52 protein-coding genes and 2 pseudogenes (2 of these 54 running past the window's edge) are annotated in these 55,202 nt (G+C 73.9%); 33 read left to right on the forward strand and 21 right to left on the reverse strand.

The genetic code is table 11. The features are described 5' to 3' along the window. The 4 genes from aroQ to QA634_RS23920 form a co-directional block, all read left to right on the forward strand. Positions 1 to 418 carry the 3' portion of a type II 3-dehydroquinate dehydratase gene (gene aroQ / locus QA634_RS23905; protein ID WP_012334473.1) on the forward strand. Its footprint begins 8 nt before the window's first position, so only the last 418 of its 426 coding nucleotides appear in the window; the start codon falls outside the window, past its left edge; it ends in the stop codon at positions 416 to 418. A gap of 90 nt (positions 419 to 508) precedes the next feature. Next, a complete protein-coding gene (locus QA634_RS23910; RefSeq protein WP_012334474.1) occupies positions 509 to 1,219 on the forward strand; it encodes an SDR family oxidoreductase in 711 nt (236 codons plus the stop codon). Between the two features lie 50 nt (positions 1,220 to 1,269). Beyond that, positions 1,270 to 1,764, forward strand: coding sequence for a 2,4'-dihydroxyacetophenone dioxygenase family protein (locus tag QA634_RS23915; RefSeq protein ID WP_198293047.1), 495 nt, complete (start codon positions 1,270 to 1,272; stop codon positions 1,762 to 1,764). A gap of 105 nt (positions 1,765 to 1,869) precedes the next feature. Beyond that, positions 1,870 to 3,135 carry an ABC transporter substrate-binding protein gene (locus QA634_RS23920; RefSeq protein ID WP_012334476.1) on the forward strand — a complete coding sequence of 422 codons (1,266 nt, stop codon included), beginning with the start codon at positions 1,870 to 1,872 and terminating at the stop codon, positions 3,133 to 3,135. 102 nt (positions 3,136 to 3,237) lie between these two features. On the opposite strand, the gene QA634_RS23925 is transcribed toward QA634_RS23920, so the two are convergent. Beyond that, positions 3,238 to 4,128, reverse strand: coding sequence for a LysR substrate-binding domain-containing protein (locus QA634_RS23925; protein ID WP_012334477.1), 891 nt, complete (start codon positions 4,126 to 4,128; stop codon positions 3,238 to 3,240). Positions 4,129 to 4,250: 122 nt separating this feature from the next. Here QA634_RS23925 and QA634_RS23930 point away from each other — a divergent pair, with 122 nt between their 5' ends. The 5 genes from QA634_RS23930 (at position 4,251) to QA634_RS23950 (ending at position 10,116) form a co-directional block, all read left to right on the forward strand. After that, a complete protein-coding gene (locus QA634_RS23930) occupies positions 4,251 to 5,243 on the forward strand; it encodes a DMT family transporter (protein ID WP_012334478.1) in 993 nt (330 codons plus the stop codon). Positions 5,244 to 5,399: 156 nt separating this feature from the next. Beyond that, positions 5,400 to 6,674 (forward strand): ABC transporter substrate-binding protein, encoded by a 1,275-nt coding sequence (locus tag QA634_RS23935; protein ID WP_012334479.1) that lies wholly within the window; start codon positions 5,400 to 5,402, stop codon positions 6,672 to 6,674. An 86-nt stretch (positions 6,675 to 6,760) separates the two neighbouring features. Continuing rightward, positions 6,761 to 7,636 (forward strand): branched-chain amino acid ABC transporter permease, encoded by an 876-nt coding sequence (locus tag QA634_RS23940; RefSeq protein WP_012334480.1) that lies wholly within the window; start codon positions 6,761 to 6,763, stop codon positions 7,634 to 7,636. A 16-nt stretch (positions 7,637 to 7,652) separates the two neighbouring features. Continuing rightward, positions 7,653 to 8,579: a branched-chain amino acid ABC transporter permease gene (locus tag QA634_RS23945; protein WP_012334481.1), complete on the forward strand. Its 927-nt coding sequence runs from the start codon at positions 7,653 to 7,655 to the stop codon at positions 8,577 to 8,579. A 28-nt stretch (positions 8,580 to 8,607) separates the two neighbouring features. Next, a complete protein-coding gene (locus QA634_RS23950) occupies positions 8,608 to 10,116 on the forward strand; it encodes an ATP-binding cassette domain-containing protein (RefSeq protein WP_012334482.1) in 1,509 nt (502 codons plus the stop codon). Positions 10,117 to 10,134: 18 nt separating this feature from the next. Here the strand turns inward: QA634_RS23950 and kdsA are convergent, their stop codons facing one another. From kdsA to QA634_RS23965, 3 genes are all read right to left on the reverse strand, one after another. Next, positions 10,135 to 10,986, reverse strand: a complete 852-nt coding sequence (gene kdsA, locus QA634_RS23955) for a 3-deoxy-8-phosphooctulonate synthase (RefSeq protein WP_012334483.1) — start codon at positions 10,984 to 10,986, stop codon at positions 10,135 to 10,137. A 115-nt stretch (positions 10,987 to 11,101) separates the two neighbouring features. Then, positions 11,102 to 11,623, reverse strand: a complete 522-nt coding sequence (locus tag QA634_RS23960; RefSeq protein WP_012334484.1) for a GNAT family N-acetyltransferase — start codon at positions 11,621 to 11,623, stop codon at positions 11,102 to 11,104. 9 nt (positions 11,624 to 11,632) lie between these two features. Beyond that, positions 11,633 to 12,214 (reverse strand): helix-turn-helix domain-containing protein, encoded by a 582-nt coding sequence (locus QA634_RS23965; RefSeq protein ID WP_012334485.1) that lies wholly within the window; start codon positions 12,212 to 12,214, stop codon positions 11,633 to 11,635. A gap of 131 nt (positions 12,215 to 12,345) precedes the next feature. Here QA634_RS23965 and QA634_RS23970 point away from each other — a divergent pair, with 131 nt between their 5' ends. After that, a complete protein-coding gene (locus QA634_RS23970) occupies positions 12,346 to 13,245 on the forward strand; it encodes a hypothetical protein (RefSeq protein ID WP_012334486.1) in 900 nt (299 codons plus the stop codon). Positions 13,246 to 13,418: 173 nt separating this feature from the next. Here QA634_RS23970 and QA634_RS23975 read toward each other — a convergent pair whose 3' ends face one another. Further along, positions 13,419 to 14,759, reverse strand: coding sequence for a sigma-54-dependent transcriptional regulator (locus QA634_RS23975; protein ID WP_012334487.1), 1,341 nt, complete (start codon positions 14,757 to 14,759; stop codon positions 13,419 to 13,421). Then, positions 14,756 to 16,630 carry an ATP-binding protein gene (locus tag QA634_RS23980; protein ID WP_012334488.1) on the reverse strand — a complete coding sequence of 625 codons (1,875 nt, stop codon included), beginning with the start codon at positions 16,628 to 16,630 and terminating at the stop codon, positions 14,756 to 14,758. The genes QA634_RS23975 and QA634_RS23980 overlap by 4 nt, the downstream gene beginning before the upstream one ends. A 207-nt stretch (positions 16,631 to 16,837) precedes the next feature. On the opposite strand from QA634_RS23980, the gene QA634_RS23985 reads away from it, so the two are divergent. Further along, complete coding sequence (locus tag QA634_RS23985; protein ID WP_012334489.1) at positions 16,838 to 18,187, forward strand: dicarboxylate/amino acid:cation symporter; 1,350 nt, start codon at positions 16,838 to 16,840, stop codon at positions 18,185 to 18,187. Positions 18,188 to 18,270: 83 nt separating this feature from the next. Here QA634_RS23985 and QA634_RS23990 read toward each other — a convergent pair whose 3' ends face one another. Together QA634_RS23990 and QA634_RS23995 are read right to left on the reverse strand one after the other, a co-directional pair. Beyond that, positions 18,271 to 19,476 carry an acyl-CoA dehydrogenase family protein gene (locus QA634_RS23990; protein ID WP_012334490.1) on the reverse strand — a complete coding sequence of 402 codons (1,206 nt, stop codon included), beginning with the start codon at positions 19,474 to 19,476 and terminating at the stop codon, positions 18,271 to 18,273. A 304-nt stretch (positions 19,477 to 19,780) separates the two neighbouring features. Continuing rightward, positions 19,781 to 20,800, reverse strand: coding sequence for a TRAP transporter substrate-binding protein (locus QA634_RS23995; RefSeq protein WP_012334491.1), 1,020 nt, complete (start codon positions 20,798 to 20,800; stop codon positions 19,781 to 19,783). A 188-nt stretch (positions 20,801 to 20,988) separates the two neighbouring features. Between QA634_RS23995 and QA634_RS24000 the strand changes: the two genes are divergently transcribed. The 6 genes and pseudogenes from QA634_RS24000 to gor all read left to right on the forward strand — a co-directional run bounded on the left by QA634_RS24000 (position 20,989) and on the right by gor (position 26,085). Continuing rightward, entirely contained in the window at positions 20,989 to 21,351 is a 363-nt protein-coding gene (locus tag QA634_RS24000) for a hypothetical protein (RefSeq protein WP_012334492.1), read from the forward strand. 69 nt (positions 21,352 to 21,420) lie between these two features. Further along, positions 21,421 to 21,849, forward strand: coding sequence for a hypothetical protein (locus QA634_RS24005; protein WP_012334493.1), 429 nt, complete (start codon positions 21,421 to 21,423; stop codon positions 21,847 to 21,849). 202 nt (positions 21,850 to 22,051) lie between these two features. Further along, positions 22,052 to 22,699, forward strand: a complete 648-nt coding sequence (gene rpiA / locus QA634_RS24010; protein ID WP_445928392.1) for a ribose-5-phosphate isomerase RpiA — start codon at positions 22,052 to 22,054, stop codon at positions 22,697 to 22,699. 95 nt (positions 22,700 to 22,794) lie between these two features. Further along, a pseudogene (locus QA634_RS24015) lies at positions 22,795 to 23,357 on the forward strand (DUF2059 domain-containing protein). 4 nt (positions 23,358 to 23,361) lie between these two features. Beyond that, positions 23,362 to 24,594, forward strand: coding sequence for an O-antigen ligase family protein (locus tag QA634_RS24020; RefSeq protein WP_012334496.1), 1,233 nt, complete (start codon positions 23,362 to 23,364; stop codon positions 24,592 to 24,594). A gap of 90 nt (positions 24,595 to 24,684) precedes the next feature. After that, positions 24,685 to 26,085 carry a glutathione-disulfide reductase gene (gor, locus tag QA634_RS24025; protein ID WP_012334497.1) on the forward strand — a complete coding sequence of 467 codons (1,401 nt, stop codon included), beginning with the start codon at positions 24,685 to 24,687 and terminating at the stop codon, positions 26,083 to 26,085. A 72-nt stretch (positions 26,086 to 26,157) separates the two neighbouring features. Here the strand turns inward: gor and QA634_RS24030 are convergent, their stop codons facing one another. Continuing rightward, on the reverse strand, positions 26,158 to 26,571 hold the full coding sequence (locus tag QA634_RS24030; protein ID WP_012334498.1) for a DUF3830 family protein: 414 nt from the start codon (positions 26,569 to 26,571) through the stop codon (positions 26,158 to 26,160). 39 nt (positions 26,572 to 26,610) lie between these two features. Further along, complete coding sequence (gene mdoH, locus QA634_RS24035) at positions 26,611 to 28,428, reverse strand: glucans biosynthesis glucosyltransferase MdoH (RefSeq protein WP_012334499.1); 1,818 nt, start codon at positions 28,426 to 28,428, stop codon at positions 26,611 to 26,613. A gap of 138 nt (positions 28,429 to 28,566) precedes the next feature. On the opposite strand from mdoH, the gene QA634_RS24040 reads away from it, so the two are divergent. The 4 genes from QA634_RS24040 to QA634_RS24055 are packed head-to-tail and all read left to right on the forward strand — an operon-like array spanning position 28,567 to position 31,734. Then, positions 28,567 to 29,436 (forward strand): NAD(P)-binding protein, encoded by an 870-nt coding sequence (locus QA634_RS24040; protein WP_012334500.1) that lies wholly within the window; start codon positions 28,567 to 28,569, stop codon positions 29,434 to 29,436. Further along, complete coding sequence (locus QA634_RS24045; RefSeq protein WP_012334501.1) at positions 29,436 to 29,840, forward strand: 6-pyruvoyl trahydropterin synthase family protein; 405 nt, start codon at positions 29,436 to 29,438, stop codon at positions 29,838 to 29,840. Before QA634_RS24040 ends, QA634_RS24045 begins: the two co-directional genes overlap by 1 nt. Next, the gene (locus QA634_RS24050) at positions 29,837 to 30,889 is read left to right on the forward strand and encodes a glycosyltransferase family 4 protein (RefSeq protein WP_012334502.1); all 1,053 of its coding nucleotides are present in this window, start codon (positions 29,837 to 29,839) and stop codon (positions 30,887 to 30,889) included. The genes QA634_RS24045 and QA634_RS24050 overlap by 4 nt, the downstream gene beginning before the upstream one ends. After that, a complete protein-coding gene (locus QA634_RS24055) occupies positions 30,886 to 31,734 on the forward strand; it encodes a class I SAM-dependent methyltransferase (protein WP_012334503.1) in 849 nt (282 codons plus the stop codon). The genes QA634_RS24050 and QA634_RS24055 overlap by 4 nt, the downstream gene beginning before the upstream one ends. Positions 31,735 to 31,759: 25 nt before the next feature. Here QA634_RS24055 and QA634_RS24060 read toward each other — a convergent pair whose 3' ends face one another. From QA634_RS24060 to QA634_RS24080, 5 genes and pseudogenes are all read right to left on the reverse strand, one after another. After that, a complete protein-coding gene (locus tag QA634_RS24060; RefSeq protein ID WP_012334504.1) occupies positions 31,760 to 32,521 on the reverse strand; it encodes an anti-sigma factor family protein in 762 nt (253 codons plus the stop codon). Next, positions 32,518 to 33,036 (reverse strand): annotated as a pseudogene (locus QA634_RS24065) (sigma-70 family RNA polymerase sigma factor); the annotation flags it as partial. The gene QA634_RS24060 and the pseudogene QA634_RS24065, both read right to left, overlap by 4 nt. Positions 33,037 to 33,078: 42 nt before the next feature. Then, positions 33,079 to 33,234, reverse strand: coding sequence for a hypothetical protein (locus tag QA634_RS24070; protein WP_012334506.1), 156 nt, complete (start codon positions 33,232 to 33,234; stop codon positions 33,079 to 33,081). A gap of 66 nt (positions 33,235 to 33,300) precedes the next feature. Continuing rightward, a complete protein-coding gene (locus QA634_RS24075) occupies positions 33,301 to 33,651 on the reverse strand; it encodes a cupredoxin domain-containing protein (protein WP_012334507.1) in 351 nt (116 codons plus the stop codon). Between the two features lie 10 nt (positions 33,652 to 33,661). Further along, positions 33,662 to 34,621, reverse strand: coding sequence for a metallophosphoesterase family protein (locus tag QA634_RS24080; protein ID WP_012334508.1), 960 nt, complete (start codon positions 34,619 to 34,621; stop codon positions 33,662 to 33,664). 149 nt (positions 34,622 to 34,770) lie between these two features. On the opposite strand from QA634_RS24080, the gene QA634_RS24085 reads away from it, so the two are divergent. Together QA634_RS24085 and QA634_RS24090 are read left to right on the forward strand one after the other, a co-directional pair. Continuing rightward, a complete protein-coding gene (locus QA634_RS24085; protein ID WP_012334509.1) occupies positions 34,771 to 35,598 on the forward strand; it encodes an FAD binding domain-containing protein in 828 nt (275 codons plus the stop codon). Beyond that, positions 35,595 to 38,372 carry a molybdopterin-dependent oxidoreductase gene (locus tag QA634_RS24090; protein ID WP_012334510.1) on the forward strand — a complete coding sequence of 926 codons (2,778 nt, stop codon included), beginning with the start codon at positions 35,595 to 35,597 and terminating at the stop codon, positions 38,370 to 38,372. Before QA634_RS24085 ends, QA634_RS24090 begins: the two co-directional genes overlap by 4 nt. Positions 38,373 to 38,637: 265 nt before the next feature. Here the strand turns inward: QA634_RS24090 and QA634_RS24095 are convergent, their stop codons facing one another. From QA634_RS24095 to QA634_RS24105, 3 genes are all read right to left on the reverse strand, one after another. Beyond that, positions 38,638 to 40,194 carry a L,D-transpeptidase family protein gene (locus tag QA634_RS24095; RefSeq protein WP_012334511.1) on the reverse strand — a complete coding sequence of 519 codons (1,557 nt, stop codon included), beginning with the start codon at positions 40,192 to 40,194 and terminating at the stop codon, positions 38,638 to 38,640. Positions 40,195 to 40,321: 127 nt separating this feature from the next. Beyond that, positions 40,322 to 41,041, reverse strand: coding sequence for a papain-like cysteine peptidase (locus tag QA634_RS24100; protein WP_012334512.1), 720 nt, complete (start codon positions 41,039 to 41,041; stop codon positions 40,322 to 40,324). Beyond that, the gene (locus QA634_RS24105; protein ID WP_012334513.1) at positions 41,038 to 41,991 is read right to left on the reverse strand and encodes an acetyl-CoA carboxylase carboxyltransferase subunit alpha; all 954 of its coding nucleotides are present in this window, start codon (positions 41,989 to 41,991) and stop codon (positions 41,038 to 41,040) included. Before QA634_RS24105 ends, QA634_RS24100 begins: the two co-directional genes overlap by 4 nt. A 257-nt stretch (positions 41,992 to 42,248) precedes the next feature. Here QA634_RS24105 and QA634_RS24110 point away from each other — a divergent pair, with 257 nt between their 5' ends. Further along, positions 42,249 to 43,376 carry a patatin-like phospholipase family protein gene (locus QA634_RS24110; protein WP_210161163.1) on the forward strand — a complete coding sequence of 376 codons (1,128 nt, stop codon included), beginning with the start codon at positions 42,249 to 42,251 and terminating at the stop codon, positions 43,374 to 43,376. A 45-nt stretch (positions 43,377 to 43,421) separates the two neighbouring features. Then, complete coding sequence (locus QA634_RS24115; protein ID WP_012334515.1) at positions 43,422 to 44,207, forward strand: 3-hydroxybutyrate dehydrogenase; 786 nt, start codon at positions 43,422 to 43,424, stop codon at positions 44,205 to 44,207. A gap of 32 nt (positions 44,208 to 44,239) precedes the next feature. Here QA634_RS24115 and QA634_RS24120 read toward each other — a convergent pair whose 3' ends face one another. Continuing rightward, complete coding sequence (locus tag QA634_RS24120) at positions 44,240 to 45,484, reverse strand: amidase (protein ID WP_012334516.1); 1,245 nt, start codon at positions 45,482 to 45,484, stop codon at positions 44,240 to 44,242. Between the two features lie 197 nt (positions 45,485 to 45,681). Between QA634_RS24120 and QA634_RS24125 the strand changes: the two genes are divergently transcribed. The 7 genes from QA634_RS24125 to QA634_RS24155 all read left to right on the forward strand — a co-directional run bounded on the left by QA634_RS24125 (position 45,682) and on the right by QA634_RS24155 (position 52,957). Next, entirely contained in the window at positions 45,682 to 46,071 is a 390-nt protein-coding gene (locus QA634_RS24125) for a hypothetical protein (RefSeq protein ID WP_012334517.1), read from the forward strand. Positions 46,072 to 46,264: 193 nt separating this feature from the next. After that, the gene (locus QA634_RS24130; RefSeq protein ID WP_012334518.1) at positions 46,265 to 46,597 is read left to right on the forward strand and encodes a hypothetical protein; all 333 of its coding nucleotides are present in this window, start codon (positions 46,265 to 46,267) and stop codon (positions 46,595 to 46,597) included. A gap of 51 nt (positions 46,598 to 46,648) precedes the next feature. Then, positions 46,649 to 50,113, forward strand: coding sequence for a helicase-related protein (locus QA634_RS24135; protein ID WP_012334519.1), 3,465 nt, complete (start codon positions 46,649 to 46,651; stop codon positions 50,111 to 50,113). Positions 50,114 to 50,122: 9 nt separating this feature from the next. Then, positions 50,123 to 50,404, forward strand: a complete 282-nt coding sequence (locus tag QA634_RS24140; protein WP_012334520.1) for an RNA-binding S4 domain-containing protein — start codon at positions 50,123 to 50,125, stop codon at positions 50,402 to 50,404. 127 nt (positions 50,405 to 50,531) lie between these two features. Next, positions 50,532 to 50,870 carry a ferredoxin FdxA gene (gene fdxA / locus QA634_RS24145; protein ID WP_012334521.1) on the forward strand — a complete coding sequence of 113 codons (339 nt, stop codon included), beginning with the start codon at positions 50,532 to 50,534 and terminating at the stop codon, positions 50,868 to 50,870. A gap of 389 nt (positions 50,871 to 51,259) precedes the next feature. Further along, entirely contained in the window at positions 51,260 to 51,853 is a 594-nt protein-coding gene (locus QA634_RS24150) for a CarD family transcriptional regulator (protein WP_012334522.1), read from the forward strand. 222 nt (positions 51,854 to 52,075) lie between these two features. After that, entirely contained in the window at positions 52,076 to 52,957 is an 882-nt protein-coding gene (locus QA634_RS24155; RefSeq protein WP_012334523.1) for an RNA polymerase factor sigma-32, read from the forward strand. A 99-nt stretch (positions 52,958 to 53,056) separates the two neighbouring features. On the opposite strand, the gene QA634_RS24160 is transcribed toward QA634_RS24155, so the two are convergent. Continuing rightward, the gene (locus QA634_RS24160) at positions 53,057 to 53,791 is read right to left on the reverse strand and encodes a 4'-phosphopantetheinyl transferase family protein (protein WP_012334524.1); all 735 of its coding nucleotides are present in this window, start codon (positions 53,789 to 53,791) and stop codon (positions 53,057 to 53,059) included. Positions 53,792 to 53,872: 81 nt separating this feature from the next. Next, positions 53,873 to 54,811, reverse strand: coding sequence for a LysR family transcriptional regulator (locus tag QA634_RS24165; RefSeq protein WP_012334525.1), 939 nt, complete (start codon positions 54,809 to 54,811; stop codon positions 53,873 to 53,875). A 257-nt stretch (positions 54,812 to 55,068) separates the two neighbouring features. On the opposite strand from QA634_RS24165, the gene argJ reads away from it, so the two are divergent. After that, positions 55,069 to 55,202: the beginning of a bifunctional glutamate N-acetyltransferase/amino-acid acetyltransferase ArgJ gene (gene argJ / locus QA634_RS24170; RefSeq protein WP_012334526.1), read on the forward strand. It continues 1,105 nt past the right edge of the window; 134 of the gene's 1,239 nt are visible here — the first part of the coding sequence; it begins with the start codon at positions 55,069 to 55,071; its stop codon lies beyond the right edge, outside the window.

The following is a 55,202-nucleotide window of genomic DNA, read 5'->3' on the forward strand; positions in this document are numbered from 1 at the left end:
GATCCACGTCCTCAACGGCCCCAACCTGAACCTGCTCGGCACCCGCGAGCCGGGGATCTACGGGGCGCTGACCCTCGCCGACATCGAGGCGCGCCTGCGCGCGCGGGCCGCCGACAGGGTGGCGCTCACCTTCCGCCAGTCGAACCACGAGGGTGACCTCGTCACCTGGGTGCAGGAGGCGGGCGCCGCGGGGGCCGGGGTGATCCTCAATGCCGGTGCCTACACCCACACCTCGGTCGCCCTGCGCGACGCGATCGCGGGCGCCAAGGCGCAGGTGATCGAGGTCCACCTCTCGAACGTGCACGCCCGCGAGAGCTTCCGTCACCACTCCTACATCGCCCCCGTCGCGCGCGGCGTGATCGCGGGATTCGGCCCGCTCTCCTACGACCTCGCCCTCGACGCCCTGCTCGCCGGCTGACGGCGCATCCTCCCGTTGCAGTGTTTGCAGGTCTGCGCCCCGGCGGGGCGTGGCATACATCCGGCAACGACGCGACGATCGGGAGGAGACATGAGGTTCGACCTCGCGGGCCGCACGGCCCTGGTCACGGGCGGCCTGAGCGGCATCGGCGCGGGCATCGCGGCGGGCCTCGCCGAGGCGGGGGCCGCCGTCACCGTCGCGGACATCGCCGGCGGGACGGATCCGGACGCGGCGGGCCGGCCGTCGCTGCGGCTCGACGTCACCGATGCGGGCAGCGTCGAGGCCCTGGCCGCGCGGCTGGAGGGGCTCGACATCCTGGTCAACGCCGCCGGCATCATCCGGCGCGAGGCCGAGTACGACCTCGCCACCTTCGAGCAGGTCGTCGCCGTGAACCTCACCGGGACGATGCGGCTCTGCACCGCCCTGCACCCCCACCTCGCCCGCAGCCGCGGCTGCGTCGTCAACATCGCCTCGATGACGAGCTTCTTCGGGGCCGGTCTCGCCCCCGCCTACAGCGCCAGCAAGGGCGGCGTCGCCCAGCTCACCAAGAGCCTCGCCGGCGGCTGGGCCAAGGACGGCATCCGGGTCAACGCCGTGGCGCCGGGCTGGATCAGGACGCCGCTCACCCGCGCCCTGCAGGAGGATCCCGCCCGCGAGGAGGCGATCCGCGCCCGCACCCCGCTCGGCCGCTGGGGCACCCCGGAGGACGTGGCCGGGGCCGCGATCTTCCTCGCCTCGCCGGCCGCCGCCTTCGTCACCGGCGTGATCCTGCCGGTCGACGGCGGCTACCTGATCTACTGAGGGAGGCCGCCGTGGCCGACGCATCGACGCCCGAGACCGACCCGCGCCGCATGCCCTACCAGCTCCCCTTCCCGCCCGAGGCGGGGGAGGAGATCGTGGTGCCGCGGGCGATCCCCGAGGACGAGCGGATCTGGGTGCCGCAGGCCGAGAACGTCTGGTTCCGGCCCCTCTGCCTGAACGCCTCGCAGGGCTACTGGGTCAACCTGCTGCGGGTGCGCCGGGCCGGCATCCTCAGCCGCCACCGCCACCCCGCCCCGGTCCACGGCCACGTGCTCCGCGGCCGCTGGCACTACCTGGAACACGATTGGGTGGCCGAGACCGGCTCCTACGTGTTCGAGCCCCCGGGCGAGACCCACACCCTCGTGGTGCCCGAGGATTGCCCCGAGATGATCACGCTCTTCCACATCACCGGCGTGATGATCTACGTCGATCCCTGGGGCAAGCAGACCGGCTACGAGGACGTCTTCACCAAGATCGAGATGTGCCGCCGGCATTACGGCGAGGTCGGACTCGGCGCCGACTTCGTCGATCGCTTCGTGCGCTGATCCGGGGACGGCCTCGACGGCCGGCTTGTGGCGCTTGCCGCCCGCGCTACTCTCCGGGAGAGCCGCCGCGCCCGAACGACGAGCGGCACCGGAGAGGAAACCCTCATGTCGTCGCACGTCTCGCGCCGCCGCAGCGGCGGGCTCCTGGCCTCCACGCTGCTGGCCACCACGCTCCTCGGCGCGGCCCTGGCCGCGCCGGCCGACGCCGCCGATCCCATCCGCATCGGCATCATCGCGGAGGCCCAGGCGCTCGCCGGCGCCTCGATCCCGCAGGCCGCCCAGCTCGCCGCCGACGAGATCAACGCCAAGGGCGGCGTCGACGGGCGCAAGATCGAACTCGTCACCTACGACGACAAGAGCTCGGCCGCCGACGCGGTCCGGGCCTTCCAGCGCGCCGCCAGCGAGGACAAGGTCCACGCGGTCATCGCCAGCTACATCAGCGAGGTCGTGCTCGCCCTCCAGCCCTGGTCGGCCCGGCTGAAGATGCCCTTCATCACCCCGGGCGCCGCCTCGAACGACATTCCCCTCAACGTCCACAAGGATTACGCCCGCAACAAGTACTCCTTCCACGGCTACCTCACCTCCAAGGCGCTCTCGCAATCGGTCTGCGACGCCGCCAAGGCGATCCTGGTCGAGGGCCGCAAGATGAGGACGGCCGTCATCATGAGCGAGGACGCCGCCTGGACGAAGCCCCTCGACGCCGGATACGAGGAATGCCTGCCGGTCGCCGGGCTCAAGGTGCTCGACCACATCCGGTTCTCGCCGAGCACGACCGATTTCAGCCCGATCTTCAGCCGCATCGAGGGCGCCAAGCCGGACGTGATCATCACCGGCATCTCCCATGTCGGCGTGCAGCCGACCGTGCAGTGGAAGAGCCAGCAGGTGCCGATCCCCATGCTCGGCATCTCCTCGCAGGCCACCAACGCCACCTTCTGGAAGGAGACCAACGGCGCCGCCGAGGGCGTGCTGTTCCAGATGTTCGCGGCGCCCGGGACCACCGTCACGCCCAAGACCGCCCCCTTCGCCGACGCCTTCAAGGCCCGGTACGGCAATTACCCGAGCTATGCCGGCTACACGACCTACGACGAGGTCTACTACATCGCCGACGCCGTGAAGCGGGCCGGCTCGACCGATCCCGACAAGCTCGTGGACGCGCTGGAGAAGACCGACTGGGAAGGCACGATGGGCCGCGTCCAGTTCTACGGCAAGGACGACGACTTCACCCACTCGGTGAAGTACGGGCCGGGCCTGATCTCCGGCATGATGATGCAATGGCTCGACGGCCGGCAGACCGCCGTGTGGCCCGCAACGGTGGCCAACGGCAAGCTGACCTTTCCCGCCTTCGTGAAGGCGGGTGCGCCTGCCGAATGATCCGCTGTCCGGACGATCACGTCCGGACAGCAACGCCACGGCCGCGCGGCGCGTGAGCCCGCGCGGCGCGTGAACGACGCCGACATCCGCATGGCGAAGCAATCAGCACGCGATGCCCGTGGCCGCGGAGGCAAGCGGGCGCGGCTGGAAGGCGTACGCGATGGCGCCGGCAAGCTGGTGAGCGCTGTCGTCGGCAGCGCGACCGATCTTGATGATGAGCGGCGCGCAAGGGAGTTCGGGCAGCCCATGCTCCGGACCGACCTGCACCAGGTCCTTCGGCACGGCGCGAAGGGGCAGGACACCGATCGCCTCGCCATGGGTGATCGCGGTCCGCAGCGGCGTGAACTGGTTCGCGCTGAAGGCCACGCGCCAGCGCCGCCCGATCCGGTCGAGCGCCTCGACCGCCATGTCCCGCACGCGGCACCCCTGCGGGAACAGCGCCAGCGGCAGCGTGTCCAGCGACGCGGCGGCCGAATGCGGTGCCGCGACCCAGGCCAGAGGCTCCTCGGCCAACCGGATCCCCTGAATACCGGACGCCCACGTGACAAGGGCGAGGTCCAGATCGCCCGAATCGACCATGCGGGAGAGGTTGACCGACAGGTCGGAGACCACGTGGAATTCCACGTGTCGGTTCTCCCGTGAGAGCGTCCCGATGATCTCGGGCAGGATGAGCTGAGCATAGTCATCGGGTGTGCCGACGCGCAGGACATTCGTCTCGGGCCGATGCGCGACCTCGCGGACGAGTGCGTCGTTGAGCTTGAGGATCTCGATCGCGTAGCGGCGCACCATCTCTCCGGCCTCGGTGAGCCGGATCTCCCGCCCGCTGCCGCGCTCCACCAGCCGCTGGCCGACGACCTGCTCCAGGCGCTTCACCTGGAGGCTGACGGCCGACTGCGTCCGCAGCAGCCGCTCTCCCGCGAGCGTGAAGTTCTTCGCGTCAGCGACGGCGAGGAGGGTCCGCAACAGGTCGATGTCGACGTTCACGAGACCCATGACGATGTCTCATCCTCTCGATGATCCGAAGTCATTTCCCGACCTGGCCGCCGGCAGGCACCATCGCGGCGTCGAAATCCTAGAGGCTGTTTTGGCCCGCAAGCAAGCTGACGGAGACGGAAATGAGCGGCGACGCCGGTTCTCTTCGGGATTCCGGTACCGACCTGTGCGGTGCGGACCGCATCCTCGTCAACACGGATATCCATCGGGAAGGGCAACCTTGCGTCAGCCTCGCTCCGAGGGCGGCGGCCTTCGCCGTCCTGGTCGCCGGCGGCATCTGCCTCGGCACGGCGCCGGTGGTCGTGAAGGCCACCGGCCTGCCCCCCGAAATCTCGGCCTTCTACCGCGTCGCCCTCGCCGCACCCCTGTTCCTGGCCTGGAGCCTCGCGGCTTGCGCGGGCAGGCCCCCGGCGCCGCGCGCCGCCGGGCGTCCCCTCGCCGCGCTGACCGGGCTCGCGGCCTTCCTGTTCGCGGCCGACCTCGCGGTGATGCACTACGCCATCGGCGCCACCAACGTCGCGGTCGCGACGCTCTTCACCAATTGCGCCCCGTTCTTCGTGGGCCTGTTCGGACTCATCGGACTCGCCGATGCGCCGACCGCCCGGTTCTGGCAGGCCCTGCCGGCGGCGCTGGCCGGCACGGCGCTGCTGATCGGCCTCGACGGGACGAATCCGGCGGGCGGTCTCGCGGGCAGCGCGGCGGCCCTCCTCGCGGGCGCGCTCTACGGCGGCTACCTGACCGTCGTGAAGGCGCTGCGGGCGAGGGGCGCGACGCCGATCCGCGTCATGGCGGCCGTCAGCGTCGGGAGCACGCTCCTGCTGCTCCCGCTGTTCTGGCGCCAGGGCATGCCGGTCCCGAACGCCGTCCGGGTCTGGCTGCTCCTCGCGGTCCTGGTGCTGTTCGGCCAAGTCGCCGGGCAGGGGCTCGTCACCGTCGCGCTCCGGCACTTGCCGGTGGCCCTGAGTTCCCTCGTGCTGCTGATCCAGCCGGTCGTCGCGGCGCTCCTCTCCCGGATTCTCCTCGGCGAGACGCTCTCCCTGATCCAGGCCTCGGGCATCGGGCTCGTTCTCGCGGCGATCGCCCTCGCGGCGATGCCGGTCCGACCGCGGGCTTAGCCGGACGCGGCCATGCAGCCCGTGCATGGCCGCGGCAGCGCTGCCATTCTGGTCGACCAAACCGGCCCGCGGGCGCTTGTTGTCCGGGAATCCCACGCTACACTTCGGCCTAAGCCGCATCGCGCAGACGAGAAGCGGCAACGGAGAGGAAAGCCCATGTCCGTTCCCGCGCCGGCCGCGCCGCGGCGGCACGCCCGTGCCCTGCTGGCCACGACCCTCCTGGCCTCGACCGTCCTGCTCGGCCTGCCGGTCCGCGACGCGCGGGCGGCGGATCCGCTGCGCATCGCGGTGATCGCCGAGGCCCAGGCCATCGCCGGCGCCGCGATCCCGCAGGCCGCCCAGCTCGCCGCCGACGAGATCAATGCCAAGGGCGGCGTCGACGGGCGCAAGATCGAGCTCTTCACCTACGACAACAAGAGCTCCGCGGCCGATTCGGTCCGGGCCTTCCAGCGCGCCGCCAGCGAGGACAAGGTCCACGCGGTCATCGCCAGCTACATCAGCGAGGTCGTGCTCGCGCTCCAGCCCTGGTCGGCCCGCCTCAAGCTGCCCTTCATCACCCCGGGCGCCGCCTCGAACGAGATCCCGCTCAACGTCCACAAGGATTACGCCCGCAACAAGTACTCCTTCCACGGCTACCTCACCTCCAAGGCCCAGTCGCAGGCGGTCTGCGACGCCACCAAGGCGATCCTGGTCGAGGGCCGCAAGATGAAGACGGCCGTCATCATGAGCGAGGACGCCGCCTGGACGAAGCCCCTCGACGAGGGCTACAAGGAGTGCCTGCCCCAGATCGGCCTGCAGGTGCTGGACCACATCCGGTTCTCGCCGAGCACGACCGATTTCAGCCCGATCTTCAGCCGCATCGAGGGCGCCAAGCCGGACGTGATCGTCACCGGCATCTCCCACGTCGGCGTGCAGCCGACGGTGCAATGGGCGAGCCAGCAGGTGCCGATCCCGATGATCGGCATCGCCTCGCAGGCCACCAACTCCACCTTCTGGAAGGAGACCAACGGCGCGACCGAGGGCGTGCTGTTCGAGATGTTCGCGGCGCCCGGGACCAACGTCACGCCCAAGACCGCCCCCTTCGCGGAGGCCTTCAAGGCCAAGTACGGCAGCTATCCGGGCTACGCGGGCTACACCGCCTACGACGAGGTCTACTACATCGCCGATGCCGTGAAGCGGGCCGGCTCGACCGATCCCGACAAGCTCGTGGACGCGCTGGAGAAGACCGACTGGGAGGGCACGCTCGGGCGCATCCAGTTCTACGGCAAGGACGATCCCTTCACCCACTCGATCAAGTACGGGCCGGGCCTCGTCTCCGGCATGATGATGCAGTGGCAGGACGGCAAGCAGCTGGCCGTCTGGCCGCAGACCGTCGCGAACGGGAGCCTGAAGTTCCCGAGCTTCGTGAAGGCCGGCACGCCCGCCAACTGAAGACCTCCGGTCCGCCCCGGGGGCGCCGCCCCCGAGGCCCCCGGCGAAGGGACCGCGTCCCTTCGCGACCCCCGTTCCGGATCCTCATGACCGCCCTTCAGATCCTCATCGACGGCTTCGCCATCTCGGCCCTCTACGCGCTGGGCGCCACCGGCTTCACCCTGATCTTCGGCGTCTCGGGCGTCCTCAACCTCTCGCACGGCGCCCTGATGGTCACGGCCGCGGTCGTGGCCTGGGCGGCGTCGAGCGAGTACGGGCTCGGCGCCTACGCGGGCGCGGCCACCGGCGTCGCCGTCTGCACCCTGCTGACGCTCGCCACCTACGGCGTCGTCGTGAAGCCGATCGACCGCTCGAAGGCGATCCCCGCCGAGGAGAAGGAAATCTTCATCCTCACCGGCACGCTCCTCTGGGGCATCATGATCCAGGAATTCATCGCCTACCTGTTCACCAGCAACGCCAAGACGGTGATGCCGATCGTCGAGGGCGTCGTCACCATCGCGGGCGTGCGCACGCCCTGGAACCAGATCTTCACCGCATTGGTCTGCTGGGGCACCATCGCCCTCCTGTGGGTGCTGGTGAACCGCACCCGCACCGGCAAGGTCGTGCTCGCCGCCTCGATGAACCCGCGCGGCGTCACGCTGCTGGGCTTCGAGTTGTCGAAGATCTACGTGGCGATCTGGGCGATCTACGGCGTGCTCGCGGGCATCGCGGGCGTGCTGCTCGGCCAGTTCCTCGGCGTCTCGTCCTACAGCGTCGGCCCGCTCACCGCGAGCGCCTTCTCGATCGTGGTGCTCGGCGGCCTCGGCAGCGTGTCGGGCTCGCTCATCGCCGCCTACGTGGTCGGCTACCTGGAGACCATCACGGCCTACCTGATCTCGCCGGCCTACCGGACCATCCCGGCCCTGCTCCTGCTGGTGGCGGTGATGTACGTGCGGCCCCAGGGCCTGCTCGGGCGCCGCTGAGCACGAGGAACGCCGCATGACCGCCAAGCTCCTCCGCAGCCCGCTCCTCTGGCTCAGCCTGATCGGCCTCGCCCTGGCGGCGGTGCTGCCCCTCTGGGTCTCGGGCTACATCCTCGGGCTCCTCACCGTCGCCTATTACTTCGGCGTGTTCTCGATGGCCTGGGACCTCCTGTTCGGCTTCGCCGGCGAGGTGAATTTCGGGCCGACCTTCCTGATCGGGCTCGGCGCCTACACGGCCGGCATCCTCAACGGCGACGGGGTCTCGATCCCGCTCTGCCTCGTCGCCGGGGCGGTGGCGGCGGTGATCGGCGGCCTCGTCCTCGCCCTGCCGGCCCTGCGGGTGCGCGGCCCCTATTTCGGCCTCACCACCGTCACGGCCGTCCTGATCCTGCAGAACCTCATCGTGGTCTTCGCCGACACCACCGGGGGCGAGATCGGCCTGACCGTGCCGGACGTGATCAGCGTCGACGCGGCCACCAATTACTGGCTCGCCCTGGGCTTCATGACGGTGAGCGGCCTCGTGCTCCTCGCCATCGCGACCTCGCCGGTCGGGCTGATCCTGCAGGCGAGCGGGCAGGACCCGGTCGAGGCCGGCGCGCTCGGCTTCAACGTCGCCAAGCACAAGCTGGCCGCCTTCTGCGTCAGCGCCTTCTTCTCCGGCCTCGCGGGGGCGCTGTTCGTCTTCTACATGGGCACGGCGTCGGTCGGCACGCTCGTCGACGTCTCGGTGGGCGTGCAGGTCATCATCGGGGCGGTGCTCGGCGGCCGGCGCACCATCCTGGGCGGCGTGCTCGGCGCGCTCTTCCTGATCACGGCGGGCGAATTGCTGCGCCCGCTCGGCGCCCTCTCGACCTTCGTCGTCTCCGCCGCGGCCCTCGCGGTGATCCTGTTCGTCCCCGCCGGCCTCCTCGGGATCCTCACCCGCCAGGGGCAGCGCGCGTGAGGACCCGTCCGCGTCACGAGGTGCGTCCATGACCGCAGCCGCCCTGCACCGGCCCGTGCCCCCCGCCACCGCCACGGCGGCGCCGCTCCTCGCCGTCGAGGGGCTGCAGAAGCGCTACGGCGGTCTCGTCGCCGTGAAGTCGGTGAGCTTCGCCATCCGACCGGGCGAGATCCTGGGCCTGATCGGGCCGAACGGCTCCGGCAAGTCCACCGTGATGAAGCTGATCATGGGGCTGGAGCGGCCCAATGCGGGCAGCGTGGTCCTCGACGGCACCGAGATCGCCGGCTGGCCCTCCCACCGGGTCGCCCGGGCCGGGGTCGGCCTCGTCTTCCAGCATTCCCGGCCGCTCCACCGGCAGACGGTGCTGGAGAACATCAAGCTCGCCCTGCTGCCCGACAACCTGCTGCGGCTCTTCGCCGACCCGCACGTGGAGGATCGCGCCCGCGCCATCGCCGAGCGGGTCGGCCTCGGCGCCGTCCTCGACCGGCGGCCCGCCACCCTGCCCTTCGCGGATCTGCGCCGGATGGAGCTCGCCAAGGCGATCGCCCGCGACCCCAAGGTGGTGCTGGTGGACGAGCCCTTCGCGGGCCTCACCCAGGGCGAGGTGGCGGATTTCTCCGCGCTGATCCGCGGCTTCCGCGACGAGGGCAAGGCGGTGCTCCTCGTCGACCACAACGTGAAGAGCGTCGCGGCCCTCGTCGACCGGGTCTACGCCATGTATCTCGGCGAGCGCGTCGCCGAGGGCTCGGCCGCCGAGGTGATGCGCAACGAGACCGTGCGGCGCGTCTATCTCGGCGGTAGCATCGAGACCGCCGCCCGCCCGGAATCCTCCTTCTCGGGCGCGCCGCTGCTCGCGGTCGAGGAGGTCGGCGTGCTCTACGGCAAGGCCCAGGCGCTCCAGGGCGTGAGCCTGCACGTCCACGAGGGCGAGTTCGTCTCGATCGTCGGCCTCAACGGCGCCGGCAAGACGACGCTGTTCAACGCGATCTCGGGCCTCGTGCCCTATTCCGGGCAGATCCGTTTCGGCGGCGAGGCCCTGGCCCGGCGCACGCCCGCCTCGATCGCCCGCGAGGGCATCGTGCAGGTGCCGGAGACCCGCGAATTGTTCGGCGAGATGAGCGTGCGCGAGAACCTCGACCTCGGCGGCCAGCACCTGCCCAAGGCCGAGAGCGCGCGCCAGCTCGACTGGCTGCTGGAGCTGTTCCCGATCCTGCGCAGCCGCAGCGGCCAGATGGCCCGCACCCTCTCGGGCGGCGAGCAGCAGATGCTCACCATCGCCCGCGCCCTCATGATGCGGCCCAAGCTCCTGATCCTCGACGAGCCGACCCTCGGCCTCGCGCCGGTGATCCTGGAGCAGCTCTCGAAGGCCCTGGAGCGCCTGCGCCAGACGACGCCGATCACCGTGCTGCTCGGCGAGCAGAACGTGACCTTCGCGCTGCCCCACGCGGACCGGGTCTACGTGCTGGAACACGCCCGCATCGTCTGGGAGGGCACGCCGGACCGCTTCGCCGCCGAGGCCGGGACCGGGTATCTGTGAGGCGCGGAGGGCCCTGGCTCAGAGCCCCTTGGCGAGCCGGTCGAAGGCGACGAGGCGGGCGAGCAGGTCCGGCATCGCCCGCAGCGGCACCATGTTGGGCCCGTCCGAGGGGGCGCGGTCGGGATCCGGATGGGTCTCGATGAACACGCCCGCCACGCCCACCGCCACCGCCGCCCGGGCGAGCACCGGCACGAATTCCCGCTGCCCGCCCGAGGTCGCGCCCTGGCCGCCCGGCTGCTGCACCGAATGGGTCGCGTCGAACACCACCGGCGCGCCGCCCGTGACCTGCGCCATGATCGGCAGCGCCCGCATGTCGGAGACGAGGGTGTTGTAGCCGAAGGAGGCGCCGCGCTCGGTGACGATCACCTTGGAATTGCCCGCGCCCGTGATCTTGGCGGCGACGTGGGCCATGTCCCAGGGGGCGAGGAACTGGCCCTTCTTCACGTTGACGGCCCGGCCCGTCGCGGCGGCCGCGAGGAGCAGGTCGGTCTGGCGGCACAGGAAAGCCGGGATCTGCAGCACGTCGACGGCCTCCGCCGTGGGCGCGCATTGCCCGGCCTCGTGCACGTCGGTGAGGACCGGCAGGCCGAGCCGCTCGCGGATCTCGGCGAAGATCGGCAGCGCCTCGTCGAGGCCGAGGCCGCGCGCCGAGCCCGCCGAGGTGCGGTTGGCCTTGTCGAAGGAGCTCTTGAAGACGAGGCCGAGGCCGAGCGGCGCCACGATCTCCTTGAGCGCCGCCGCGACTTCGAGGGCGTGGCCGCGGCTCTCGAGGGCGCAGGGCCCCGCGATCAGGCTGAGCGGGAGGTGATTCCCGAAGCGCACGGGGCCGACCGTGACGACGGGGCCGGGGGACGGGGAAGCGGTCGACATCGACGGGGTTTCCGGATCGCGTGAGGTGCCGGCCCTCGCAGGCCATGATGGCATTCGCGAGGCGCCGCCCGGCGAGGCGCAGGCCGTTCGGGCCGGAGGTCCGGCGACCAGACACCTAAGGCAAGACTTTGTAGTAGAAGACCGTGTCGCAGGGCCGCCCGTCCGGCAGCAGCGCGTAGCCGGGGATCGCGCCGACCCGCTGCCAGCCCTCCCGTCGGTACAGCCGCTCCGCCTCGGGGCTCGCCGTGTCGAGGACGAGGAGCGTCTTGCCCGCCGCGCGGGCCGCCGCATCGGCCGCCCGCATCAGGGCCGCCCCGACTCCGCGGCCGCGGGCGCGGGTGAGCACCAGCACCTTGGAGACGTCGGCCCGGTGGGGCTGGTTCTCGGGCTGGGCGAGCACGACCTGCACGGTGCCGATCTGCCGTCCCTCCGCCTCGGCCACGATCAGGCGGCGCTCGCCGCGCCCGACGCTCTCGGCGACGCCCCGCCAATAGGCCAGGGCCGTCGCGGGGCGGAGCGGCGCCATGAAGCTCACCGAGGCGCCCGCCTCGACGCAGTCGATCAGGATCTCGGCGAGGGGCTCGGCCATGCCCCGGGCCTCCTCCCCGGACAGGGCGCGCAGGGTCGGGTCGGTCACGGCGGCACCTCAGCGGGGCAGGCTCCCGGCGGCGATGGCCACCAGGGTGCGGGCGGGTTGGTCGGCGGGGTTGTGGAAGGCGACCGGCCGGTCGACGCGCATCGCCAGGCAATCGCCGGCCCCCAGGTGATGCACGCTCTCGCCCAGGGTCACGGTGAGCGCGCCGTCGAGCACGACGACCTGCTGCTCCAGGGGCGGCACCCGCAGGCTGTCGTAGGCGACGGTGGCGCCGGGCGGGATCTCCACCTCGACGAGTTGGAGCGGCGAGGCGAAGCTCGGCGGCGAGAGGTTGCGGCGCCGGTAGCCCGTGCCGGGATCGCGCCAGCAGCTCTGCTCGGCCCGGCGGCAGAGCGGCGAGGCATCCTCCCGCGCCGCGGCGGCGAACAGGGCCGCGAGCGGCACGCCGAGCCCCGCCGCCAGCCGCTCCAGCACCGTGGCGGTCGGGCTGCTCTCCGCCCGCTCGACGAGCGAGATCATCGACCGGCTCACCCCGGACCGCTCGGCCAGGGCGTCGAGCGTCAGGCCCCGCTCCGCGCGCAGGGCCCGCAGCCGGGCCGCGAGACGGCCGTCGAGGTCCGAGGACGATTCCATGATTCAAGATTGAATTTCCGGTATCCTGGAGTCAAGGCCGGCGCGGCAGGCCAGGGGTCCGGTCGCGACGGGGTTGGCGCGAGGCCCGGCCCAGGTTATAGCTGCTGCTATAAGTGTGAGGGAGTGCTTTGATGCCGTCGAGACGCAAGGATCCCGGGCGGCGCCGATCAGCGGCCGGCCTCGCCGCCTGCCTGATCCTCGGCGCGGCGGCACCCGCCCGGGCCGAGCCCGGCCGCGCCGACCACCTCGACAGCGAGCACCTGTTCGGTTTCACCGAGGGCAGCGACATCGGCGTGCCGGGCGAGCGCGAGGTCGAGCTGGAGACGACCGGCCGGCTCGGCCGCCGCGGCGGCCGCTTCTGGGCCTTCGATCCGACGCTCGCCCTGAAGCTGCCCGTGAGCGCGCAGCTGCGCGTGGCGCCCGGGCTCAGCTTCGCGGGTTACGCGGTGGCGCCCGGCCCGGGCCTCCCGGCGGCGATCCGCGGCGGCCTCAACGGCGGCTTCGTCGAGACGCGGCTGCGCCTCCTCGACCGGGATGCCTCCCCGGTCGGGCTGACGCTCAGCGTCACCCCGAGCCTCGGCACCCGGGACGGCACCGACGCGCGGCCGGCCCGCGCCTACGGGCTCGACGCCGCCCTGCTCGCCGACCACGAATTCGTCCCCGGCACCCTCGTCGGCGCGGTCAATCTCGGCCTCTCCCTCGCCTGGAGCCGGGCCTCCGGCACCGGCGAGATCCTGCGCGGCTCCGGGCTCGACCTCTCGGCCGCCCTCGCGCGGCGGGTCTCGGCCGGCCTGTTCCTGGGCGGCGAGCTGCGCTACCTGCGCGCCTTCGACGGGCTCGCCCTCGATCGCTTCGCCGGGGAGGCGGTCTATCTCGGGCCGACCCTCTACGCCGCCCTCGGCGAGACCGCCTGGATCGGGCTGACCCTCGGCGTCCAGGTCGCGGGGGGCGCGGTCGGCGACGGGCGGCCCCTCGACCTCGCCGGCTTCGACCGCCAGCAGCTGCGCCTGCGCATCGGCGCCTCGTTCTGAAACAGACGCTAGAGCAGCACCCGATCACGTTGCAATCGGGTGCCGCTCTCGATCTTTGATTTTGCCGCATTTTGTGCGACGAACCGGCATCCACTTCGTCGGAAAATGCTCTAGGTCTTTGATCTTGCCGCATTTTCTGCGACGAACCGGCATCCACTTCGTCGGAAAATGCTCTAGCGGAAGTCGGTCGGGTCGAGCCCGTGCCGGGCGAGCTTGTCGTAGAGCGTCTTGCGCGGGAGGCCGAGCGCCTCGGCGGCGAGGCGCACGTCGCCCCGGGCCATGATCAGCTCGTCGCGGATGCGCCCGCGCTCGAAGCGGTCGACCTCCTCGGCGAGGCTGAGCGGGCGCGCGGGCGCGCGCTCCTCCGGCGCCGCCGGGCCGAGGCCGAGCGCGCAGCGCTCCGCGAAATGGCCGAGTTCGCGCACGTTGCCGGGCCAGGCGTGACGGTTCAGCATCTCGCGGATCGCCGGGGTGAGCGCCGGGACCGGCCTGTTGAAGCGGGCGGCGGCGCGGGAGAGGAAGTGCTCGAAGAGCAGCGCCACGTCCTCGCGGCGCTCGCGCAGGGGCGGGATCGTCACCGTGACCACGTTGAGCCGGTAGTAGAGGTCGTCCCGGAAGGTGCCCTGCGCGGCGGCCTGGCCGAGATCGACCTTGGTGGCGGCCACGACCCGCAGGTCGACCGCCCGCACCTCGTTGGTGCCGAGCGGCTCGACCGCGCGCTCCTGCAGCACCCGCAGCAGCTTCACCTGCAGCCCGAGGGGCATGCTCTCGATCTCGTCGAGGAACAGCGTGCCGCCGCTCGCGTGCTCGATGCGCCCGACCCGCCGCTTCACCGCCCCGGTGAAGGCGCCGGCCTCGTGGCCGAACAGCTCGCTCTCCACCACGCTGTCGGGCAGCGCCCCGCAATTCATCGCCACGAACTGGCCGCGCCGCCGCCGGCCCCAGCGGTGCAGCGCGCTCGCCACCACCTCCTTGCCGGAGCCGGTCTCGCCGAGGATCAGCACGTCGACATCGGCCTCGGCCACGTCGCGGACGAAGCGGCGCAGCCGCACGATCTCGGGCGAGATGCCGAGGAAGGCCGGATCCTCCGCCACCGCCGCGTCGAGCCGCTCGCGCAGGGTCCGGTTCTCGACCACGAGGCGGCGGCGCTCCAGCGCCCGGCGCACCGAGCCGATCAGCTGCTCGGCCGGGTAGGGCTTGGCGAGGAAGTCGTAGGCGCCCTCCCGCATGGCCCGCACCGCCATGGTGATGTCGCCGTGGCCGGTGATCAGGATCACCGGCAGGTCGGGATCGGCCTCGGCCACGGCGCGGAACAGGCCGAGCCCGTCGAGGCCCGGCAGGCGCACGTCGGTCACCACGACGCCGGGCGGGTCGGCGAGGATCGCCCGCAGGGCCGGCTCGGCCGCCGGGAAGGCCTCGACGGCGAGCCCGTCGAGTTCGAGGCTCTGCCGGTTCGCCCGGCGCACGTCCTCCTCGTCGTCGACGAAGACGATCCGGTCGGATCCGCCGCTCATGCCGCCTCCGCCACCTCTGCGCGGGCGAGGTCGACGCGGAACAGCGCGCCCCCCGCCTCGCTCCGCGCGGCCGCGAGCGTGCCGCCGCATTCCTCGACGATGCCGCGGGCGATCGCGAGGCCGAGCCCGAGCCCCTGCGGCTTGGTGGTGAAGAAGGGATCGAACACCCGGCCCGCCTCGCCCTCCGGCAGGCCGGGGCCGTTGTCGGACACCTCCAGCACGGCGCGCGGGCCGGACGCGGCGCAGCGCACGCTCACCCGCGGATCGGGGCGGCCCGCCACGGCGTCGAGGGCGTTCTGGATCAGGTTCACCACCACCTGCTCCAGCCGCGCCTCGTCGCCGAGGACGATCAGGTCCGGCCCGCCGGCCTCCACCGCGAGGGCGACGCCGCGCTCGGCCGCCTGGCTCGCGACGATCTCGACCGCCTGGGCCAGCACCCGCGCGAGCCGCACCGGCTCGCGCCGGCCCGAGGCGCGCCGGGCGAAGCCCTTGAGCTGGCGCGTCAGGCCGGCGATCCGCTCGGTCAGCCGGCCGATGGCGGAGAAATTCTCGGCCGCCTCCCCGGCCCGGCCGCGGCCGATCAGGATCGCGGCGTTGTCCGCGTAGGAGCGGATCGCCGCGAGCGGCTGGTTGATCTCGTGCGCCATGCTGGCGGCGAACTGGCCGAGGGCGGCGAGCCGCGCCGCGTGGGCGAGGTCGCGCCCGAGGCGCTCGCGCTCCGCCTCGGCGCGCTGGCGCTCCGCCATCTCCTCCCGCAGCTGCGCGTTCGCCTCGCTCAGCGCGCGGGTGCGCTCGGCCACCGCCGCCTCCAGCTCCGCCCGGCGGGCCGCCTCCTCGGCGAGGCGGGCCCGCACGCGCTGGCGGCGCTGGCGCAGGAGGACGAGGCCGAGGCAGGACGCCGCCGCCACCAGCCCGGCCAGCACCTGGGCCTGGAGCCGCTCGCGCCTCACCGCCGCCCCGACCGGGGTGAGGGTGTGGAGCCGCCAGCGCGTCCCCGGGACGGGCGCGTCGACCGGCAGGACGAGCCGCGCCGGCGCGGCCCCGCCCGCCACCCGCAGGAGCCCGTCCTCCGGACCCGGATGGAAGGGCAGCGGCGAGAGCGGCGCATCGCCGAATTCGAGCCCCTCGCGGATCCGCCGCCGCTCCTCCTCGGAGATCGGGCCGAGGGTGCGGAAGCGCCGGGCGGGGTCGCTCGCCACCAGGACGATGCCGCGGGGATCGGTGACGAAGACCTCGGCGCCCCCGCCGCGCCACCCCGCCTCGACCGCCTCGAACTCGACCTTGACCACGACCACCCCGCCGCCGCCCGCGACGCGCCGCGACAGGAACAGGCCGGGCCGGCCGCTCACCGTGCCGAGGGCGAATTGCGCGCCCGACCCGGCCGCCAGCGCCTCGCGGAAATACGGGCGGAACGTGTAGTCGTTGCCCACGAAGCTGGTGGGCGTGCCGGCGTTGCTCGCCGCCACCGTGAGCCCGTCCGCCCGCACCACGTAGATCGCGGCCGCGCCCGTCGCCTCGGCGATCCCGGCGAGCCGGCCGCTGACCTGGGCGGTCAGCCCGGGCGGCGCGGCGCGGGCGAGGCTCGCGGCAATCTCCGGATCCGCCGCCAGCGCGAGCGGCAGGGAGGATTGCTTCTGGAGTTCCGCCCGCAGCGCCGCCACGTGGAGGGTCAGCCCGGCCTCGGCGGCGCGGCGCAGATCCGCCAGGGCGGCCCGCTCCGCCGCGTGGCCGCCGAGCCAGGCGGCGAGACCGACGGCCAGGAGGGCCGCCGCCCAGAGCAGGACCCGGCCGGGCTGTCCGGAATCCCGCAAGGCGGCCGGCCCCGCCGTGCGGCCGGCCGGAACGGGGCCGTTCGCGGGTTCGCCCGGCATCGGAAATTTCCTCCCATTCACAACATCTTAACGAAAAACTCGACGCTCCGCCCCGTTGGCACGCCGGTTGCCATCCGGTCTCCCGATCGCGGCCTGCGGGATGAGCAGGCTGCACGCCGCAAGGTCAAGAGCAAGAGCCGCGCGGCGCGCCGGATCCACCGTCGCGCCGGCCGGCCCCCCGCAACCCAACCACCGGGAGAACGCCGCATGGCCGTCACCGTCCCCAGCCCCCTAACCGCGCCGCACGACCCGCCCGCGCGCAGGCCCTTCTACCGCACCCTCTACTTCCAGGTGCTCGTCGCGGTCGCGATCGGCATCCTGCTCGGTCATTTCTATCCCCAGCTTGGGGCCGAGATGAAGCCGCTCGGCGACGCCTTCATCAAGCTCGTGAAGATGATCATCGCGCCGGTGATCTTCCTCACCGTCGTCTCCGGCATCGCCGGCATGACCAACCTGGAGAAGGTCGGCCGGGTCGGGGCCAAGGCCCTGATCTACTTCCTCACCTTCTCGACGCTGGCGCTGCTCGTCGGCCTCGTGGTGGCGAACGTGCTGCAGCCCGGCCACGGCCTGCACATCGACCCGAAATCCCTCGATCCCAAGGCCGTCGCCACCTACGCGGGCAAGGCCAAGGAGCAGAGCATCGTCGACTTCCTGATGAACATCATCCCGTCGACGGCGGTGGGCGCCTTCGCGGGCGGCGAGATCCTGCAGGTCCTGTTCTTCTCCGTGCTGTTCGGCTTCGGCCTCGCCTTCATGGGCGAGCGCGGCAAGCCGGTCCTCGACATCATCAAGACCACCTCCGAGGCGATCTTCGGCGTCGTCCACATCATCATGAAGGTGGCCCCGCTCGGCGCCTTCGGGGCGATGGCCTTCACCATCGGCAAGTACGGCGTCGCGTCGCTGGCCAACCTCGCCTACCTGGTCTTCGCCTTCTACCTGACCTCGGCGATCTTCGTCCTGGGGGTGCTGGGGGCGGTGGCCCGCTACAACGGGTTCTCGGTGGTCCGGCTGGTGCGCTACATCAAGGAGGAACTCCTCCTGGTGCTCGGCACCTCCTCGTCCGAATCGGCCCTGCCCTCGCTGCTCGACAAGATGGAGCGGGCGGGCTGCTCGCGCCCGGTCGTCGGCCTCGTGGTGCCGACCGGCTACTCCTTCAACCTCGACGGCACGAACATCTACATGACGATGGCGGCCCTGTTCATCGCCCAGGCGACGGACACCCCGCTCTCGCTCGGCGAGCAGGCCCTGCTGCTGCTCGTGGCGATGCTGTCCTCGAAGGGCGCGGCGGGCGTGACGGGGTCGGGCTTCATCACCCTGGCGGCGACGCTCGCGGTGGTGCCCTCGGTGCCGGTGGTCGGCATGGCGCTGATCCTCGGGATCGACCGCTTCATGTCCGAGTGCCGGGCGCTCACCAACTTCATCGGCAACGCGGTGGCCTGCATCGTGGTCGCGCGCTGGGAGGGGGAGCTCGACGAGACGCGCCTCGCCGCGGCCCTCGCCGGCACGCCGATGCCCCTCGCCGAGGAGATGCCGGCCCTGCTCCAGCCGGCGGAATAGGCGGCGTCTGCGCCCCCGCGCGGCCTCCCCCCGGGGAGGTCGTCGCGCGGGGGCCGCCCCGGGAGGAGCCTGCCGCCCGGGCCCTACCCGACCGGCCAGGCGAAGAAGCCGCGGCCCTCCTTCTCCAGGTGCCGGTTGAGCACCATCCGGTGCACCTCGTCGGCCCCGTCCACCAGCCGCGCCTGCCGCGCGTAGCGGTAGATCCACTCCAGCACCGTGTCCTTCGAGTAGCCGCGCGCGCCGTTGATCTGGATCCCGACATCCGCCGCCCGGTGCAGCAGGTTGGCGACCTGGATCTTGGCCATCGAGATCTCCTTGCGGGCGAAGCGCCCCTGATCGAGCTCCCAGGCCGCCCGCATCACCAGCAGCCGCCCGATCTCGATGTCCATGGCGAGCCCGCCCAGCATCAGCTGCACGCTCTCGCGCTCGGCCAGCCGCACCCCGAACCCCTCGCGCTCGGCCGCGTAGGCCCGCGCGATCTCCACGCAGCGCATCGCTAGGCCGAGCCAGCGCATGCAATGGGTCAGCCGCGCCGGGCCGAGCCGCACCTGCGTCACCTTCAGGCCCTGGCCCTCCCCGAGCAGCACGTCCTCGGGCGCGACCTCGAGGCCGTCGAAGGCGAGCTCGCAATGGCCGCCGTGCTCCTCGGGCCCCATGATCTCGATCCGGCGCAGGATCTCCCAGCCCGGCTGGTCGCGGTGGAACAGGAAGGCGGTGAGCCCGTAGCGCGGGTCGTCCGAGGTGCGGGCGATCAGGATGAAGTGCGCCGCCTCCGCGGCTCCGGTGATGTACCACTTGCGCCCAAAGATGCGGTAGCGCCCGTCCGGGAGCCGCTCGGCGCGGGTGCGGATCATGGACGGGTCCGAGCCGCCGCCCGGATGGGGCTCGGTCATGGCGAAGGCGGAGCGCACGCTCCCGGCCACGATCGGGTCGAGCCAGCTCCGCTTCTGCTCCGGGGTGGCGAGGGCCTCCAGCACCATCATGTTGCCGTCGTCGGGGGCGGCCGAGTTGAAGACGGCGGGGCCGAAGATCGAGCGGTTCATCTCGGTGTAGCAGGCGGCCATGCCGACCTTGCCGAGCCCCTGGCCGCCGGTCTCGCGCCGCAGCTGGAGGCACCACAGCCCGGCCGCCTTCGCCCGGGCGCGCAGGTCCTCCAGCAGGTCGAGGCGGATGTTCTCGTGCGGGTCGTAGTTCGCCCGATCAGCCTCGACCGGCAGGATCTCCCGCTCCACGAAGGCGGCCACGCGGGCCCTGTAATCCTCGACTTCCGGGGACAGCGTGAAATCCATGGCAGACCTCGCCTCGGTTCCAGGAGCATTTCGAACGGATCTCGGGCGGCCGGCAACTTCTCGCGGCCGCCGACGTCAACCATCGTCCAATTGATCGGGCCGCCCGGCCGCAACGCGGCGGCAATCTTGTCGCTTTGCCGTCTCCGATGCTGAGGCCGCGGGAATCTGCGGCCAGGATTCACCTGTGTACATGGCGGAACGGAGCCCCGCTCCTAGTGTTTCCCACCAGGAGCGAGCGCTCCGGCCGGCGCCTCTGGCTTGTCCTGCTGCCAGCACTCGCCAGAGGACCCGGCCTCCGCCCCGCTCAGGCGATCGGGCCGGTGTGCTTCTCGAGCAGCGCCCACGCCTCCGGGCCGAACTTGCCCTTCCACTCCTTGTAGAACCCGGCCGCCTGCAGCTTGGCCTGGAACGCCTTGGTGTCCACGTCGTGGAAGGTCAGGCCCTTGGCCGCGAGGTCCTTCTCGGTCGAGACGTTGCGGCGCGCCGTCTCCTCGCGCTGCGCCACCGCCTGGGTGTTGAAGTGCTTGGCGATCACGCCGCGCACGTCCTCCGGCAGGCCGCGCCAGACCTTGCCGTTGGCGAGCAGCCAGAAGCCGTCCCACATGTGGTTCGTCTTCGAGAGGTGCTTCTGCACCTCGTAGAGCTTGGCCGCGTCGATCAGCGCGAGCGGGTTCTCCTGGCCCTCCGCGATCTTGGTCTGCAGGGCCGAGTAGACCTCCGCGAAGTTGATGGTCATCGGCGCCGCGTCGAAGGCCTTGAACATCGAGGTCCAGAGCGGGCTCGGCGGGACCCGGATCTTGAAGCCCTTGAAGTCGTCCGGCGTCAGGATCGGCTTGGTGGAGGAGGTGGTCTGGCGGAAGCCGTTCTCCCAGATGCGGTCGAAGGCGTAGAGGCCCGACTTGCCGATCAGCTCGCGGACATGGGCGCCGAGATCGCCGTCGATGGCCGGCCACAGCTTGTCGTAGGACGACCACGCGAAGCCGATGCCGCTGATCGCCGCGCCGGGCACCAGGGTCGCCAGGATCAGCGGCGAGAGGCTGAAGAACTCGAGCGCCCCCGAGCGCAGCTGGCTCAGCATGTCGGTGTCGCCGCCGAGCTGGTTGTTCGGGAAGACCTTGATGTCGACCTTGCCGCCGGTCTCCTCGCGGATCCCGTCCGCGGCCTTCTGCATGTAGATGGTGAGCGGATGGCTGACCGGGCTGTTGTTGGCGACCTTGAGGTTGAAGTCGGCGGCCTGCGCGCGGCTGATCCGCATCACGGCCGGGGCCGCGACGGCGCCCGCGAGGGAAAGCTGGAGCGCGCGGCGGCGCGAGATCGAAGTCATGGCGTCCTCTCCTGGGCCGCAGCCGGGCCCGCGCGGCCCGGCCGGGCCACTTTCTTGATTGGGCGGGCCCGTCCGGCCGGACGGGCCCGCGGCGCGCTTAAAGCACGTTTCGCGCGCCTGGGCATCAGGCCGCGGCGGGAACACGCCCCGCCGTGCGGGGATGGTCCGGCGGAGCCGGAGACGACGCCATGATCAGCACCCGCCTGCACGCCGCCATCGACTACACGGTCCCGGCCCTCGTGACGCTGCTCGCGGCGGGCCCGGGCCGCAGCCCCGCCGCCCGGCGCCTGATGCGGGCCGTGTCGGGCTGGAACTACGCCTACTCGCTCTGCACGAGCTACGAGGGCGGACTCGTGCGGGCGATCCCGATGCGCGGGCACCTCGCCCTCGACACGGCCGGCGCCCTCGCCTACCTGGGCAGCGCGGCGCTCGGCGACCGCATGCCCGCCCGCGACCGCCTGCTCCTGGCGGGGATCGGGGCGGCGCAGCTCGCGGTGATCGGGCTCAGCAACCGCGGCGGCGCAAGGTCCACACCAGCCAACCGGCAGTAGAAGAAGCGCGAGGGCCGGTCGCGTCGCGCGCCGGCGACGGGTTCGGGACCGGGCGGAGGAAGCGGCGCCATGGGCGGCAGGACGCAGTTTCGGGTCGGCATCGCGGCGCTCGCCCTGGCGGCGGGTTTGGTCCCGGCGGCGGCCGGATCCTTCGAGTTCGTGCCGGCCCCGCAGGCCGACCTCAACCGCGTCTACCGGGTCGACAAGGTCACGGGCGAGGTGACCTCCTGCCAGTACGGCCTGCAGGAGAACACGATCGGCACCACCCTGTGCTTCGGCCCGGGCGAGGGCGCGGGGCCGCAGGCCCCGTCCGAGTACGGGCTCGTGGCCTCGCGGCACCTGCGCGAGGCGGGCGTGTTCCGGGTCAACCACCGCACCGGCGCCATGAGCATCTGCTACGTCCTCGACGAGGCCGTGGTCTGCACGCCCCAGGCGGCGGCGGGCGCCGAGGCGGCGCCGAGGGGCAACGTGGCGACGGCGCAGCCCGCCCGGCCCTGAGCGGCGCCGGACGGGACTCTTCCCGGGCGGCAGCGCCGCGTGCTAGGGCCAGCGCGCCCGGGCGGCCAGCCCGGGTGAGCCAGCCGAGAGCCGCGCCGATGCCGTCCGCACGCCCCTCCCCCCGTCCCGCCGGAGGCCCGGCGTGAGCGCCGCCCTCAAGCGCGCGGCCGCCGCCAGGGCGCTCGACCTCGTCGCGGACGGGATGCGCCTCGGCCTCGGCACCGGCTCCACCGCGGCCGAATTCGTCGAGCTGCTGGGCGCGCGGGTGCGGGCCGGGCTCTCGGTCGTCGGGGTGCCGACCTCGGAGGCCACGCACCGGGCCGCGCAGGCGGCGGGCATCCCCCTCACCACCCTCGACGAGACCCCCGAACTCGACCTGACCATCGACGGCGCCGACGAGATCGACGGGGCGCGCCGCCTCATCAAGGGCGGCGGCGGCGCGCTGCTGCGCGAGAAGATCGTGGCGGCGGCGAGCCGGCGCATGGTCGTGATCGCGGATGCGGGCAAGCGGGTCGAGACGCTCGGGCGCTTCCCGCTGCCGGTCGAGGTGGTCCCCTTCGGCCTCGCCGCCACGCGGCGCGCCGTGGAGGGCGCCCTCGGCCGCGCCGGCTGCGCGGGCGAGGTCGCGCTGCGCCGGGCCGCGGACGGCGCGCCCTTCGTCACCGACGGCGCCCACCTGATCCTCGACGCGCATCTCGGCCGCATCCCGGATCCCGAGGCCCTGGCCGCCGCGCTCGCGGCCGTCCCCGGCGTGGTCGAGCACGGCCTGTTCCTCGGCCTGTGCAGCGGCGCCATCCTGGCCGCCGATGAGGCGGGCGAGGTGCGCCTCCTGACCCTCGGCACCCTCTGAGCGCCCCCGGGCCCGCGACCTCGCGGCCCGCCCCCGATCCTCCTCCGCGCCGCAATCGCCCCCGAAACCGGCGCGCCTCACATCGGAGCCTCCTCATGCCCCTGCGTCCCGCGCCCGCCCTGGCGGGCCTCCTCGTCGCGCTCCTGGCGACCGCGCCCCTGGCGACCGCACCCGCCGCAGCCCAGAAGGCGGCGCCGGCCGCCCCGCCGCGCCGGCCCCCGCCGCGCCCAATCCGGCGATCTCGCCGAGCCACTTCGCCCTCGCCAAGGAGGTGATGCTGAGTTCCGGCATCGCCCGCTCGTTCGACTCGATCGTCCCGGTCTTCAGCGAGCAGATCAAACAGGCGGCGGTCACCCGGCCCGAACTGACCAAGGATCTCGACGACGTCCTCGCCAAGCTGCAGCCCGAGATGGAGCTGCAGAAGCAGCGGATGATCGACACCGCCTCGCGCATCTACGCCGAGAAGCTGAGCGAGGCGGAGCTGCGCGACATCGCCGCCTTCTTCCGCTCGCCCGCGGGCAAGCGCTACGTCGAGACCCAGCCCCAGGTCCTCGACGACATGGTGCAGGCGATGCAGGCCTGGACGCAGGAAGTCTCCGAATACGTGATGGTCCGGGTGCGCGCCGAGATGGGCAAGCGCGGCCATCAGATGCAGTGATCCCTTGACCGCCGCCCTGACGCGCAACCGGGGCGCCGCCCGGTCCGACATCGCGCAGCGCCTCTCCGGCGCCGGAGCCCTGCTCCTCGTCGCCCTGCCGCCCGCCATGGCGGCCGCGAACCGGTCGAGCCCCCTGGTCGTGGGGGCGGCCGCGCTCGCGCTCCTGGCCGGGGCCCTGCTGGCGGAGGGCGGCCGCGCCGTGGGGGCGCGGCTCGCCGCGCCCCTCGCGACGCCGCTCGGGCGGGTCGCCCTCGCCTTCCTGGCCTGGTCCGCCCTCAGCCTCGCCTGGAGCCCGGTGCCGGCGACCTCGCTGCGCATGGCGGGGGAGTTCGGCCCGACCCTGCTCGCCGCCTACCTGGTCGCGACCCTGGCGCCGCCCCACCTGGCGCCGCTCGCCCGGCCGGCCGCCCTCGTGCTCCTCGCCACCTGCCTCGCCGTCGAGGCGGACCTCGTCAGCGACGTGGCCCTGCGGCGGCTCCTGCACGAGCGGGCCTTCGACTACGTCTACAACCGGCCGCTCGAACTCGCCGTGCTGCTCGCGGTGCCGGTGGCCGCGCTCACCGCCCGGGCCGGGCGCCCGCTCCTGGCGCTCGCGGCCGCGGCCGCCGCGGCGCTCGCCGCGTGGTACTCGGCGAGCGGCGCCTCCGCCCTCGCGGCGCTCGCGGCGGCCGGGGCCTACGCGGCCGCGCGGCTCCTGCCGCGTCGCGCGGTGCTGGCCCTCGCCGGGGCGGGGCTCGCGGGCGCGGTCGCCCTGGCCCCGCTCGAAGGGGACATCCTCGCGGCCCTGTTCCCGCCCAAGCTCCACGCGCGCATGGCGGCGAGCAACACGCGCGAGCGCGTGGTGATCGCCCAGAGCTTCGGGGCGGCGGTGGCGCAGGATCCCTGGCGCGGGGCCGGCTTCGGCACGAGCGCGCGGTTCGACCGGCTCCCCGTGGCGGAGCGCCTCGATCCCGAGATGCGGCCGATGCTGACGGCCGGCCACCCGCACAACAGCTTCCTGCAGGTCTGGGCCGAGCTCGGCCTCGTCGGCGCGGCGCTCGCCGCCGCGGCGCTGCTCCTGACCCTGCGCGCCCTCGCGGCCTGGCCGGACCGGGCCCGCGCGGCGGCGCTCGCGGCTCTCGCAGGGGCGGCCTCGATCGCCTTCGTCGGCCACGGGGCGTGGCAGGGCTGGTGGATCGCCGGGCTCGGCGCCCTCGCGGCGTGGCTGCGCGCGCTCAGCGCCGCGCCGCGGGTCTGACGGTACCCGGCCGCTCCCCGCGGCCGGGCGGCTCTGCTTATATGCCGCTCGGGTCCCGGCAGGGCCGGGCCGGCGTCAGGGAGATCGGCGATGAGCAGCGGGACCGGCGGTGAGGGCTTCGACGTCGACCTCTTCGTGATCGGGGGCGGCTCCGGCGGGGTGCGCGCGGCGCGGATCGCGGCGGGCTACGGGGCCCGGGTGATGCTCGCCGAGGAGTACCGGGTCGGCGGCACCTGCGTCATCCGCGGCTGCGTGCCGAAGAAGCTGATGGTCTACGCGAGCCGCTTCGCGGACGAGTTCGAGGACGCGGCCGGCTTCGGCTGGACCGTCGAGGCGCCGCGCTTCGACTGGGCGACGCTCAAGCGCCATCGGGACGCCGAGGTGACGCGGCTCGAGGGCATCTACGCCACGAACCTGATGCGGGCGGGCGTCGAGGTCGTGGCCGAGCGGGCGGTGATCGAGGGCCCGCACGCGGTGCGGCTGCTGCGGTCCGGCCGCAGCGTGCGCGCCCGGATCATCCTGGTGGCGGTCGGCGCCCACCCGGTGAAGGAGCCGCCGATCCCGGGGGCGGAGCTCGGCATCACCTCGAACGAGATCTTCGAGTTGGAGGAGCAGCCGCGCCGCATCCTGGTGGTCGGCGGCGGCTACATCGCGGTGGAATTCGCGGGCGTCTTCGCGGGGCTCGGCAGCCGCACCACCCTGCTCCATCGGGGCGACAAGCTGCTGCGCGGCTTCGACGACGAGATCCGGCAGGCCCTCGGCGAGGCCTATGCGCGGCGGATGGACCTGCGGCTCAACCGCACCATCGGGCGGCTGGACCGGGAGCCCGACGGGATCCGGGCCTCGCTCGACGACGGGTCGAGCCTGGTGGTCGATCAGGTGCTGGTGGCGACGGGCCGCCGCCCGAACGTGCAGGGTCTCGGCCTGGAGACGGTCGGGATCGGCCTCGACCGGGCGGGCGCGATCCCGGTCGACCGCTTCTCGCAGACCGGGGTGCCGTCGATCTACGCGGTCGGCGACGTGACGAACCGGGCCGCCCTGACGCCGATCGCGATCCGGGAGGGCCACGCCTTCGCCGACACGGTGTTCGGCGGCAAGCCCTGGGCGGTGGACCACGGCCTGATCCCGACCGCCGTCTTCTCCACGCCCGAGATCGGGGTGATCGGCCACAACGAGGACGTGGCGCGCGGCCTCTACGGCGAGGTCGACGTCTACGAGGCGCGGTTCCGGCCGATGAAGGCGACGCTGTCGGGGCGCGAGGAGCGCGTCCTGATGAAGCTGGTGGTGGCGCGGGACGGCGACCGGGTGGTCGGGGTGCACGTGCTCGGCCACGACGCGGGCGAGATCATCCAGGCGGCGGCGATCGCCGTGACGATGGGCGCGACCAAGGCGGATTTCGACCGCACGATCGCGGTCCACCCGACCGCGGGCGAGGAACTCGTCACCCTGCGCACGCCCGCGGCGATCAAGCGGCCGGTGGGAGTGGGGTAGCGGGCGGCGCGACGGGCCGGTCAAGCCCTCGGGCCCCACCGCGACGACCATCGCGGCCTGCGCGCGGCCCCGTCAGGCCGGGTCGAACCGGATCGGCTGCGCGCCCTTGTAGAGCGTCATCCGGCCGAGATCGTAGACGTGCTCGAGGCCGGTCGTGACGGTGAGGAAGTGGTTGCCGGCGAGCTGGCCGACCTTGCTGGCGAAGTGCACGCCGCCATAGGCCAGCAGGATCTCGGTCTCGCTGATCCCGCCCGGATACAGGATCATCTGGCCCGGGGCCGGGTAGCTGGTGTGGTTCTCGTAGCCGACGCCGAAATCGAGGTCGCCGAGCGGCATCCACACGCCCTCGCCGCTCCAGCGGACATGCACGATCTCGCTCACGAAGGGCAGCGCCTTGACGAAGGCCGCGCAGGTGTTGGGCGCTTTCTCCAGTTCGAGCCGGCCGACGAGGTCGTAGGGCCCCGCCTTGATCTTGAGTTCCTGCACGGTTGAGTCTCCTCGGGATGGGGATGATGGTGCGCCGCCTCAGGCCGGGCGGCCGACGGGAGCAGGATCCGAGCCAGCCCGCATCGCCCGGATCTCCTCCGGCGGCGCGATCTCCTCCGGCGTCGCGCAGAGGCGCAGGCGGCGCATCCGGGCGCCGAGGCGCGGCGAGGCGGTCAGCACCGCGAGCGGCACGGCGAGCAGGGGCCCGAGCAGGAGCGGCGCGAGCCAGGGCAGCAGGCCGGGCGCGACGAGGCCGACGGCGAGGCCGAGGCCGGCACCGATCAGCACCACGTCGGCGAGGCCGCGGATGGCGGCGCCGAGCGTCACCCCGGCCGCGTCGCGGCGCTGCCGCCCCCAGACCGGCCGGCGCCCGAGCAGCAGCCGGACCACCACGACGCTGAGCCGCAGCATTGCGATCCCGTAGAGCAGGAAGGAGAACAGCGTCTCCGCCAGGATGCCAGCCAGGAAGGGCAGGAGGCCGCCGTGCCGGGCGGTGTCGCGCCGCGCCAGGACCTCCGCGTAGCCCGCCGCCTTGGGCGCGACCGAGAGGGCGAGCCAGGCGAGGTACAGGGCCGCCGCGAGCCCGGCCGGCGTCTCCCGCGGCAGGTCGAGGAGCCGCCAGGGCAGCAGGAGCAGGACCAGCAGCGTCGCCGGGGCGCCGCAGAACATCAGGATCGCCCAGAGCAGCTGGACGCGGCTCACCGCGAGCAGGCCGGGCAGCCGCAGCAGGCGCACGTATTGCAGGTTGCCCTGGCACCAGCGCGCGTCGCGGGCGAGGTGGTCGAGGAGGGTGGGCGGATTCTCCTCGAAGCTGCCGGTCTCCAGCGGCAGCAGCCGCACCTCGTAGCCCGCCCGCCGCATCAGCACGGCCTCGACCTGATCGTGCGACAGGATCGGCCCGCCGAACCGGCCCGGGCCGAGGACCGGCAGCCGGCAGGCGGCCGCGAAGGGGGCGATGCGCAGGAGGGCGTTGTGGCCCCAGAACGGCCCGCACTCCCCGCTCCACCACGCCATGGCGAGGCTGTAGGGCCGCATGCCGTGGCGCATGCCGAACTGGAACAGGCGCGTGAAGGGGCTCTCGGCGGGCGCCCCGACCACGAGGCCCTGCAGGATCCCGATCCGCGGATGCGCCTGCACGATGCGCACGAGAAGCAGGATGGCCTCGCCGGTCATCAGGCTGTCGGCGTCGAGGGGCAGCATCAGCTCCTCCTCGGCCCGGGCGCAGAAGTCCTGCAGGTTGCCGGCCTTGAAGCCGGCATTCTCGGCCCGGCGCCGGTAGTGCAGCCGCGCCGCCTCCGCGGGCGGCAGCGCGGCGCGCCACGCGGCGAGGCAGGCTTCCTCGCGCGCCGCGATCGCGGGATCGTCGGTGTCGCTGAGGACGTGGAAGCCGAACCAGGCCCCGTGGCCGGTGCGCGCGAGGCTCTCCTGCACGACGCGCAGGCGCGCGAGGGCGCGCTCGGGCTCCTCGTTGCGCAGGGTCATCACCACCGCGGTGCGCAGCCGCGGCGGCTCGGGCCGCTCGCCCGCGGCCGCGAAGGGGGCCGCCGCCGCGAGCCCGGCCGGCCCGGCGCGCAGCAGCCAGAGCCCGATCAGCGCGTGCCAGAAGCCCAGCACCGTCCAGGGCAGCGCCACGAGGCACAGGGCCAGGAGGGCGAGGTCGAGGGCGTCGAGGCCCCCCGCCCCGAGCACCGCGACGAGGCCGGCCGCGAAGCCCGCGCAGGTGACGAGCGCGGCCGCGAGGAGGAGAAGGCGCCGCCGGCGCAGGGTGCCGGAGGCTTGCGGCCCCGCCAGCGTCGTGAGAGGAGCGGAGCCGCCGGGGGGACCCTCGGCCAGGACCGGGGAGTCAGGGTGCCGCATCGGTCGCAATCCGGCGCAGGCGACGAGGGGATCGGACCGGTCTCGGCGCGGGCGCTGTGGTACACCGCGCCCGGTCGGGCGGAGCTGCGACGCCAGACATTGCCCCCTCTCAGCCCCGGCGAGGTCCGGGTTCGCACGGTGTGGACGGCGCTCAGCCGCGGCACCGAGCGCCTCGTCTACGAGGGGCGGGTGCCGGAGCGCGTCCGCGCGCGGATGCGCGCCCCCGCCCAAGAGGGCGATTTCCCGTTTCCGGTCAAGTACGGCTACTGCGCGGTCGGGCGGGTCATGCCGGACGGCCCTGTGGTGTTCGCGCTGCAGCCTCATCAGGAGGCCTTCGCGAGCCGCCCCGAATCCCTGGTGCCGCTGCCGCCGGACCTGCCGCCCCGGCGCGCGCTGCTGGCCGCCAACATGGAGACCGCGCTGAACGGTCTGTGGGATTCGGGGGCGGGGCCGGGCGACCGCGTCGCGGTGGTGGGCGGCGGGCTGGTAGGGCTGCTCGCGGCCCATCTGGCGGCGGGGCTGCCGGGGGCCGAGGTCACGCTGATCGACCGCGACCCGGCGCGCGCCGGCCTCGCGCGGCATCTCGGCCTCCCCTTCCGCCTCCCGGCCGAGGCGCCGGGCGAGGCCGACGTGGTGATCCACGCCAGCGCCGCGGCGGAGGGCCTCGCACTCGCCCTCGACCTCGCGGGCGAGGAGGCCTGCGTGACCGAACTCAGCTGGTACGGCGACGGCGAGGTCGCGGTCCCCCTCGGCGCGGCCTTCCACCCGCGCCGCCTGCGGCTGGTGTCGAGCCAGGTCGGGCAGGTGCCGCCCGCCCGCCGCCCGCGCTGGGACCGCCGCCGCCGCCTGCTGAAAGCCCTCGACCTCCTGCGCGACCCGCGCCTCGACGCGCTGATCACCGAGGAGGTCGCCTTCGAGGCCCTGCCGGCCGCCCTGCCCCGGCTGCTCGCCCGCGACGCCCCGGGCGTCTGCACCGCCATCCGCTACCAACCCGCCGAGATCGCCTGATGTACGCCGTCGAAGTCCGCGACCACGTGATGATCGCCCACAGCTTCCGGGGCGAGCTGTTCGGGCCCGCCCAGGCGCTGCACGGGGCGACCTTCGTGGTCGACGTGGCCTTCTTCCGCGAGGCCCTGAGCCCGGACGGGGTCGTGGTCGATATCGGCCGGGCGGGCGAGACCCTGCGGCGGATCCTGGCGCCGCTCAACTACCGCAACCTCGACGACCTGCCCGCCTTCGCGGGCCGCAACACGACGACCGAGTTCCTGGCCGGCCACATCCACGCCGCCATGGCCGCGGCGGTGCGGGCCGGGGAGGTCGGGCCCGGCGCCGAGGGGGTCGCGCGCCTGCGCGTGACGCTCCACGAATCGCACGTCGCCCGGGCCTGGTTCGAAGGACCGCTCGCGCCGTGAGCGACGCCTTCCTCGCCGTCCCGGGCGACCTCGCCGCGCCGACCGGGGGCTACGCCTATGCGCGCCGCCTGCTCGCGGCGCTCCCGGGCCAGGGGCTGCGCGCGTCGCACCTCGCCCTGCCGGGCGGGTTCCCGATGCCCACGGACGAGGATCTCGCGGCGACGCGGGCGGCCTTCGCCGCCCTGCCGCCCGGCCCTCCCCTGATGGTCGACGGCCTCGCCTACGGGGCGCTTCCCGCCGAGGCGATCCGGGCGGCCGGCGACCGGCCCCTCGTCGCCCTCGTGCACCACCCGCTCTGCCTGGAGGAGGGCCTGTCCGACGAGGCGGCGGCCCGGCTGCGCGCGCGCGAGCGCGCCGCCCTTGGGCTCGCGCACCGCGTGGTCACGACGAGCGGCACGACGCGCGACCTGCTGGTGCGCGACTTCGGGGTGGCGGCGGGGCGAATCACCGTGGCGGAGCCCGGCACCGATCCGGCGCCTCCCAATCCGGTCCGGCCCGGCCCGGCGGTCTCGCTCCTCGCGGTCGGGACCCTGATCCCGCGCAAGGGTTACGCGGTGCTGATCGAGGCGCTGGCGCCCCTGCGCGGTCTCGACTGGACGCTCGCCGTCGCGGGCGCCCTCGACCGCGACCCCGCCTGCGCCGCGGCGGTGCGGGAGGCTGCGGCGGCGGCGGGCCTGGGCGGGAGGGTGCGCTTCCTCGGGGCGGTCGACCCCGTCCGGCTCGACCGGCTCTACGCCGAGGCCGACCTCCTCGTCTCGGCCTCCCTGTTCGAGGGCTACGGGATGGCCCTGGCCGAGGGGCTCGCCCGCGGCCTGCCGATCATCGCCACCACGGGGGGCGCCGCCGCCGCGACCGTGCCGGACGCGGCCGGGCTCAAGGTGCCGCCGGGCGACGCGCCGGCCCTGCGCGAGGCCCTGCGCGGCCTGGTCACCGATCCCGACCGCCGCCGCGCGGCGGCCTGCGCCTCCCGGGCGGCCGGCCTCGCCCTGCCGCGCTGGGAGGACACTGCCGCGCGGGTCGCGTCCTGCTTGAGGGAGGCCGGGAGATGAGCGGGTTCAGCCCCGCATGGCTGGCCCTGCGCGAGCCCGCCGACCACGCCGCCCGGGATCGCGACCTCGCCGCGGCGCTCGGGCGGGCGATGGCGGCGCGCGGCGAGAGCGTGCGCGTCCTCGATCTCGGCTGCGGCACCGGCTCGAACCTGCGCGCGCTCGCGGGGCTGCTGCCGGCCCGCCAGGACTGGCTCCTCGTCGACCACGATCCCGCGCTCCTCGGCGCCGCCCGGGCGGCCCTGATCGCCTTCGCGGACCGGGCGGAGGCGCGGGGCGACGACCTCCTCCTCTCCGTGGCCGGGCGGGCGCTCAGCGTCGCGTTCCGCCGCGCGGACCTCGCGGACGGCCTCGTCCCGCTCCTCGCCCCGGCGGCGCCGCCCGACCTCGTGACCGCGGCCGCCCTGTTCGACCTCGTCTCCGAACCCTGGATCGCGGCGGCTTCGGACGCGGTGGCGCGGGCGGGCGCCCTGTTCTACACCGCGCTCACCTTCGACGGCGCCGAAAGCTGGACCCCGCCCCATCCGGACGACGCGGCGATCCACGCCGCCTTCCTGGCCCATCAGGACCGGGACAAGGGGTTCGGCCCCGCCGCGGGACCGCGGGCGACGCGGGCGCTGGAGGCCGCCTTCCTGGCCCGCGGCTACGCGGTCGCGCAGGCCGAGAGCCCGTGGCGGGTCGGCGCCGGCCCCCTGCGGGACGCGCTCGCCGCCGGCAAGGCGGCGGCGGCGACGGAGACCGGGCTCGTCCCGGCCGAGCGGGTGGCCGCGTGGCGCGCCGCCCGGGCCGGCCGCGCGGGCGAGGCGGTGATCGGACATCGCGACCTGCTGGCCCTGCCGCCCGGGTGAGCAGCGCACGCCGCGCCGAGCCGCCTCAGCGCGGCGCGCGGGCCGCGAAATCCTGCTCGAATTCCTGCAGCTCGGTGGGGTTGAGGTCGGAGACGGCCCAGAAGGTCAGCCCGGCCTGCGACCAGTGCAGCAGGCCGTAGCCCTCCCGCGCGCTGCCGGCGGACCAGCCGCCGCTGCCCGGCCAGACGAACAGGTTGATGACGTGCCCGCGCCGCCGGTAGACCAGGGCCGCCACGACCCGGCCGCCGACATAGTCGAGGCGCCCGCCGACCAGGTCGAAGCCGCGATCCGACAGGTCGACGACCGGCGGCGCGAAGTCGAGCCTGCCGGAGAACCACGGCTTCACGGTGTGCTGGTCGCTGGACGGGACGTCCGTGAGGTGGTTCGCGAGGAGCGAGCGGACATGGCCGGAGACGAGGTCGTCGCGCAGGGCCCCGTTCCGGTCGAGGCCGAGCGGCAGGAATGCGACCGCGAGGCTCGCCGCCAGGGCCAGGGCGGCCGGGGCGAGCAGCCGGCGCAGCGGCCGCGCCGGGGACCGGGCGGCCTCCTCCGCGTCGAGGGCCGCCGCCACGCGCCGCCGCAAGGCCGCCGGGGCGGAATGGCGCACCCCGTCGCGGCGGCGCAGGTCGCGCTCCTCCCGCAATCGCCCGTACGCCGCGCGGCAGGCCGGGCAGGACTCGAGATGCGCCTCCAGCCCGAGCGCGTGGGCGGCGTCGAGCTCCCCGTCGAGGAGCCCGTGGAGCAGCAGCGCGCGGTCGCGGCAGGGATCGGGACGGGGCGCGCTCATGGCGTTTCGTGCTCCTTGGGGACGGGCAGGGATTCCTCCCCGAAGCGGCGGCGCCAGGCGGCGCCGAACAGGGCCCGCGCCCGGGCGAGGCGCGACATCACCGTGCCGACCGGCACGCCCGTCACCGCCGCGACGTCGCGGTAGGACAGATCCTCCAGCTCGCGCAGGACGAGCGTCTCCCGGAACGGCTCCGGCAGGGCCGCCACCAGGGCGCGCACGGCGGCGATCTCGTCGCCCCGGGCGAGGGACGCCTCGGGCGTCTCGGCCTCCCGGTCCCAGGGGTCCTCGGGGCCGCCCTCCTCCGCCGCGCCGGCGGCCGCCCGGGGGCGCGCCGCCGCCCAGCTCCGGGCGCAGTTGCGGACGATGGCGAGGAGCCACGCCCGGGCGTCGCCGCCCCGGAAGCCGTCGAAGCCGCGGAAGGCCCGCAGCATCGCCTCCTGCACGATGTCCTCGGCCGCATCCGCGTCCCGGGCGAGGAAGCGCGCGAGGCTGTAGGCCGCGTCGAGATGCGGCAGCACGGTCGCGTCGAAGAGAGCCCTCGCCCGGATCATCGGCGCTCACCGGGCGGCGAGCGCGGGCCGGGCGGGAGCCGGCACCTCGACGGGGATCCGCGCCGGCAGCGCCGCCAGCCCCATCAGCAGGCCGGCGAAGAGCGCGAGGCCGGCCAGCGGGTCGCGCCAGGAGCAGGCGTGATCCTGCGGATCATAGGGCATCGCGCGACCTCCCGGGCCGGAGCCGGATCCGGGCCCTCATGGCGAGGGCCCTCATGGCGAGAATCCTCATGGCGAGGCCTCCGCGGAGGCCCGGATCTCGATCACGCCCACCATATGCGGATGCAGGGCGCAGAAGTACCGGACTTGCCCCGGGCGCTCGAAGCGGGCCGCGAAGCGCTCGTCCGTGTCGAGGGCGGGCGAGTGGAAGGAGCCATCCTCCGCCGCCACGACGTGGGGGATGTCGTCCGCGTTGGTCCAGGTCACCACGCTGCCGGGCGCCACGACCAGCAGGGCGGGCGAGAACACGAAGTTCTCGATGCGCACGGAGGCGGCGGCCGCCCGGGCGGGGCCGAGGGCCGCGAGGAGCGGGAGCGCCAGGACGGCGCGGCGGGACGGCGCCGGGAGGGAGGTCGGCATCGCGCGCTCCTCAGGCGGTCAGCGGCGCGTCGAGGATGGCGAGCGGGCCCGCCCCCGGCACGAAGGAGACGCTGGCGATGCCGAGGTGGCGGCGCAGCTCGCCCGGCGGCAGCCTCATCGGCCCCGGCGAGGGCGCGGCGCCGGGTGCGGGCTGCGGGAAGGCCGTCGAGCGCGCGGTGTGGAAGGCGACCGTCCCCTCGACCTTTTGCATCACCTGGTGGATGTGCCCGTTCAGCACGGTCACCGAGCCGAAGCGGCGCAGCAGCGCGAGCGCCCGCGCGCCGTCCTCGGTGCCCCAACCCCACTCGGGATAGACGCTCCAGAGCGGGATATGGGCGAAGACCACGATCGGGGTCGAGGAGGACAATCCGGCGAGGTCGGCTTCGAGCCAGGCGAGCTGCTCGGCCCCGAGCGTGCCGAGCCCGCCCGCCCTGAGGTCGACCACGTTGACGAGGCCGACGAAGTGGAGGCCGCCCTGGTCGAAGCTGAACCAGCCGGCACCCCGCGTCCCCCGCCCGTAGCGCGCCAGATAGGCGCGGCCTCGCCCCTCATCGAGGATGTCGTGCTCGCCGGGCACGAAGACGAGCGGCAGGCCGGTCTCGCGCAGGATCTGGTCCGCGTCGTCGAACTCCCCCTCCCGCGACAGGTGGCTGATGTCGCCGGTGTGCAGGATGAAGGCCGGCTTCTCCGGCAGGGCGCGGATCCGCGCCACGGCCTCGCGCAGGGTCAGGCGCGCGTCGGGATTGGCCGCCTTGTCGAAGCCGACATGGCTGTCGCTGATCTGCAGGAAGCGCAGGCCTCCCTCCGGGTCCGCGGCGCGCGCCGCACCGAGGCCGACCGCCCGCGGCAGGCCGCCGCCCGCGCTCCAGAGAAGGCCGGTCCCGGCCCAGGTCATGCACTCCAGGAAGCCGCGCCGGTCGATGCCGTCCGCGTCCCGTCCCGCCTCGCCACGCCCGCCGTTCCGCGCCATGGTGACCTCCTCGCGGGGCATCCTCGCGCCCCACCCGTCCAGACCCGGGCCGGCGCGGATTTATTCCCGGCGCCTCGCGGAAGCTGGACGGATTCTTGCCTCGGCGGCTTCCTGCGGCCAGGGCAGCGCGGGAGGGGACGGGAGCGCGGATGGACCTCAACACGATCACCGCTCATCTGACGCCGCGCGGGCGGGAGGATCTGGCCGCGTGGCGGCCGGGCGACGCGTGGCTCGCGGGCGGGACCTGGCTGTTCTCCGAGCCGCAGCCTGGCGTGACGCGGCTCATCGACCTCGCGCGGCTCGGCTGGCCGCCCCTCGAAATCGACGCGGAGGGCATGCGGATCGGCGCGACCTGCACCATCGCGCGCCTCGACCGCGCGGAATGCCCCGCCGCCTGGATCGCGGCGCCGCTGATCGGCCAATGCTGCCGGGCGCTGCTCGGCTCCTTCAAGATCTGGACCATGGCCACGGTCGGCGGCAACCTCTGCATGGCCCTGCCGGCCGGCCCGATGATCGCGCTCACCGCCGCCCTCGACGGCACCTGCCTGATCTGGCAGCGCGACGGCGGCGAGCGGCGGCTGCCCGTGACCGAGTTCGTGCGCGGCCCGCAGGAGACCGCCCTGCAGCCCGGCGAGGTGCTGCGCCGGATCGACCTGCCGGCCGAGGCGCTGCGGCGGCGCGCCGCCTTCCGGCGGATCTCGCTCAGCCCGAACGGGCGCTCGGGCGCGCTGCTGATCGGCACGCGGGACGCGGCGGGCGCCCTGGCCCTGACCGTCACGGCCTCGACCCGCCGCCCGGTGCGGATCGCCTTCCCGGCCCTGCCCGCTGCCGGCGCGCTGGCCGCGGCGCTCGCCGACGCGATCCCGCCGGGCCTCACCCACGACGACGTCCACGGCGCGCCGGAATGGCGCCGGCAGGTCACCCTCCTCCTCGCCGAGGAGATCCGGCAGGAGCTCGACGGAGACGCGTGCGGATGATGCTGACGGTCAACGGCCTCTCCCAGGAGGCGGCGCCGCGCCCCGGCCAGTGCCTGCGCACCCTGCTGCGCGACCTCGGCTGGTTCGGCGTGAAGAAGGGCTGCGACGCCGGCGATTGCGGCGCCTGCACGGTCCATCTCGACGGGGAGCCGGTGCATAGCTGCCTCGTCCCGGCCCTGCGGGCGGAGGGGCGCGCCGTCACGACGATCGAGGGCCTGTCCGGCCCCTGCGGGCCCGATGCGGCGGTGCCCGACCGGCTGCACCCGGTCCAGGAGGCCTTCCTGGCCGCGCAGGGCTTCCAGTGCGGCTTCTGCACGCCTGGCATGGTGATGACCGCCGCCGCCCTCGACCAGGGCCAGCGGCGCGACCTCGGCGCCGCCCTCAAGGGCAATCTCTGCCGCTGCACCGGCTACCGGGCGATCGCGGACGCGATCGCCGGGATCGCCGACGCGATCGCCGGCAGCGCGGACGCGAGTGCGGGCAGCGTCGCGGCCGAGGGCGACGGGGCGGGGGGTGATCCCTGCGGCCGCAGCCTGCCCGCCCCGGCCGGGCCGGCGGTGGTGAGCGGGCGGGCGCGCTACACGTTCGACCTCGCGGTCGAGGGGTTGCTCCACCTCAAGGTGCTGCGCTCGCCCCACGCCCACGCGGAGATCCTGCAGGTCGACCGCGCCGCCGCCCTCGCGGTGCCGGGGGTGGTGGCGGTATTCACCCACGAGGACGTGCCGGCATCCCGCTACTCGACCGGGCGCCACGAGGATCCGCGCGACGACGCGCCCGACACCCTGATGCTCGACCGGATCGTGCGCTTCGTCGGGCAGCGGGTCGCCGCGGTGGTGGCGGAGAGCGAGGCGGCGGCCGAGGCGGGCGTGGCCGCCCTCGTCGTGACCTACGCGCCGCGCCCGGCCCTGCTCGATGCCGAGCGGGCCCTCGATCCGGACGCGCCGCGCGTCCACGATCCGGGGCCGCCCGGCGCCGACGCCCCGCCGCTCCACCCTCATCCGAACATCGCGGCCGAGGTGCACGGACAGGTCGGCGACGTCGAGGCCGGCTTCGCCGAGGCCGACCTGGTGATCGAGGGCACGTACCGCTCGCAGCGCATCCAGCACGCCCACCTGGAGACGCACGGGGCGCTGGGCTGGCGCGACGAGGCGGGCCGCCTCGTCCTTCGCACCAGCAGCCAGGTGCCCTTCCTGACCCGCGACGCCCTCGCGGCGCTGCTGGGCCTCGACCGGGCGCAGGTGCGGGTGCTGTGCGGGCGGGTCGGCGGCGGCTTCGGCGGCAAGCAGGAGATGCTGACCGAGGACTTGGTGGCCCTGGCGGTGCTGCGCCTCGGGCGGCCGGTGAAGTGGGAATTCACGCGCGGCGAGCAGTTCACCGGGGCGACGACCCGCCACCCGATGCGGGTCCGCGTCAAGCTCGGCGCGCGGCGCGACGGCACGCTCACCGCCATCGCCCTCGACGTGCTCGCCGAGACCGGCGCCTACGCCAACCACGCGGGCGGCGTGCTCCACCACGGCTGCAACGAGGTGATCGGCGTCTATCGCTGCCCGAACAAGCGGGTGGACGGCGTCTCGGTCTACACCCACACGGTGCCGGCGGGGGCCTTCCGGGGCTACGGCCTGAGCCAGACCATCTTCGCGGTCGAATCGGCGATGGACGACCTCGCGCGCGGCCTCGGCCTCGACCCCTACCTCCTGCGCCGCCGCAACGCGGTGCGGCCGGGCGATCCCCTGGTCTCGACCAGCCTGGAGCCCCACGACGTCGCCTACGGCTCCTACGGGCTCGACCAATGCCTCGACCGCGCCGAGGCGGCGATGCGGGAGCCCGGCGGCGAGGCCCCGCCCGGGCCCGGCTGGCGCGTCGGCGAGGGCATGGCGATGGCGATGATCGACACGATCCCGCCCCGCGGGCACCGCGCCGAGGCCCGCCTCTCGCTCACCGGGGCGGGCACCTACGCGCTCGCGGTCGGCACCGCCGAGTTCGGCAACGGCACCGCGACGGTGCACGGGCAGATCGCCGCCTCGGTGCTCGGGACGCGGCCGGGGCGGGTGCGCCTGCACGCCTCCGACACCGACGCGGTCGGCCACGACACCGGCGCCTACGGCAGCACCGGCACGGTGGTGGCCGGGCAGGCGACGTTGCGGGCGGCGGAGGACCTGGCGCGGGCGATCCGCGCCGCGGCGGCGGCCCGCACCGGCACGGACCCGGCGGCGTGCCGGCTCGCGGGCGAGGCGGTCGAGACCCCGGCCGGCCCGGTGCCGCTCGCGGATCTCGCGCCGCTCGACGCGGTCGGGCGCGCGGATGGCAGCCCGCGCTCCGTGGCCTTCAACGTGCAGGCTTTCCGGGTCGCCGTGCATCCGGGGACCGGCGAGGTGCGGATCCTGCGCAGCGTGCACGCGGCGGATGCGGGCCGGGTCATCAACCCGATGCAGTGCCGCGGCCAGATCGAGGGCGGCGTGGCGCAGGCGCTCGGCGCGGCGCTCTACGAGGAGGTGCGCCTCGACGGCGCGGGCCGCGTGGAGACCCAGAGCTTCCGCAGCTACCATATCCCGGCCTTCGCGGACGTGCCGCGCACCGAGGTCCTCTTCGCCGACACCTACGACCGGATCGGTCCGCTCGGCGCGAAATCGATGAGCGAGAGCCCGTTCAACCCGGTGGCGGCGGCGCTCGGCAACGCCATCCGCGACGCGACCGGTGCCCGGCTCACCGAGACTCCCTTCGCGCCGGACCGGATCTACCGGGCGGTCGCGGCGGCGCGCACCTGCGGGTCCTGACCCTGCTGCGCCGGCGCCTCAGGGTGAATGTGTCGTACGACATCCGGCGGATTGCGTCGCCATGCGGATGTCGGCTTCGCTCAAGCCCTGAAGGATGAAGGACGCATATCGGCAGAGCGCCGTGAACCTGCTGATCCTTCCAATTCCCTACAAGTGCCGCCGGTGAGGCGGGACCGTTGCGGCATCCGCATCGTTCCTCCTGCTGCGGGTGCCAGGAGCATCGTGCCGAAGCCGTGCAGCGCGCGCGTCGGCCCGCGCAGCCGCCTCAATTGGCCTTTGCGGTCGCCGCCGCGTCGGCCCGCTTGGCCGGCGCCCCCGACGCCTTGGCCTCGCCGCCCGCCCGCTTCTGGGCGGCGGCCTTGGGATTGGCCGGCTTGTGCGCCTCGGCAGGCTTGTGCGCGTCGCTCGTCTTGGCCGCCGGGTGGGCGTGCGGCGCCTTCCTGGGGGCCGGCGGCGTCGGCTCGGGCGCGGGCGGCGGCGGCAGCGCCGCCTGGGCGGTCGGCGGCGCCGCGGCGGTGCCGAACAGGTTGCCGAGGAGCTTGCGGTAGGCCGACGGGTCGTCCTCCGCGCTCGCCACGGTCACCGGGGCGGGCGCCGCCGCGCCGGCGGCCGGCGCGGCGGCGAGCGCCTGCGCGGCCTCCCGGCTCGGGATCGCGGGCGGCTCGGCGGCGGGCGCCGCGAAGGCGAGCGCGGTCGGCTTCGCGGAAGGCTTCGCACCGCCGAGCTTGCGGGCCGCCGCCCCGTTCGCGGCCTCGGCCCGGCCGTCATGCGCCTTGCCGTCCGGCGCCTTCGCGTCCGCCGCCTTGGCCTCGGCCATCAGGATCGGCCGGCCCTTGGCGTCGACCGGGATCTCCTCGGGTCCGGCCGCGATCGCCTCCGGCCGGCTCACCATGCCGAGATCGGGCCGCCGCGCCTGCTCGGCGAAGAGCTGCGTGCTCGGCGCCGTCTCGCGGAAGAACGGGTGCTGGCCGCCATCCCTGTAGACCACCCGCACGGACGGAGCGCCCTTGGCGATCAGCTCGGCGACCTGCTGCTCGTCCTTGCCGCGCTTCTCCGCCACCAGCGGGTCGACCTTCGGGGCGCAGGACCCCGCCGCCGCATCCTGGCCGCCGAACACGTAGCGGGTGCCGCAGACCCCGACCCGCGGCTCCTCGTGCAGGGCCTCGAAATAATCCGAGCCCTCCTTGAGGTTCTTCCAGAACGGCATGTTCGGGTCGTTGCGGTACTTGGCGAGGTTCTCCGCATTCATCCGAAACGGGTAGGACTGGAACTGGAAGGCCCGCTGCCCACCCGCGAAGGCCTCGCGGGCGATGGCGTAGATCTCGGCGATCGCCTCGTCGGTCATCGCGAAGCAGCCGGCCGAGGAGCAGGTCCCGTGCACCATCAGGTAGGTGCCGGTGCGGTTGTTCGCCCGGTCGAAGGCGTTCGGGAAGCCGGTGTCGAACGAGAGGTAGTAGGAGGAGTTCGGGTTCATCTGGCCCGGAGTGATCGGGTAGAACCCCTCGGGCGCCTGGCGGTCGCCCTGCCGGATCTTCGGGCCGAGCTGGCCGGACCAGCGGCAGATCGGGAAGGTCTTGAGGAGCGCGTAGCGGCCGTCGCTGCCGCGCTTCCACACCTCCATCTCGGATTCCTTCTTGAAGGCCCGGATGAGGATCGGATCGCCCGGCGACATGCCCTTCTGGGACATCAGCGCCACGGTCTTCTGCGGGATCGGCTGCAGGTGGCGGGTCGAGCCGCCGGAGTACATCCCGCCGTCCTGGCAGGCCCCGAGGGACAGGGCGAGCAGGAGACCGCTTGCCGCCAGCACCGCACGCTTCGCCATGGGGCTCCCCGTTCTCGCCAAATGCCCGAAGCACAATGCCGCTTCGGATCGACCTCGCCCAACCCCATAGCTTCGTTAAGCTTGACCGGACCTTACCGCAAGCAGCGGCGGCCCGCCTGTCCCTCGCTCAACGATGGCCGGGACGGTCGCGCCGCGCGGCGGCCCGGACGAGATCGCGCACCAGGGCATCGTCGCCGTCTTCGGCGAAACGAAGGCCGAGCGAGGCCGAGCGCGTGTGAATCCTGTGGAAGTCGAGATCCTCCATCCCCAGGTCGATCCGCTCCGCCCGGGGGCTCGCGGCCCCGGGCTCGACTTGCAGGACCAGGACGCGATTGCGCGACGGCGCGCGTGACAGCATGTCGCAGATGGCGATCGCGTCCTCGGGCGCCACCGGCCAGGCCGACAGAATGTAGTGCTGGTTGACCGCCTCCGGATCGGCGAGCGCCGCGCGCAGGCGGCGCACGCCGGCCTCCAGGAAGCGGTAATCCTCGGGCGAGGTCGCCGGATCGTGGTGGTTGAACACCACCGGCACGCCGCAGCAGGCGCGGTAGTAGCGGTGGCGGCAGCGGGTCAGCGCCGGGTCGGGCCGTTCCTCGGGCGGCACGGTCTCGTACTCGGCGGGGTCGAGGAGCCGGGCGAAATCGTTCGCGAGGCAGTCCCGGACCATCGCGGCCGAGGAGAAGATCCAGTCGAAGGGCCCCGACCAGCCGCGCAGGCCCGTCTCCTTCAGCACCTGCGCCATGTGGCAGTGGCTGCCCAGCGAGATGTGGTTGGTGCGGCCCGGCTCGCGGCTGTCGGCGTGGCGGCCGAGGCGGCCGAGCAGCCGGGCCGCGAGCCCGCCGGTCACAGCTTGCGCCCGATCTCGAGGAATTTCTGGGCGCGCTGGTCGCGCAGGGCCTCCGCGTCGAGGCCGTCGAGCCCGGCGAGACCCTCGGCGATGGCCTCCTCGGCGGCGCGGAACGCGGCCGCCGGGTCGCGGTGGGCCCCGCCGGTCGGCTCGGGCACGATGGCGTCGATCACGCCGAGGCGCAGCAGGTCCTGGGCGGTGATCTTCATCGCGGTGGCGGCGTCCTGCGCGCGCCCGGCGTCGCGCCACAGGATCGAGGCCGCCCCCTCGGGCGAGATCACGCTGTAGATCGCGTGTTCGAGCATCAGCACCCGGTTGGCGGTGGCGAGCGCGATGGCGCCCCCCGAGCCGCCCTCCCCGATCACCAGGGCGAGGTTCGGGGTGCCGAGGGCGAGGCAGGCCTCCGTCGAGCGGGCGATGGCCTCGGCCTGGCCGCGCTCCTCGGCGTCGATGCCCGGATAGGCCCCGGCCGTGTCGACGAAGGTGAGGACCGGCAGCCCGAAGCGCCCGGCGAGGTCCATGAGGCGGACCGCCTTGCGGTAGCCCTCGGGGCGGGCCATGCCGAAATTGTGGCGGATGCGCGCCTCGGTGCTGGCGCCCTTCTCCTGCCCGATCACGCAGACGGGCCGCCCGCGGAAGCGGCCGAAGCCGCCCACGATGGCCTCGTCCTCGCCGAAGCTGCGGTCGCCGGCCAGCGGCGTGAACTCGCTGATCAGCGCGTCGCAGTAATCGACGAAGTGCGGGCGCTGCGGATGGCGGGCGACCTGCGTCTTCTGCCAGGGCGTGAGGGCGGCGTAGAGCTCGGCGAGGGCCGCGGCGGCCTTGCTCTCGAGCCGCGCCACGTCCTCGGCGATCGCCACCGCGCCGTCGCGGGCGCCGAGGGCGCGCAACTCCTCCAGCTTGGCCTCGAGTTCGGCGACCGGCTTTTCGAAATCGAGGTAGGAGCGCATCGGATCCCGTGCTGATCGGTCCGTCGGGGGCGCGCGGCCGGCTCCTGACAGGGCCCGGCCCCGCATGCGGAGCGTCCGGCCGGCGAGGGCCGCGCGGCGGGCGGGCACCGCTTGGCGGACGGGCCCGGCCCTGTCAACCCGCGATCGGCGCGGCCCGCGCCGGCCGCGGGGCTGCGCCCGCCCGCCCATCCCTTGCTCTTCGTCACCGGAGCGTCATGCTGGCGCGCGAGATCGGACGGGATGCGGAGACGGGCCGGATGGCATCGCGCGAGGGCAACCGGGACGAGTGCCACGTGCTCGTCCTGCAGGGGGGCGGCGCGCTCGGCTCCTACCAGGCCGGCGTCGTCGAGGCGATGCAGGAGGGCGGGATCGCGCCCGAATGGGTCGCCGGCATCTCGATCGGGGCGATCAACGCCGCGATCGTCGCCGGCAACCCGCCGGAGCGCCGCGTGGCGCGGCTGCGCAGCTTCTGGGAGCAGGTCAGCTCCGGCTTCCAGGTGCAGCCGCTCTGGCCGGGCGAGCAGGCGCGCAGCCTGCTCAACGAGATCAGCGCGAATTTCGGCGCCACCTTCGGGATCGCGGGCTACTTTCAGCCCCGGCTGCCCCCGCCCTACCTGTTCCCGCCCGGCGCGCCCGAGGCGCTGAGCTACTACGACACCGCGGCGTTGCGCGAGACGCTGCTCCAGCTCGTCGATTTCGACCGGATCAACCGGCGCGAGACGCGCCTCAGCGTCGGGGCCGTCAACATCCGGACCGGCAACTTCACGTATTTCGACAACCTGCGCGACGAGATCGGCCCCGAGCACATCATGGCCTCGGGCGCCCTGCCGCCGGGTTTCCCGCCGGTCGAGATCGAGGGCGAGCATTACTGGGACGGCGGCCTGGTCTCGAACACGCCCCTGCAGCACGTCCTCGACGAGGAGCGCTGCCGGGACCTGATGATCTTCCAGGTCGACCTGTTCAGCGCCCGCGGGCCGATGCCCCGCACCCTCTCGGAGGCGGCCGAGCGCGAGAAGGACATCCGCTACTCCAGCCGCACGCGGATGAACACCAACGACCAGGTCGAGATCCGGCGGGCCAAGACCGCCTTCCGGCGCCTCGCCGAGAAGCTGCCGCCGGAGCTGCGCGAGGACCCGGACGCGGCCTTCCTCTCGGAGATCAGCCACGAGAACGCGGTGTCGATCCTGCAGCTGATCTACCGGCGAAAGACCTACGAGGGCAACGCCAAGGATTACGAGTTTTCGCGCCAGACCATGCTGGAGCATTGGTCGGCCGGCCGCAGCGACGTGCGCCGCTCGTTCCGCCACCGCGAGTGGCTCGCGCGCTGCCGGCCGGATGAGGCGGGCGTCGCGGTGTTCGACCTCACGCGGGACGCCCGCGACTGAGCCCCGCCCCGGCGGTCCCCTTCCCCATCGAGCCAGGAGGCTTGCATGACCCTCACCGCGAAGACCGCTGTCGTGACCGGATCGACGAGCGGAATCGGCCTCGCCATCGCGCGCGCCTTCGCCAAGGAAGGCGCCAACGTGGTGCTCAACGGCTTCGGGAAGCCGGAGGAGATCGAGCGCGAGCGCGCCGGCATCGAGTCCGAGTTCGGCGTGAAGGCGCTCTACTCGGGCGCCGACATGTCGAAGCCGGAGGAGATCGCCGGGATGATCGCCGAGGCGGAATCCGCCTTCGGGGCCGTCGACGTGCTGGTGAACAACGCCGGCATCCAGTTCGTCTCGCCGATCGAGGAGTTCCCGCTCGCCAAGTGGGATCAGATCATCGCGATCAACCTCTCCTCCGCGTTCCACGCGATGCGGGCCGCGATCCCCGGCATGAAGCGCAAGGGCTGGGGCCGGATCATCAACACGGCCTCGGCCCACTCGCTGGTGGCCTCGCCCTACAAGTCCGCCTACGTCTCGGCCAAGCACGGCATCGCCGGGCTCACCAAGACCGCGGCGCTCGAACTCGCGCCGCACAAGGTCACGGTGAACTGCATCTCGCCGGGCTACGTCTGGACGCCGCTCGTGGAGAGCCAGATCCCCGACACCATGAAGGCGCGGGGCCTGACCCGGGAGCAGGTGATCGACGACGTGCTGCTGGCGGCCCAGCCCACCAAGGAATTCGTGACCGTCGACCAGGTGGCGGCGCTCGCGGTCTTCCTGTGCTCGGATGCGGCGAGCCAGATCACCGGCGCCAACATCTCGGTCGACGGCGGCTGGACCGCCGCCTGACGGCGCCCGGCCGGCTCCGCGCCGGCCGGCCCTCAGCCGAGGGCGCGCTCGATCAGCCGCGCGGCGGCCAGCGCCCGGCCGTCGTCGCCGAAGCGGGCGATGACCTGCACGCCGAGCGGCAGGCCGTTCGCGTCGGTCTCGACCGGCACGGTCACGCAGGGCACCCCCATCAGCGTCCAGAGGCGGTTGAAGCGCGCGTCGCCCGTGGAGGCGAGGCCCTCCGGCGCCGGCCCCGGGGCCGCGAGGGTCAGGATCACGTCGACGCCGTCCTCCGCGAAGACGTCCTTGAGGCTGCGCCGGGCCCGGTGGGCCACGCGCCGGCCCGAATCGTAGGCCTCGGTGGGGATCTCGCGCGCCGCGTCGAGCTGGGCGCGCAGGAGCGGCGGCAGCGCGTCGCGGTGGGTGTTGTATTCCCAGGCGAGCGCCTGGGCGGCCTCGTAATCCTGGATCACCGGGTGGACCGCGAAGGCCTCGCCGAAGAGCGGCGGCAGGGCGAGGTCGCGCACCCGCGCGCCCGCCCGCTCCGCCGCCGCGGCGGCGCGGTCGAGGGCGGCGAGCGCCTCGCGGGCGGGCGGCGCGCAGAAATCCTGCCGCACCACGCCGATCCGGGGCTGGCCGGGATCCCCCGCCGGAAGGTCGATCGCCGGCCGCGCGGCGAGGAGCGCCAGGGCCCGGGCCGCGTCCGCCACCCGGGCCGCGAAGAGGCCGACCGTGTCGAGGGCCCAGGAATAGGTCTTCACCCCGACGGTGGGCAGCAGGCGGAAGGACGGCTTGACCCCGACCACCCCGCAGAAGGCGGCGGGGCGGATCACCGAGCCGCCGGTCTGGGTGCCGAGGGCGAGCGGCACCAGCCCGGCCGCGACCGCGGCGGCGGAGCCGGCCGAGGAGCCCCCCGGCGTGTGCGCGAGGTTGCGGGGATTGCGGGTCGGCGTCGGGTCGAGGAAGGCGAAGGCGGTCGTCGTCGTCTTGGCGAGGGGCACGGCGCCGAGGCGGCGCAGCCGCGCCACCACGGGCGCGTCCGCCCGCGGGCGCCAGCCCGCGTAGATCGCCGAGCCCATCTCGGTCGCGAGGTCGGCGGTGTCGATGATGTCCTTGACGCCGACCGCGATGCCGGCGAGCGGCCCCTCCGCGGGCACCGGGCCGGGAGGCAGGGTGCGCAGGATCGCGCCGACCTCGCGGTCGCCGGCAGCGATGGCCTCCCGGGCCTGGGTGATCGCCCCCTCGGCCGTGAGGCGGCCGTCGCCGATGCGGGCGCGCAGATCGAGAAGCGAGAGCATCCGAGCCTCCTGTGCCGTCACGGACCCGGCAGCGGGCCCTGCTCCCGCTTGGACGCACGCGCACTGGTGGTGTCAAGGACGTCCCGGTCGTGGGGCGCGAGAACCGCGCCGTCTCCCGCCCTCAATGCAGGGGCCGCCCTCAACGCACGCTTAAGTCAGGTCTGGTTTGGTGGGCCGGTCGATCGAGGGGGCGACGGATGGCGCGACACGACCAGCACGGCGCGGACCGCGCGGCAGCGGCGCTGCCCGACCGGATGGCGCGGCTGACGCGCCGGCCGGGCGCGCCCGAGATCCACTACGAATCGGCCGCCCCACCCTCCCGCGGCAGCAGGAAGGAGCCGGGGGAGCGCCCGGCCTCCTACATCCCCTGGCCGATCCGCCTGGTGCTGAAGCTCCTCGTCACGGCCGCCGTGATGCTCGGCGTAACCTACGGGCCGGGCTACCTCAACTGCCGCAGGCTGCGCGAGGAGGGCGGCTTCTTCTACGGCATGACGATGCCGGCCTGCACCCGACAGGCGACGCTCGACCGGATCTCGACGATGCAGCACCAGTTCGAGGACGTCGCCCGCGCCATCGGAGCGCATTGAGCCGCGCGGGCCGGGCTCGGGCCGGCATCCCGGGCCGGGCTTGAGCGAAGCCGACATCCGCCGGGGTCGGAGCGGATCAGCACCCCGGCACCGGGCAGGCCCGGCGGCAGGCCCTGACGGCGCGGGCCCGCTGCATCTTTCGGCAAGGAAGCGCCCTTAGCCTGGCACGACCGTCCGACCCGGCAGGGACACGATGATCATCCGCCTCGCCGCCGCGCTCGCGGCCCTGACCGCCGCGCTCGCGGCGCTGCCCCCCGCGCTGGCGGCCGAGGCCGGCTGCGGCGGGGACGCCTACTCCTCCGCCCAGGTGACGGCGGGCGGCCGGCCCGGACCGATCACCGCCGTGCCGGAGACCCTCTGCGCCGACCTCTCGGGCACGCGGCGCACGCCGCTGCGCCTCGACCTCTACGCCCCGGCCCCCGCGTCGGGCGCGGATGGCGCGACGGGCACGCCCGCCCCATATGGAGACGAGACGCGGCATTCCGGCCCGCGCCGCCGCGACGGGAGCCGCCCCCTGCCGCGTTGAAGGCCCGCCCGCCGATCCGGGCGACAGCCGCGAGGACTGACACCCGCCTTGATGACCCGCCGCTCCCTCCCCCCGCAGGCCCGTGCGCGCGGCGTCACGGCGGTGCTCGGCCCGACCAATACCGGCAAGACCCACCTCGCGATCGAGCGCATGCTCGCCCACCCGACCGGCATGATCGGGCTGCCCCTGCGGCTCCTCGCCCGGGAGGTCTACCACCGGGTCGTTGAGCGCGTCGGCCCCGAGCGCGTCGCCCTCGTCACCGGCGAGGAGAAGATCAAGCCGGACCGGCCGAGCTACTGGATCTGCACCGCCGAGGCGATGCCGCGCGACCGCGGCGTCGATTTCGTCGCCGTCGACGAGATCCAGCTCGGCGCCGACATGGATCGCGGCCACACCTTCACGGACCGGCTGCTGCACCAGCGCGGCCGCGAGGAGACCCTGCTGATCGGCTCCGGCACGATGGGGCCGCTGGTCCAGGCCCTGATCCCCGGCGTCCACGTCACCACGCGGCCGCGCCTGTCGCAGCTCGGCTTCGCGGGCGAGAAGCGCCTGTCGCGCCTGCCCCACCGCACCGCCATCGTGGCCTTCTCGGCCGAGGAGGTCTACGCCATCGCCGAGCTCCTGCGCCGCCAGCGCGGCGGGGCCGCGGTGGTGCTCGGCGCCCTCTCGCCGCGCACCCGCAACGCCCAGGTCGAGCTCTACCAATCGGGCGACGTCGACTACCTCGTGGCGACCGACGCGATCGGCATGGGGCTCAACCTCGACGTCGACCACGTCGCCTTCGCGTCGAACCGCAAGTTCGACGGCACCCGCTTCCGCGGCCTCAGCCCGGCCGAGATGGCGCAGATCGCCGGCCGCGCCGGGCGCCACCTGCGCGACGGGACCTTCGGCTCGACCGGCCGCTGCCCGCCCTTCGAGCCCGAGATGGTGGAGGCGCTGGAGAGCCACAGCTTCGAGCCGACGCGCGTCCTGCAATGGCGCAACCCCGACCTCGATTTCACGTCCGTGGCCACCCTGCAGGCCAGCCTCGCCGAGCACCCGGCCGAGCGCGGGCTCGTGCGCGCGCCGCGCGGGGACGACGAGGCGGCCCTCGACCTCCTCGCCCGCGAGGACGACATCCGCGACGTCGCGTCGGGCCGCGGCGGCGCGGTCGAGCGGCTCTGGGCGGTCTGCGGGGTGCCCGACTACCGCAAGACCCCGATCCAGACCCATGCCGACCTGATCGCCCAGCTCTACCGCTTCCTGATGCGGGGCATGGCCGGGCGGATCCCGGCCGATTGGTTCGCCAAGCACGTCGCCATGGTCGATCGGATCGACGGCGACATCGACACCCTCTCCCAGCGCATCGCCCAGGTGCGGACCTGGACCTTCGTCGCGAACCGCCCCGACTGGCTCCAGGACCCGGAGCATTGGCAGGGCGAGACGCGTCGGGTAGAGGACAGGCTGTCCGACGCGCTTCACGAGCGGCTGGCGAGTCGCTTCGTGGATCGGCGCACCAGCGTCCTGATGCGGCGCCTGAGAGAGAACACCATGTTGGAAGCTGAGATCACCGCGGGCGGCGACGTGACGGTCGAAGGCCAGCACGTCGGCCACCTGCACGGGTTCCAGTTCGTGCCGGACCCTGGCGCGGAGGGCCAGGAAGCCAAGACCCTCCGGAGCGTCGCCGAGAAGGCGCTTGCGGGCGAGATCGAGGCGCGGGCCGACCGCTTCGCCGCCGCCGCCGACGCGGCCCTGGTCCTGTCGAACGACGGCACCATCCGCTGGACCGGCGACCCGGTCGCCAAGCTCGTGCCCGGCGACAAGCTCTACGCGCCGGCCCTGCGCATCCTCGCGGACGAGCAGCTGACCGGCCCGGCCCGCGACAAGGTCGAGGGGCGCCTGCAGGCGTGGCTCAAGGCCCACATCGTGCGCCTGCTCGGACCGGCCCTCGAACTCGAGGCCGCCGAGGACCTCGCCGGGCTCGCCCGCGGCATCGGCTTCCAGGTCTCGGAGTCGCTCGGCGTGCTGGAGCGCGCCCGCGTCCTCAACGAGATGCGCAGCCTCGACCAGGAGGGCCGCGCCGCCCTGCGCAAGCGCGGGGTGCGCTTCGGCGCCTACCACATCTACATGCCGGCCCTGCTCAAGCCCGCGCCGCGCACGCTGGCCGCCCAGCTCTGGGCCCTGCAGAATGGCGGCCTCGATCAGGCCGGCCTCGACGAGATCGCCCATCTGGCGAGTTCGGGCCGCACCTCGATGCCGGTCAACCCGGAGATCGCCAAGGGCCTCTACCGGGCGGCGGGCTTCCGGGTCTGCGGCGGGCGCGCGGTGCGCGTCGACATCCTGGAGCGCCTCGCCGACCTGATCCGGCCGGCCATCGCCTACGTGCCCGGGACCACGCCCGGCGAGCCCCCACCCGGCGCCGCCGACCGGGACGGCTTCGTGCCGACCGTCGGCATGACCTCGCTGGTCGGCTGCTCGGGCGAGGACTTCGCCTCGATCCTGAAATCTCTCGGCTACGTCGTGGACCGGCGCGCCGGCCCAGCCATCACGGTACCGCTGCGCCCCGCCGCCGCCACCGCGCCGGTCCGGCCCGCTTCCGCGGCGCAATCCGCCGGGGCGGAGGAGCACGGACAGCCGGAGGCCGAAGCCGCGCAGGCCGAGTTGGGCCAGCCCGAGGCGGGTCAAGCCGAGACGAACCAAGCCGAGACCGCGCAGGCGGAATCCGCGGCGGCCGAGGACGCGGCACAGGCGGAATCGACCGAGGCGGGGCCTGCCGAGGCGGCGGGATCCGACGAGGCCGTGACGGCCGAAGCGGCGGCCGAGGCTGCCCCGGCCGAGCCGGCGGAGCAGGACAGCGCCCCGGCGGCCGAGGCCGAGGCCGCGGCAGCGGCGGAGTTCGGCGCGGAGGCGCAGCCCGAGGTTCCGGCCGACGCGGCGACGGAGCCGACCGAGGCGGCGGAGCCGGCGCACGGGGTCGAGGCGTCCGATGCGGGGCAGGAGGCTGCGCCGGACCAGGACGGCGAACCGGCGCAGGAGGCCGCGCCGGCCGTTCCCGCCGAGCCGATCCTGATCGAGGTGTGGCGCCTCCACCGGCACCCGCGGGGTCAGGCCAACCGGCACCAGGGGCGCGGCCGGCCGCAGAACGGCCCGCAGGCCCAGGGACGCTCCCACCAGGACGGACGCCCCCCGCGCCGCGACGAGAACCAGACCGGCGATCGCCCCCGCCCGCAGGGCCGGCCGGGGCCGCGCTGGGGCGAGCGCCCGGCGGACGGAGTCCGGGCGGACCAGGGCCGGGCGGAGCACGGCCGTCAGGAGGGTGCCCGCGCCGAGGGGCGGCCGCCCCGCGGCGCCCAGAACGGCCGCGGGCCGGACGAGCGCGGCGGCCGCCCGCCGCAGGAGCGGCGCGACGGCGGCTATCGCGGTCAGGGCGACAGCCGCCCGCCGCGCCGCGAGCGGGCCCCGGACCCGGATTCCCCCTTCGCCAAGCTCCTCGCCCTCAAGGCGCAGATGGAGGCGAGGGATTCCGAGAAGCGCTGACGCGGCGCCATGCGGGACGATCGCCAGCGCCTCGACAAGTGGCTGTGGTTCGCCCGCTTCGCGAAGACGCGCAGCCTCGCCGCCCGCCTGATCGCGGACGGCTACGTGCGGGTGAACGGGCAGCGCGCCGAGGCGGCCTCGAAGGCGGTCGCGGTGGGCGACGTCGTCACGGTGGCGGCCGCGCACGCCACCGTGGCGGTGCGCGTGGTGGCGCTCGGCGAGCGCCGCGGCCCCGCCCCGGAGGCCCGCCTCCTCTACGCGGACGTGGCGGGCGGCGTCGCGCCCGGGTGACGACCCCGCCGAAGGCGTCGGTTGCGGCGTTCGGGTGCTTGCCAGCGTCCCGGTCAGGGGCTAGAGCGCGGCGGAGAATGCCGGGCTTCGCAACGCCCCCTCACGCTCCTCAAGGACCGACAGGCTCATGACCTACGTCGTCACCGAGAATTGCATCAAGTGCAAGTACATGGACTGCGTGGAAGTGTGCCCGGTCGACTGCTTCTACGAGGGCGAGAACATGCTCGTCATTCACCCGGACGAGTGCATCGACTGCGGCGTCTGCGAGCCGGAATGCCCCGCCGAGGCGATCAAGCCCGATACCGAGCCGGGCCTGGAGCGCTGGCTGAAGCTCAACGCCGACTTCGCCAAGAACTGGCCCAACATCACGCAGAAGAAGACCGCCCCGAGCGACGCCAAGGAGTGGGACGGCGTCGCGGGCAAGTTCGACGCCCATTTCTCGAGCAATCCCGGGACCGGCGACTGAGCCGCGCCGCCGCGGCCGCGGCCGCGGTTCCGGGCTGATTGTATACGGTGCACGGGGCGCTGGCATGCGCGCCGTGCGCCTGAATTTTTTTGATTTTCGGGGCTCTCCGTGCTAGGGTCCACATCGCCGTCGCTTACGTCCGACGTGCGGCACTCGCCCGCCGAGCGGGACTATTTCTCGAAGGGGCCCCGCCGCATGAGGTTCAGCCGTGGAGGGTTTTTCCTGATCCGCGGCCTGATCGGACGTTCCTTAGCTATCGGTTGACAGGGACTGGCGGGCGCTTCCTCGGGCGTCCGACTGGCATTGTTTTCAGCCGGGCCCCCTGACCCGGACGAATGACCCGCCCGCGGCGAGTAGACCGTGGACGGCGATCTGGAGGCCACCCCCGCATGACGACCGCCAAGAAGACGACTGCTGCCCGCCAGGGCTTCAAGACCGGCGAAGCGATCGTGTATCCCGCTCACGGTGTAGGCCGCATCACGGCCATCGAGGAGCAGGAGATCGCCGGCTACAAGCTCGAGCTTTTCGTGGTGTCGTTCGAGAAGGACAAGATGGTGCTCCGGGTCCCGACCGCGAAGGCGAACGCGGTCGGCATGCGCAAGCTGGCCGAACCCGACCTGGTCAAGAAGGCGCTCGACGTGCTCACCGGCCGCGCCCGGGTGAAGCGCACGATGTGGTCGCGCCGCGCCCAGGAATACGAGGCGAAGATCAATTCCGGCGACCTCATCGCGGTCACCGAGGTGGTGCGCGACCTCTACCGCTCGGAGGCCCAGCCGGAGCAGTCCTATTCCGAGCGCCAGCTCTACGAGGCGGCGCTGGATCGGGTGGTGCGCGAGATTGCCGCGGTCAACAAAATCACGGATACGGAATCGCTCAAGCTGATCGAGCAGAGCCTCGCCAAGTCGCCCCGGCGCGCCAAGAACGCCGAAGCGGAGGCGGAAGGCGACGCCGAGGACATTCAGGACGAGGCCGAGGCGGCCTGATCGGGCCTTTTTCGCAGGATTCTTCGAGAGCCCGGCCGCGAGGCCGGGCTTTTTGTTGCCTTCGCGCCACACCTCCCCTGAGTTCCCGCGCCGGCCCGCCGCGGCGCGGAACCAACGCCGCGGATGGGCCGTTGTCGGAGGCCCGTCGGGACACCGATCGGATGCGCGCGGTCTCGCGCGATCCCGCCCGGGCAACGAGCGCGCGTGCTGGCGGAGGCGGGGATGGCGGAAATCGCAGGAATTCGTCGGCAGTTCGTCCGCATGGCGATGGACGCGCCCTTCCTCGAACGCGAGGAGGAGCGCGGGCTCGCGGTGCGGTGGAAGGACAAGCGCGACGAGCAGGCCCTGCACCGCCTGATCTCCGCCCATATGCGCCTCGTCATCGCGCTGGCGGGCCGCTTCCGCCATTACGGCCTGCCCATGGCCGACCTCGTCCAGGAGGGCCATGTCGGGCTGATGGAGGCGGCCGCCCGCTTCGAGCCGGAGCGGGACGTCCGCTTCTCCACCTACGCGACGTGGTGGATCCGGGCGTCGATCCAGGACTACATCCTGCGCAACTGGTCGATCGTGCGGGGCGGCACCTCCTCGGCGCAGAAGGCCCTGTTCTTCAACCTGCGGCGCCTGCGCGCCCGCCTGATGCAATCGACCGACGAGCGGGTCGGCGACGAGATCCACCGGCGCATCGCCACGGCGATCGGCGTCTCGCGGGAGGACGTGGCGCTGATGGATGCGCGCCTGTCGGGCCCCGACATGTCGCTCAACGCCCCGATCACCGACGAGGGCGACGCGTCGGCGGAGCGGGTGGATTTCCTGGTCGACACCTCGCCCCTGCCCGACGAGGCGGTCTCGGACGCGGTGGACGGCGAGCGGCGCCTCACCTGGCTCAGGCAGGCCCTCACCGTCCTGTCGGAGCGCGAGCTGCGCATCCTGCACGAGCGGCGGCTGGCCGAGGATCAGGCGACCCTGGAGGCCCTGGGCCACCGGCTCGGCATCTCGAAGGAGCGCGTGCGCCAGATCGAGAACCGCGCCCTGGAGAAGCTCCGGCGCGCGCTGGCCGAGCGCTTCCCGCAGCAGCCGGGCGGCGGCATGAGCGCGATCATCTGAGCCGCGCGGCTGTTGCGACAGCGGCCCGACGATCCCGCCACGAGACCCCGCGACCCGTCGTGATCCGAGCGGACGCCGCGCCGCTCCTCGCCGGGAGCCTCACGCCACCCCGCGCAGCACCTGCCAGCGCAGGCTCTCCTCGCCGGCCCAGGCGAGGCGGGCGCCGTCGGGCAGCAGGCGCGATCGCGCCCGCAGCCGCAGACCCTCGCGGCGAAGCGACCAATGCTCGTCCGCGGCCGCGAGCAGCACGGTCTGGGGCGCGGCGGCGATTCCCTCCCCGCTCGCCTTCACGAACGCCTCCTTGACGGTCCAGAGTTCGAGGGCCCGCGCCGGGCGCCGCGCCTCCGGCAGGGCCCGGTACTGGCTCAGCTCGGCCGGGTGCAGGAAGGACCGCGCCACCCCGTCCCAATCGACCGGACGGCTCGCCCCCTCCACGTCGATGCCGACGCGCCCGCCCCGGGCCAGAGCCACCGCGATCCAGCCCGCCCCGTGGCTGATGTTGAAGTCGAGATCCGGCGTGCCGGGAAGGGCCGGCCGCCCGGACGCGTCGCGGATCAGCACGATCCCGCCCGGCGGCCGGTCGAGGGCGGCGGCGAGGAGGTGGCGCAGGAGCCCGTGGGCCGCCTCGCGCTCGAAGCGGTCGCGCTCCTGCAGGAACCGCGCGATCCGCGCGGCCTCGTCCGGCGGCAGGGCCCGCTGCGCCGGGGACAGACCGGCCACGACCGCCTCCGCCCGCGCAACCACGGCGAGGGCCGCCCCGGGAGCGAGACGCGGCGCGAGCCCGGCGAGGGCCGCCGTCCCGTCCCGGTCGTCGCCGTTCTCCGCGGTCGTCATCGCGCCCCTCCCCGCCCGGCAGGGAGCTAGCAGGGCGGCGGCGCGCCGCAAAGCGGGGCCTCGCGCGTCGGGCGTGGCGCCTCAGGCGCAGCGCGCCGCGGGCGCCGCGTCCTCGAGGCCGGGCAGGCCCTCCGCGACGCCGAGGAGCGCGGACAATTCGCGCCCGGCCACCTCGATGAAGGCCCGGGCCTTCGCGGGCGTCAGGTGCGAGGTCGTCACCAGAAGCACCGGGACCGGCGGGCCGCTCCACTCGGGCAGGACGCGCCGGAACGCGGGCCCGTGGCCGTCGATCAGCGGCAGCAGGGCGAGGCCGTCGCCGGAGGCCGCGAAGCGCCGGGCGAGCGGCCCGCTGGTGCAGGAGACCGCCCCGCTCGCCGTGACCGTGACGACCTCGTCGTCGCGCCGCAGCTCCAGGGACTCGCCGCCCGGCGCCGCGGCGAGCAGCGCGTGCTGCGCGAGCTCGCCCGGGTGGCGCGGGGTCCCGACGCGGGCCAGGTAGGCGGGGGCCGCGAACAGGCCCGTCTCCAGGCTGCCGAGCCGGCGGGCGACCATCGAGGCCTCGCGCGGCGGCGCGGTCAGGATGGCGAGGTCGCAATCCTCCGCCGCCGCGTCCGTCCCCGCCGCGCGCAGCTCGACGTGGACGCGCACCTGCTCGTGGGTCCGCAGGAAGGCCCCGATCACCCCCGGCAGGTGGCGCATCACCCACTCCTCCGCCGGGACGCTGATCCGCAGCAGCCCGCTCGGGCCCCGCGCCTGCGCGATCATCTCGTCGAAGCTGTGCTGGGCCTCCTCGACCACGCGGATCGCGCGCTCGTAATAGGCCTCGCCGTGAGGCGTCAGCGCGAGCTTCCGGGTCGTGCGGTCCAGAAGCCGCAGCCCGATCGCGGCCTCGAACTGCGTGATTCGCCGCGAGAGCGACGATATCGGCACATTGAGCGCGACGGCCGCTTGGCTGAAGCTCTTGCGCTTGGCGACCTCCACGAACAGCGCGAGGTCGCGCAGGACTTGCGGGTGAGGCAAACGGACCTCCGGAAGGGGTGCGGGTGTTACGTCACTCCTCCGGAGATTGCCTCTCTAGGTGCTGAATTTCAACTCTAGATCAGGTCGATTCGTCGTCCGGGCGGCGTGGAAGCCGGCCCGGGCAGCGATTTTCCGCGATCGCGGGCCGCTCCGGCGGCGCGCCGGCCGGGGCCGGGACGCGCCCGGTTGACGGCTGGGCACGCGCCGGGCCACACCGCCGCGCCGGCCGAGGGGCCGGCGGAAGGCCGGAGATTCGCATGTCCCATCCCGTCTCCCCGCTCGCCCCCGCCGACGTGCCCGACCTGCCGCCGATCGCGGGCGTGCGCCTCGCCACCGCGCAGGCGGGTATCCGCTACAAGGGGCGCACGGACGTGCTCCTCGTGCTGCTCGA

This window comes from Methylobacterium sp. CB376, assembly GCF_029714205.1.
GTDB lineage: Bacteria > Pseudomonadota > Alphaproteobacteria > Rhizobiales > Beijerinckiaceae > Methylobacterium.

Bases quoted from the DNA above. Each gene is read 5' to 3' on its own strand.
- QA634_RS23910 (WP_012334474.1), top strand. From the start codon at position 509: ATGAGGTTCGACCTCGCGGGCCGCACGGCCCTGGTCACGGGCGGCCTG.
- QA634_RS23915 (WP_198293047.1), top strand. From the start codon at position 1,270: ATGCCCTACCAGCTCCCCTTCCCGCCCGAGGCGGGGGAGGAGATCGTG.
- QA634_RS23920 (WP_012334476.1), top strand. From the start codon at position 1,870: ATGTCGTCGCACGTCTCGCGCCGCCGCAGCGGCGGGCTCCTGGCCTCC.
- QA634_RS23925 (WP_012334477.1), bottom strand. From the start codon at position 4,128: ATGGGTCTCGTGAACGTCGACATCGACCTGTTGCGGACCCTCCTCGCC.
- QA634_RS23930 (WP_012334478.1), top strand. From the start codon at position 4,251: ATGAGCGGCGACGCCGGTTCTCTTCGGGATTCCGGTACCGACCTGTGC.
- QA634_RS23935 (WP_012334479.1), top strand. From the start codon at position 5,400: ATGTCCGTTCCCGCGCCGGCCGCGCCGCGGCGGCACGCCCGTGCCCTG.
- QA634_RS23940 (WP_012334480.1), top strand. From the start codon at position 6,761: ATGACCGCCCTTCAGATCCTCATCGACGGCTTCGCCATCTCGGCCCTC.
- QA634_RS23945 (WP_012334481.1), top strand. From the start codon at position 7,653: ATGACCGCCAAGCTCCTCCGCAGCCCGCTCCTCTGGCTCAGCCTGATC.
- QA634_RS23950 (WP_012334482.1), top strand. From the start codon at position 8,608: ATGACCGCAGCCGCCCTGCACCGGCCCGTGCCCCCCGCCACCGCCACG.
- kdsA (WP_012334483.1), bottom strand. From the start codon at position 10,986: ATGTCGACCGCTTCCCCGTCCCCCGGCCCCGTCGTCACGGTCGGCCCC.
- QA634_RS23965 (WP_012334485.1), bottom strand. From the start codon at position 12,214: ATGGAATCGTCCTCGGACCTCGACGGCCGTCTCGCGGCCCGGCTGCGG.
- QA634_RS23970 (WP_012334486.1), top strand. From the start codon at position 12,346: ATGCCGTCGAGACGCAAGGATCCCGGGCGGCGCCGATCAGCGGCCGGC.
- QA634_RS23975 (WP_012334487.1), bottom strand. From the start codon at position 14,759: ATGAGCGGCGGATCCGACCGGATCGTCTTCGTCGACGACGAGGAGGAC.
- QA634_RS23980 (WP_012334488.1), bottom strand. From the start codon at position 16,630: ATGCCGGGCGAACCCGCGAACGGCCCCGTTCCGGCCGGCCGCACGGCG.
- QA634_RS23985 (WP_012334489.1), top strand. From the start codon at position 16,838: ATGGCCGTCACCGTCCCCAGCCCCCTAACCGCGCCGCACGACCCGCCC.
- QA634_RS23990 (WP_012334490.1), bottom strand. From the start codon at position 19,476: ATGGATTTCACGCTGTCCCCGGAAGTCGAGGATTACAGGGCCCGCGTG.
- QA634_RS23995 (WP_012334491.1), bottom strand. From the start codon at position 20,800: ATGACTTCGATCTCGCGCCGCCGCGCGCTCCAGCTTTCCCTCGCGGGC.
- QA634_RS24000 (WP_012334492.1), top strand. From the start codon at position 20,989: ATGATCAGCACCCGCCTGCACGCCGCCATCGACTACACGGTCCCGGCC.
- QA634_RS24005 (WP_012334493.1), top strand. From the start codon at position 21,421: ATGGGCGGCAGGACGCAGTTTCGGGTCGGCATCGCGGCGCTCGCCCTG.
- rpiA (WP_445928392.1), top strand. From the start codon at position 22,052: ATGCGCCTCGGCCTCGGCACCGGCTCCACCGCGGCCGAATTCGTCGAG.
- gor (WP_012334497.1), top strand. From the start codon at position 24,685: ATGAGCAGCGGGACCGGCGGTGAGGGCTTCGACGTCGACCTCTTCGTG.
- mdoH (WP_012334499.1), bottom strand. From the start codon at position 28,428: ATGCGGCACCCTGACTCCCCGGTCCTGGCCGAGGGTCCCCCCGGCGGC.
- QA634_RS24045 (WP_012334501.1), top strand. From the start codon at position 29,436: ATGTACGCCGTCGAAGTCCGCGACCACGTGATGATCGCCCACAGCTTC.
- QA634_RS24055 (WP_012334503.1), top strand. From the start codon at position 30,886: ATGAGCGGGTTCAGCCCCGCATGGCTGGCCCTGCGCGAGCCCGCCGAC.
- QA634_RS24060 (WP_012334504.1), bottom strand. From the start codon at position 32,521: ATGAGCGCGCCCCGTCCCGATCCCTGCCGCGACCGCGCGCTGCTGCTC.
- QA634_RS24070 (WP_012334506.1), bottom strand. From the start codon at position 33,234: ATGCCCTATGATCCGCAGGATCACGCCTGCTCCTGGCGCGACCCGCTG.
- QA634_RS24075 (WP_012334507.1), bottom strand. From the start codon at position 33,651: ATGCCGACCTCCCTCCCGGCGCCGTCCCGCCGCGCCGTCCTGGCGCTC.
- QA634_RS24080 (WP_012334508.1), bottom strand. From the start codon at position 34,621: ATGGCGCGGAACGGCGGGCGTGGCGAGGCGGGACGGGACGCGGACGGC.
- QA634_RS24085 (WP_012334509.1), top strand. From the start codon at position 34,771: ATGGACCTCAACACGATCACCGCTCATCTGACGCCGCGCGGGCGGGAG.
- QA634_RS24090 (WP_012334510.1), top strand. From the start codon at position 35,595: ATGATGCTGACGGTCAACGGCCTCTCCCAGGAGGCGGCGCCGCGCCCC.
- QA634_RS24095 (WP_012334511.1), bottom strand. From the start codon at position 40,194: ATGGCGAAGCGTGCGGTGCTGGCGGCAAGCGGTCTCCTGCTCGCCCTG.
- QA634_RS24105 (WP_012334513.1), bottom strand. From the start codon at position 41,991: ATGCGCTCCTACCTCGATTTCGAAAAGCCGGTCGCCGAACTCGAGGCC.
- QA634_RS24110 (WP_210161163.1), top strand. From the start codon at position 42,249: ATGGCATCGCGCGAGGGCAACCGGGACGAGTGCCACGTGCTCGTCCTG.
- QA634_RS24115 (WP_012334515.1), top strand. From the start codon at position 43,422: ATGACCCTCACCGCGAAGACCGCTGTCGTGACCGGATCGACGAGCGGA.
- QA634_RS24120 (WP_012334516.1), bottom strand. From the start codon at position 45,484: ATGCTCTCGCTTCTCGATCTGCGCGCCCGCATCGGCGACGGCCGCCTC.
- QA634_RS24125 (WP_012334517.1), top strand. From the start codon at position 45,682: ATGGCGCGACACGACCAGCACGGCGCGGACCGCGCGGCAGCGGCGCTG.
- QA634_RS24130 (WP_012334518.1), top strand. From the start codon at position 46,265: ATGATCATCCGCCTCGCCGCCGCGCTCGCGGCCCTGACCGCCGCGCTC.
- QA634_RS24135 (WP_012334519.1), top strand. From the start codon at position 46,649: ATGACCCGCCGCTCCCTCCCCCCGCAGGCCCGTGCGCGCGGCGTCACG.
- QA634_RS24140 (WP_012334520.1), top strand. From the start codon at position 50,123: ATGCGGGACGATCGCCAGCGCCTCGACAAGTGGCTGTGGTTCGCCCGC.
- fdxA (WP_012334521.1), top strand. From the start codon at position 50,532: ATGACCTACGTCGTCACCGAGAATTGCATCAAGTGCAAGTACATGGAC.
- QA634_RS24150 (WP_012334522.1), top strand. From the start codon at position 51,260: ATGACGACCGCCAAGAAGACGACTGCTGCCCGCCAGGGCTTCAAGACC.
- QA634_RS24155 (WP_012334523.1), top strand. From the start codon at position 52,076: ATGGCGGAAATCGCAGGAATTCGTCGGCAGTTCGTCCGCATGGCGATG.
- QA634_RS24160 (WP_012334524.1), bottom strand. From the start codon at position 53,791: ATGACGACCGCGGAGAACGGCGACGACCGGGACGGGACGGCGGCCCTC.